Below are 49,071 nucleotides of genomic sequence, written 5' to 3' on the forward strand. Positions count from 1 at the left end.
ATCCTCCTGAAAATGAATACTAAAAAATCCTTCCGTTCCCTGCTCGAAAGCAAAGGGACGAAAGGATACGATTCCGCGGTACCACCCATATTGGCAAAATGCCCGACTCAAATTCCATAACGGTGAACTCCGTCAGCCCCTACCCCTTACGGCTCGAAGCTGCACCTCCCAGGCCCATTCACCAAAACTGCCATACCGGACTTCCACTTGCGCCGGCTCCCTTGGATGGCTTCCATTCAGGCTACTCTTCCTGTTCTACGGTTTTCTTATATAGCAGAGTATATCACCGGCACAGGAAGGGTGTCAATAGGAATGTGCGCTGAGATTGGTGGAAGCGCCAAAAGTGGTATATGGGGCTAAAGGTGGTGGGTCGGGCAACGCTTCGCTGGCCCGACCGGGCTGTGGCTTTGACAAGGCTAACGCCTTGCCAAAGCGGGGCCATAAGGTTCTATCACCGCCAAAGGCGGCTATTCTACCTTATGCCCCCCGGCGCAAAGCGCCCGCCACCCAGTGAACGAGCGAAGCGTTATTCACCCACCACCCTTAGCCCCATTCACATGTTCAGACACATTGGTCAAACAACATTACTTCTCTCATTCCTTGGCCCTGTGCACCACCACCTGGGGGAATGGAATATCGATACCTGCCTTGTCGAAGGCTTCCTTTACCTTGATATACAGTTCATTCTGGGCGTCAAAGTACTTGGTCCTGTCCACCTGGGCCCGGACATAAATCCGGATAGAAGACTCTGCCATGCCGCTTACATAGATGGGAAGGTCTTCCTTGTTCAGTACGTAGGGATCCTCGGTAAATAATTTCTTCAGGAGCGTAATGCATTCCGGCAGGTTTGTGTCGTAGCCCACGTCAAAAGTAAATTCCAGGTTTCTCGTATCAAAGGCAGAATAGTTCTTGATGACACTGTTGATCAGGGAAGAATTGGGAATGACGATCATCTGGTTCCCAAGGGTAGAAATCAGGGTATACATGATACGGATATCCGTCACGGTGCCCTGGTTTCCTCCGACCTGGATATAGTCCCCCACCCGGAAAGGGCGGAAAATGAGGATAAATATGCCCGACGCCACATTCCCGATATTATCCTTGAGGCCAAGACCGATGGCCAGTCCAATACCGCCGAAAGCAGCGGCCAGGGTCCCTGCCGCCACGCCTGCGGTCCCCAGGGCCACAATAACCACAATGGCAAGACAGAAGAAGAAAATGATTTCAGAAATAAATGTCTTCGCCGAAGGATCCACGCTGCTTCTGTCCAGGATATGTTCAACAGCCTTCCGGATGTACCGGCAGATGATATAGCCTATGATAAAAAGGATAACCGCCTCGATGAGGTCAATGCCCTTAGTAAGGGCAAACATCTTCAGGTCTTCCATAAACTTGGCGGTAATACCGATTTCATCGGTCACCACTTTCGTCACTGCATTTGGTTCCACAATTGTATCCTTTCTAAAACCAAGGAAATCAGACAGTTATATTGTATCATAGCCAGGGAATCGGTGGCCGGTAAGTGGCCCCAACGGATTGAATGGGGCTAAGGGTGGTGGGTTGGCGTCGCTTCGCTCGCCAACCGGGTTGTGGCTTCAACGCCGCTGCGCTCATTGAAGCGGGGTCATAAGGTGGATTTGCCACCTGTGGCGGCTATTCAACCTTATGCCCCCGGTGCGAAGCACCTACAACCCTTAGACCCATTCATCTGATTGGCCGTTCTCCCCATTAAAAATCAGCAGCCCCCATATCGTTGGAGCTGCTGATTTCCTTAATCATGATGGGAGAAATGAACCTTTACATTATCCCCCCTGTGGACCCTGGCTCCTATGCCCGGGCTCTGGCTGTCGGCGTAGCCGCTGCCGTCAGGCTGGAATCCCAGTCCCGCCCTGGTGAGCCATTCGCCAACGTCCCGCATGGACCAGCCGGTGAAGCTGGGCAGGCGGAATTCCTTCGCATTCTCCGGCGGAAGTTTCGGTTTGTACAGTTCTATAGGCTTATTTTGGGGCTTCGCATGGTTCGCCTGGTCGTCCAGCGTGGGAACCTGGAGATACCGCATGATCTGGGTCATGGCTTCCTTGAATACCGGTGCCGCCACCTGGCCTCCGTAGAAAGTCCCCTTTGGCGTATCCAGCACCACCAGGCAGATGGCCCGCGGATCTTCTGTGGGGCCGAAACCGCAGAAGGAAGCGATGTACTGGCCTTTGAGATAGCCTCCGTTTTTGGCATCCAGCTTCTGGGCCGTCCCCGTTTTGCCGGCCATATGGTAGCCCGGTACCTTTGCATTGGTACCGCCGCCTTCGGAGACTTCCTTTTCCATCATGTCCTTCACTTCATCCGCCACGGTCTGGGAAATCGGTTCTCCACTGTATTCCGTATCTGTCACTTGGTAGTCGCTGCCATCAGGATTTTTAATGGACTGGATAATATGGGGCTTCACCATTTTTCCGCCGTTAGCGATGGCACTGTAGGCCTGCACCATCTGGAGCGGCGTCACCGCAATGCCCTGGCCTATGGACATGGTGGCTACGTCGATGGCCCGCATTTCCTTGGGGTCGAAAAGGATGCCGCTGCCTTCACCGGGAAGCTCGATGCCCGTGGGCTGTCCAAATCCAAATTTCTTTGCATATTCCGTGAGCGTCTTTCCCCCGGTGAGAAGACCGATATGGGCAAACCCGGTATTGATGGAGAATTTCAGGATATCCACCAGTCTCACATCGCCGTAGGAGCTGTCATCCCAATTCCGGATGGCATGGCCTGAAGCCCAGACGGCGCCTGGGTCGTGCCATACCCGCTGGGTATCATAGGTACCGGCGGACAGGGCGGCGGAAGCGATAATCGGCTTGAACGTGGACCCCGGTTCATAGATATCCACCACCGCCCGGTTCTTGAACTGGGCTTCCGTAGCTTTATCAAAGTGATTGGGGTCATAGGATGGCCGGTTTCCCAGGGCCAGGATAGCCCCGGTCTTGGGATCCATCACCAGGATAATGCCCCCATTGGCGTGGGTAGACGCCATGGCCCGGTCCAGTGCCCGCTCTGCATAGAACTGGATGTTCTGGTCAATAGTGAGATATACGGACCGTTCTTTTTCCGCTTTATAGGGAGCCATGGCAGACTTCAGGATAGGATTGCCCCTGGCATCGGTGAGAATATGCTGCTTGTTCGTTCCCCCTCTGATAAGTTTATCCAGGGACTTTTCAAGACCATCCAGGCCCTGGTCATCATATCCCACAAAGCCCAGTACGTTGGCCGCCATTTCCCCGTTGGGATAAAACCGTCGGCTTTCATCGAAAAAACCAAAGCCCTTCCATTTCTTCTCTTTAAAAAGTTCTTCCACCTTTTCCGAATCTTCGGGGTCCATGATTCGTTCCAGCCATACGAAACGGGTATCCTGGCTCATGGCTTTTTCCAGGTCCCCTTCCTTCTTATGAAGCAGCGGGGCCAGTTCCTTTGCCGCCTCTTCCGGGCTCACATTCATCATACCCGGATCTGCATAGAGGGACTTCACCATAATGGAAAAGGCCAACTCCTTCCCGTTGCGGTCGAAAATCGTCCCCCGGGGAGAATAGAGGGTTTGGATGCCTTCCGTCTGTCCAAGAGCCATATCTTCATAATGATGGCCCCTGATAATCTGGGTCCACAGCAGTTTCCCCGTAAGAATGACCCCGACGGCGCAGAGAAGAGCAGAAATGGCAACCGTCCTCTTTCTCATGCGGTTCCTAGGTGCTTCTCTTTTCATTATCCCGTCTCCTCTTATACCTTACTGCCGCCTCATGTAGGGCCTCCGGCGTGTTTTCCAGGTTTCCGTTCTGCACACGGAGAAGAAGATTCTGCATGCCTTCCGCCACATAAGGCCCCAGTGCTTCCGGTACCTCCCTGCCATAGTGCAGTTCATGGCTAGAAACAGGCATGGAAAGCGCCAGCTCCTCCATATACCGGCCAAAGGCACTGTGGCCCTCCGTGTCGGACATCTCTTTACCGCAGCCGATAATATCTGCATTCCCCAGGTCCGTCATTTGGGCAAAGGCTTCTGCCATATCCCGGGAAGAGGAAAACACTTTATTCCGGGCCATGGAACGGATCCATTTCAGCCCATCTGCCTCGGGTACATTGGCAAAGTAGTGAAATTTCATATGGTTTTCTACAAGCCACACCACCCGGTCCGTAAAAGCCTTTGGCCTTCTCCAGCGGGATAAGATTTCTCTCGCCATCTCAGCCCCCTTGGTATCGTGGCCATAGTCTGTAAGCTTTCCCTTGCGGACAGCCCGGATGCCGGGCATTCCCTTCCCCACATCATGGAGGAGAGCTGCCCACCGATTGATGAGCTCCGGTTTCGATGCTTCCAGCACCGCCAGCGTATGGTACCAGCCATCGTACTTGTGAAATTCCTTCTGCTGCGGGAGTCCTACAAGATGGGACAGTTCCGGCAGTATGGGAATATCCGTAAACGTGCCCTTTTCCCTGGCCCGACAGGAACAATCGGCCAGGCCGGTCCGCACCATGAGATCAAATCCCCGGGCTGCGTGGGATGTCACAATGAGCTTGTCCACCTCATCCCGCACCCGTTCCAGAGAAAGGCCCGATACCCGCGGGAAAGCGGACTCCATCCCCTCCACCAGGGAAGAGTCTGCCATAAAATCCAGCTGTCCCAGAAACCGGCAGGCCCGGAAAAGACGCAGTGCATCTTCCTGGAATCGGTCTGCCGCATTTCCCACAGTCCGGAGCCGTTTATGCTCCAGGTCCGACAGGCCATCGAAATAATCATAGAGAACCCCATCAGCATCCAAAGCCATGGCATTCACCGTAAAATCCCGACGGCTTACATCTTCCTTCAGTGTATCGGAAAACGTAACCTCCTGTGGCCGGTGGGAATCGGCACCATACACTTCCTTCCGGTACGTGGTGACTTCATAATTCTGCCCCTGTACGACCACAATGACCGTACCGAACCGGCGGCCCCCGCCATCGATGGCCTTCCAGCCCTGCCTGCCGGCGATAGCCATGGTTTCTTCGGGCCTGGCAGATGTAGTAATATCCCAGTCATGGGGAATGCGGCCCATGAGCAGGTCCCTCACACAGCCGCCCACCACAAAGGCCTCCTTCCCCTCTCTGCGGAATGCAGAAAGGATAGAAAGAGCCCCTTCATCAATTTTTCCGATTCTTTCATCCTGTGGAGGGACCTGAAACCGATCCTTCTTCAGATATGCAGAAACGCGGTGAATCAAACCCATGGACTGCCTCTTTTCAAAATTTCTCATCAATCACTGATGTAAATTATTATATACCGTCAGCGAAGGATGGAAAAGGGGGATGGAAGGTTGAGACCGAGGGGATCCGCCTGCGGTGGCTACGCTGCGTGCGACCATGTGTGGGCCTTGAGCCTTCAGCCTTGAGCCTTGAGCAGAACAGGCCCTGCGGGCCAAATCCAGCAATTTCCATCAGCTATCCTCAGCTCCATGGGCAACGTCAGTTGGCAAAAGGAAGGAGCCTCGGAAAGAGTCGAGAACGTTTTTTGTGCAGAGTCATCAGGATTCCACCTGCGGCAAAGCCGCTGACCCTGTCTGACGTCTGAACTTCTGCGGTCTAAAGTCTCCTCTACCCACATCATGCAGGCCCTTGGAGAAGGGCCGCGCCAAAGGCGCAGGATGGATGCGGCGCAGCCGCGAATGAATAGCCTCCTTCCTTGGGAAGGAGGTGGCTGCGAAGCAGACGGAGGTTAGCTGATGGGGCGCCGCAGGCTGATCTGGCAAGTCAGGCCCTGTCGGGCCAATCCCATCTGTTTCCTACAGCTACCCTCAGCCCGTTGGGCAGCGTCAATTGAACGTTTTTGTGCAGAGTCATCAGGATTCCACCTGCGGCGAAGCCGCTGATTCTCTCTGACGTCTGACCGTCTGCGGTCTAAAGTCTCCTCTACCCACATCATGCAGGCCCTTGGAGAAGGGCCGCGCCAAAGGCGCAGGATGGATGCGGCGCAGCCGCGAATGAATAGCCTCCTTCCTTGGGAAGGAGGTGGCTGCGAAGCAGACGGAGGTTAGCTGATGGGGCGCCGCAGGCTGATCTGGCAAGTCAGGCCCTGTCGGACCAATCCCATCTGTTTCCTACAGCTATCCTCAGCCCGTTGGGCAGCGTCAATTGAACGTTTTTTGTGCAGAGTCATCAGGAACCTAACGGCGGTGAAGCCGCTGATTCTCTCTGGCGTCTGACCGTCTGCAGTCTAAAGTCTCCTCTATCCACGGCATGCAGGCCCTTGGAGAAGGGCCGCGCCAAAGGCGCAGGATGGATGCGGCACAGCCGCGAAATATGCGCCTGTTCTTCTATTTCACTTTCCCACGATCACGCCGAGCAGCCAGTCCACGTTTCTTTCTTCTACCATTTTCTTCTGTCTCAGCAGGCTTTGCATGTGGTCTTCGGCGTCCTTGGAGATTTTCAGCCACTTACTGACCTGAAGTCCGCACATTTTATATCTATGCTGTGGCAGGACAAGCTTAATTGATTCGATAAATACTGCCTTTTCTATCTTCTATAGCACTTGACTGCCTTATGCTCTAGATATAAAATATGTCTAGAGGTGGACAGCTATGGACTATAAAACACAAGTCATTAATGGCACAACATATGCTTTCATAGATAAATCACACTGGAATTCAGAGAAAAAACGCGGTGAGCATAAACGCAAGTACATCGGCAAGGTAATTGAAGGCAAACTGGTCTTCAATAAGAAGTATCTCTTGGAAAAGCAACTGGAAACGCAGAAAACATCAAAGCCTGGGCCGGTTCCGGTTACTTCGTGCAAACGGTCTTTCTACGGCGCTGTTTATCTGCTTTCCTGCATTGCCGAGAAGATCGGGCTTCGTGATGACCTGAAAGCCTGCTTTGGTGATATTTACAAAGAACTTATGTCGCTTGCCTTCTATCTCGTACTGGAGGAGGGTCAGGCGATGTATCGATTCAAGAAATGGGGACACACCCATGTGCACCCATTTGGAGCGGATATTCCGTCCCAACGCATCAGCAGGCTCTTTGGGATGATTACGGAGGATGCGAAGATGGCCTATTTCAAAAGGCAGGCCAAGAGGCACTGTGAAACGGAATATCTGGCTTTTGACACAACGTCTATTTCCTCATTTTCGGAGTTGCTGAAGCAAGTGAAATATGGCAAGAACAAAGAAGGAGATGACCTTCCCCAAATCAATCTGGCACTCCTCTTTGGCGAAGTTTCCATGCTGCCGGTGTATTACCGAAAACTGCCGGGCAATATTGCGGATGTAAAAACCATTGACAACCTGATCAAGGACGTGGATTTTCTCGACCTCGTAAAACTGCAGCTCTGCATGGACCGAGGGTTCTTTAGCCAGAAGAACATCAACGAGCTGATGAAGCACCACCATAAGTTTCTCATTGGAGCCAGAACCGGCTTGAAACTGGTAAAAACACACCTGGACGATATCCGTGACAGCTTTGTCACACGGTCAAACTACAATCCTGCATTGCAGCTGTATGTATGCACATTCACAGAACAGTGGGATTATGAAGAAGAGAAGCCGCGTCTTGGAACAATTAAAACGGGAAAGCGTCGGGTATACCTGCATATTTACTATAATGATCAGCACTGTACAGATGACCGTAACCGTTTTAACCATATGCTTGACCGGTATGAAGAAGAGCTGCAGACCGGAAAACGCAAACGGGAACATGAGGGTGCCTATGCCAAGTATTTCATTGTCCACGAAACACCGGCAAGAGGCATAGCCATCGCATATAATGACAAAGCTATCCGCGAAGCCGAAAAAGACTTTGGCTATTTTGCCCTCCTGACCAACTCCATTAAGGATCCGGTCGAGGCAATCCGTATTTACCGCATGCGGGATCTGATAGAAAAGTCCTTTGGAAACCTTAAAGAGCGTTTAGATATGCGGAGAATGTCCGTATCGTCAGAGGAAAATCTCGAAGGCAAGCTGTTTGTACAATTCCTTGCACTGGAGCTGATGTCTTACATCAAACGCCAAATGGAAATCCATGACCTCTACAGGAATTACACCATGCAGGAATTCTTGGATGAACTGGATACCATCGAGTATTACCAGCAACCCGGCAGGGCTCACCATCTGTCCGAAATTACAGAGAAACAGCGCAAGCTGTATGAGATGATGGGTGTGGATGTACCAACCTAGATATAAAATGACAGGACTTCAGGGTAAAATGGATAATTTCTTTTCCTCTTATGAAAAGGGACAGGTCCCACAGGGGATCCAGCAGCTTCCTGCCATGCTTCAGGGGCACGTAGCAGAAGGCTTCATTCCTGACGATGTCCTCCACCACGTCCCGGTCCTCCGGCGGGCACTCGGAGAGGAGCTTGTCCAGTATGCCATGGAGCTCCTCTTTCCCGAAGGCCCGGCTTTCGAGGAGAATCTTTGCGAGAGCCAGTATTTCCCTCTTGTCCAGATGTTCATAGGACGAATGGATCAGCTCGTATCCCTTCTTGCCCCGGTCATACCGGATGGCTGCATGACCACCCTTCCGGTCGGCGTCTGCCAGGAAATCCCGGAGCTCATCCATATCCCGCTGGATGGACTTCTCTGTCACTCCGTAGTCCAGGGCCAGTTCCTTCTTCCTCACCACTTCCCCCCGGAGGAGCCGGTCATATATAGCCAGGAGCCGCTGCCCCTTACCTTCACTCTCTTCCATAAAATGCCTCCTTTCCCTTCCAGTATACAGAGACACATGGACATCCTATGGGACTTTGGAAGGGTAATGCTTTTTTCATAAAGACTGGATCCCATAGACCGGAAAATAAAAAGTGCCATAGCAGAATACAGTCATTCTGCTATGGCACTTTAACAACAGGGCAGGAAGCGTCTACCCCCCCCGATTTTCAAAAGCTGACATGATGGAACTCTGCGCTGTCATCCGATAAACACTGGGAGTATCAGGGATCATGGTACCGCCTCCACCATAAAAAATCATAGATTATTTCGGTTAAATTATAGATTCATAATAACACCAATTTAATATATTGTCTACATTCTATATGAGATCGAGGTCGAAGGTAACAGGCCCTGCGGGCCAGGTGACAGCCGGATGAGTGTGCGGCCATACGGGCGGGGCTTTTAGCTTCTAGCTGCCAGCTTTTAGGAAAACTGGTCAGCCTACGGCAAATCAGTAGCTATAGCAGTTTGTAAAATTGTTGCCTCTACCCATTTTCGTCATCTCGAGCGGTGATAAGCGCCGTAATGATGTCAAACATAAAAATCGAATGTGAGAGAGTGTCGAGAGATCTCTCAGAAAAATGCCTCTGACGGTTTTACAATACCGATGACGGTTGCAAAGCCCTGTGTTCCCAAGCGCAAGAAAGATTTCCCGACTCATCGTAGCTGTAGCTATTCTAAGTTGCATTGTCACTTAGCATACTGCCACCGCTCGAAATGACGAGTTGGGCATAGAGTCCACTGCATTTAATGCCAATAATCGGCAAGATACCTAATCGTGATACACTCAGGTCAGTGTAAATCATTATCCCAAATGTGATTGAGCTGACACACTAGCGGCCAGGAAAGCTGGCCAGCCTGCGGCAAATCAGTACTAGTGGCTAGATCTAGCAGCCAGGCGGTCAGGCCCTGCGGGCTGGGTGAATGTCGGATGAGTGTACGGCCATGGGTGCGAGGGCTTCTAGCTGTTAGCATCTAGCCCCTAGGAAAGCTGGTCAGCCTACGGCGCTTCTTTCAATTCCCATCAGCTATCCTCATGGCCAGCCACAAAAAGAAGGCGCTTTTATGTGCAGGCTAAGCGCCAACTTGGGCTGGCCTCGCAGGTCCTCTGCAGGACCTCCGCCTTCCCGAGGAAGGAGCCTTGGTTAGAGTCAATTGCATGTTTTTGCGTAGTGTCATTAGGATTCCAACGGCGGCGAGGAGGTTAATGGCTCTGCGGCAAAGCCGCTGGACCTCAACTCTCAAATCTCAACTCTCAATTCTGTTTTTTCCACACACCCCAAAAAGACCCGGTGTCCGTAAGATGCAAGAATTTGTCCAGTGAATACGGCGCCGGCGTAAGGTCAGAAACCGAAGTTTCTCCAAATTCCGGACTAGTCGTCAAAGTGGCAAAAGCATGAGCTATCAAAAAGTCCTGGGCCTTATGTGGTTTTGTGTTTCATTGTCATGAATCCGGATTGCATAACATTGTGTGAGGATCGAGATCGAGATTGAGGTCGAGGGGATTCGCGGCAAAGCCGCTGTCCTACTCGATCTCGGTCTCGCCACTCGATCTCTCGTCCCTTTCGGCCGATTGGGCGAGGAACTTTTCAGGTGGTACCTATGTCCGGTGAATTTCCAAGGTTCTTTCCACAGCGCGCACTCAGGAAAATAGGAAATGCACTTTTCATACTGCAGGCCTTCAAGGTCCTCTACTATATACATAACGGGAAATGTCCGGATGTACAAAAATTTTCAAAATTTTTTTGAAAATGATGACATCCAGCACTTGCTGGCTTTCGGCCAGGCTGGAGAGGGACGCAAGTCGACGTCGATTTTCCATTCCTCGTCCCAATACCTTCCCGCTGCCAGCGTTGTGGGAAACTGGAAGAAGTTCTGTCAAATCCATGGAACTTTTTTATCCCTCTACTATATACATTGCAAAAAGTTTCATTTTGTGAACAGGGAAAGAGAAGTTTTTCAAAAAAATGTTGGAGTGGATGGTTACATGGGAGTGAAAGATTGAGATCGAGGCCGAGATAGAGGGAGTCCGTCTGCGGTGCTAGGGAAGCGCTGATTAATTCGCAGAGTCAGATTTCATAAGGATTTTTATGCACTGCTTCGTCATAGCTCTCCTTAAATAGCTCGCTATTCGCGTCGAGCTATTCCTCGCATTGCATAAAAATCCTAGAATGAAATCCGACAACGATTTAATCAGTGCTTCCCTAGGTGGCTAAGCTGCGTACGACCATGTGTGGACATTGAGCCTCCAGCCGTGGGCAGAACAGCCCCTGCGGGCAGATTCATCAGTGCCCGAAAATTCCCATCGGAATCCCTCACCCCGTGGGGAAGCCTTCCTTTCGTGGCCCGGCCGTCGGTGGCTGTGAAGCAGACGGAGGTTCGCGGTTGTGTGCACCGCAGGCTGAATTTTTAACCTCCCCCATCTATGGGGGGAGGTGCCCGCAGAGTGAACATCCTGCATAGGATGTTCAAGTCTGGTCCAAGTCGGCGCTTAGCCTGCCCATTAAAGCGCCTTCCTTTTGTGACCAGACGGAGGGGGCTCTCGCTGAAATGGCACCCATTGTAAGCATAACTCAGATCCGGCTATTCACGACGTTTCCATCCATTTTCCTCCGGCACCCACCCACCGCAAGCGGTCCCCCCTCCCTCTAAAGAGGGAGGGTTGGCGGGTGTTTCCGCAGCTTCGCTATCAGACATCATAAAGCGGCGCTTCCCCAATATGTGCGCCGCCACCTCCCCCTCAGCCACCTCAGTCACTTTAGCCACCTTAGTCACTTTGCAATAGCAACAGCTCTTTCCTCTGTTTGGCTCACCTGAAATCATCCAACAAAAAAGCCGTGATTTGCTCACGGCTTTTTGTTTGGTTATCCCCGCTTAGCCAGCTGCTTCTCGCCGGCGGCGATAATATTTTCTATGACCATGGTGGTAGTGACGCTGCCTACGCCTCCGGGGACCGGGGTAATGGCGCCTGCTTTTTCCGCCACTTCATCAAAGGCCACGTCGCCTACGGTCTTGCCATTGACCCGGTTAATACCTACATCGATGACAATGGCCCCTTCTTTCACCATGTCTGCGGTCACATAGCCCGCATGGCCTACGGCGGCCACCAGAATGTCGGCATCCTTTGTGATGTCTGCCACATCCTTTGTATGGGAATGGCAGATGGTGACGGTAGCATTCTTCTTCAGGAGCATCAGGGAAACCGGCTTGCCGATGACGTTGCTCCGTCCGATGACTACGGCCTTCTTTCCATCGGGATTGATATGATAATGGTCAAGGATAGCCATCACCGCCCGGGGAGTGCAGCCGAAGAGTCCCTCTTTTCCTGCAAAGAGGCGGCCGCTATTGGTATCGGTGAGCCCATCCACGTCCTTGTCAGGATCAATGAGGGCCACCATTTTTTCTTCCGAGATTCCTTTCGGAAGGGGCATCATCATGAGGATGCCCGTAATTTCCCGGTCGTGGGAAAGGTCTGTAATGAGACCCCCCAGTTCTTCTTCCGTAATGTCTTCGGATTCCCGGAAGATTTCGGATTCGATGCCGTATCCTTTGGCTACTTTCTGCATGAACGAAGCATACATGGCAGAGGGCTTGCTGCTGCCTGCCAGGATAATCGCCAATTTCGGTTCCACCTGTTTTTCCCGAAGCTTTGCCAGCCTATCCTTGAGAACCGCTTCCAGGGAGGCTGCCGTTTCTTTCCCGTCCAGTATTTCTGCCATCTCAGAAAAGCCCCGTAATATTTCCGTCATCGTCTACGTCGATCAGTTCTGCAGCCGGCCGTTTCGGAAGGCCAGGCATGGTCATGACTTTACCCGTAAGGACAACCACAAATCCGGCGCCCGCAGAAATCCGGACATCCCGTACATGAAGGGTAAAGCCGGTGGGTGCACCCAGTTTGGCCGGATCATCGGAGAAAGAAACCGGTGTCTTGGCAATGCAGACCGGTACATTTCTGAATCCCATTTCTTCAATGTGCTTCAGTTCTTTTTCTGCAGCGCTGTCATACTGTACATTGGCAGCTCCATAAATGTTTTTCGCAATGGTTTCAATTTTTTCCTTCAAGGACAGGTCCAGGTCATAGAGGGGTTTGTAGTCAGATCCTTTGTCGATGGCTTCCAGTACTTTACGGCCCAGGTCCAGTCCTCCTTTGCCGCCATCCACAAATACCGTGGATTCGGCTACCGGCACTCCTGCTTCCCTGCAGGCATCTTCAATGACTTTCTTTTCTTCTGCCGTATCGCTGGGGAACATATTCAGAGCTACCACGATGGGCAGGCCAAACTTCTTCAGGTTGGAAATATGGCGGAGCAGGTTCGGAAGGCCTCTCTTCACGGCTTCCGGATCGGACTCAGTGAGTTCATTCTTTGCTTTGCCGCCGTTCATCTTCAGGGCACGGATGGTAGCTACCAGTACAGCGGCGTCCGGTTTCAGGCCTGCAAAGCGGCACTTGATGTCCAGGAATTTTTCTGCACCGAGATCGGCACCGAAGCCGGCTTCCGTTACGACATAATCCGCCAGGTGAAGAGCTGTCTTCGTAGCCAGGATGGAATTGCAGCCATGGGCAATATTGGCGAATGGGCCGCCATGGATAAAGGCCGGTACGTGTTCCAGAGTCTGCACCAGGTTTGGTTGCAGGGCATCCTTCATGAGAGCTGCCATGGCTCCCTGAGCATGGATATCGCCAGCGGTGACGGGCTTATTGTCATAGGTATATCCTACGATAATCTTTGCAAACCGTTCCTTCATATCCCTGATGGAAGTAGCCAGGCAGAGGATAGCCATGACTTCAGAAGCTACTGTAATATCGAAGCCGCTTTCCCTGGGTACCCCGTTGGCATGGCCGCCAAGGCCTACCACGATATGGCGGAGAACCCGGTCATTCATATCCATGACCCGGTTCCACACCACCCGGCGGGGATCGATACCGAGCACATTGCCCTGCTGGATATGGTTATCCACCATGGCTGCCAGCAGGTTGTGGGCTGCGGTAATGGCATGGAGATCACCGGTGAAGTGGAGGTTAATATCTTCCATAGGCACCACCTGGGAATAGCCGCCGCCGGCAGCGCCACCTTTAATACCCATGCAGGGGCCAAGGGATGGCTCACGAAGGCAGATCATGGCCTTCTTGCCGAGCTGGGACAGGGCCTGGCCCAGGCCTACGGTGGTGGTTGTTTTTCCTTCCCCTGCGGGAGTCGGGGAAATAGCGGTCACCAGAATCAGGCGGCCCATGGGTTTCTTTTCCAGTTCCTTCGTGAATTTCAAAGAAATCTTTGCCTTGTAGGGCCCGTAGTTTTCCAGTTCCTCCGCCGGAATACCAATGGAAGCCCCGATTTCTGTGATGGGCTTCATTTCCGCTTTCTGCGCAATTTCGATATCGCTTAACATCATTGTCCCCCTTACTGGCATAACACAAAGTGTATAATACGCCTTCATTATAACATAGGGTTAACGGAAATAGGGTTAAAATCCAATTATACTGATAGTATCGTATTTCGTTTTATCCTTATTATTGGCTTCCATGACTTATACCTGCTATGGCAGATAATTTTATAAATTCTTTCCATATTTTAATAAAAAAGGTGTTGCGAAATGGTCAAAGATTTGTTATTATAATTGACGTACTTACGTACAGATTCCTGAATAGCTCAGCCGGTAGAGCGCGTGACTGTTAATCACGATGTCGCAGGTTCGAACCCTGCTTCAGGAGCCAGTGGCCTGTTCGTCAAGTGGTTAAGACACCGCCCTTTCACGGCGGGTTCGGGGGTTCGAATCCCCCACAGGTCACCAATATGGGCGATTAGCTCAGCTGGGAGAGCGTCTGCCTTACAAGCAGAATGTCAGCAGTTCGATCCTGTTATCGCCCACCATAAAAAGATGTCATGTGATTTACTCCATGACGTCTTTTTTTATTCCATTTACAAATATAAAAACAGTGCTTTCCCCAAGAGGAAAACACTGTTTTTATATTTCAATATCAGGTTAAAATACTTTCCAAAAATTAATCTTCCATGGGAAGTGTAGAACCACCATCGGGGATAATATAGCAGCTGGCATTTTCACCCATCTTTGCGAAAGCCGCATCCACTGCTTCCTGGAGATTATGGAATGGTGTCATATTGGCTTTTCTGACGAGGTCATCTTCCATATCGGTAACCAGGTAAATATCGCATTTCTTTTCTACCAGTGCAAGGGCCGCAGATTTATGGCCTCCCAGTTCGAAATGCTCATGGATTGCTTTGATACGATCATCGGGCGTGTCGTACTGCATGATCCATTTAGCGAAGACATCACTGCCGAATCCCTCTTTACAGGCAGCGGCCACCACCATAATGCCTCCTTCCTTAACGGAATGCTTGGCATTATCAATGGACTTCTGTGCCTGGTACAGGTTGATGTCCTTCGGAAAACCGGAGGTGGATACAATGACCACATCCGCTGGATGGTCGATATGAATCTTATAGATACTGTCAAGGAACTGGCAGGCCTTTCTGTGAGCCTTTACATGATGTCCTGCTGCCGCATAGGCGATATGATGGTTTTCATCGAGTGCCACGTTCAGGATAAAATCTACGGGGCAGTACTGATAAACTTCCTCGATATCATCCCGTACCGGATTTCCTTCCAGATTTCCTGCATAGGCCCCTTCCCGAATCATATTTCTGTGATTGGACTGGATGGCAGCCCTGGAAGAAACACCGGGCATAATGGCCTTCATGCCGCCGGAATAGCCGGCAAAGTAATGGTATTCCACATTGCCTACAAGGATCCTTCTATCCGCTTCCGCCACGGTCCTGAAGATATCGACGGAGGTGCCATTCTTGCAGGTACCCATGTGGATGAAATCATCGGGATCGCTGTCGATGCATTTCACCCGGTTGTATACTTCCTCTCCCACGAGCCTCTTCTTTTCTTCTTCCGTCTGTTTCCTATGGCTGCCCAGGCCAAAGACTACGGTCACATCTTCATCTTTGACACCGGCCTTCCCCAATTCATCCAACACACAGGGCAGTGCCACCCAGGATGGCATGGGGCGGGAAATATCACTGGTAACAATGACGATCTTTTCTCCCGGCTTCACAATATCCTTCAGCCGAGGGGAGTCAATAGGATGCTCCAGGGCCCGCACCACTTCGGCGGCCTCCGACTCCAGTGCCGGGCATTTCCGGGGATTAAGAACAATGGGATGATGGCTGTCATCTACATGAAAAGGAATGTCTTCTTTGAAATATCTGATTTTGAGGTCCATGGCAGGAGTCCTTTCTCTCTCTCTTCCGGAGAAAATGTAACGATGTATTTCTATATGTTTATTATACCCTATTTGGAGTATAAATCCTATGCCGGATTGTATTGAATTGTAATATACCGAGGCTGCTCGAGCTATTGGAATGCGGTGCTTACGGCTAGAGTCACTCGCATAGGAGCTGCTAATCCCTGGCTGTTAGCGCCCCTGCTCCTGATGACGCTACACTTCAGTAACCCCTCCATGCCCCACATAAAAAGGCTGTGGAAAGTAGATACCACTTTCCACAGCTTTTTACAGGATCAGCTGTCCTGATACTCAGTCTTTATATTTTTCCGGAAGTTCAGTCACTCTGGCTACGCCGGTAGCAATGGCTGCTTTAGCGACGGCCTTAGCGACTTCGAAGGGAACTCTTTCATCGAATACATCTACCACTACATGGTCCGGATCCAGCTGGCACTTGGTTGCGAGGTCTGCCAGTGCATGGGCTGCGGCCAGTTTCATTTCTTCATTGATCTGGCGGGCTCTTACGTCCAGGGCACCACGGAAGAGTCCCGGGAATACGGAGGAGTTATTGACCTGGTTATGCATATCGCTTCTGCCGGAGCCATAGATGTATACACCCTTGGCCTTTGCTTCTTCTTCCATGATTTCCGGTACCGGGTTTGCCATAGCAAAGACAATGCTCTTATCAGCCATGGTCTTGATGGCATCGTTATTGAATACGCCAGGAGCGGAGCAGCCGATGAGTACATCAGCGCCTTTGACAGCTTCTGCGAAGGTGCCCTGTTTATTTTCAGGGTTTGTCTTTTTGATCAGTTCCATCTGTACCCGATCCCGTTTGCCGTTATCATACAGGATACCCTTGGAATTCAGGATGGTCATGTTTTCCGGTTTTACGCCATCTTCCAGAAGCAGTCTGGCAATAGCGGTGCCTGCAGCGCCAGCGCCGTTCATGACAACTTTGATTTCGTCAATCTTCTTGCCGGTCACTTTGAGAGCTCCCAGGAGAGCAGCCAGGGCAGCAATGGCGGTACCATGCTGGTCATCATGGAATACGGGGATATTCATGATCTTCTTCAGTTCATCTTCGATGTCGTAGCATTTCGGAGAAGAAATATCTTCCAGGTTAATGCCGGCAAAGTTCTTTTCCAGCAGTTTGACAGTATGGATGAATTCATCCTTGTCTTTTGTATCGAGTACAATCGGAATGGCGTCGATGTTGCCGAACCGTTTGTAAAGGGCAGATTTACCTTCCATAACAGGCATAGCAGCAGCCGCACCGATATCGCCAAGGCCAAGGACACGGGTGCCATCGGAAATAACGGCTACCACATTTCCTCTCCAGGTCATTTCCAGGGAAAGGTCTTCGTCCTTCTTGATTTCCAGGCACGGTGCAGATACGCCAGGCGTATAGACGATGGCCAGATCATGGCCGTCTTTCATGTCTGCATTCAGTGCAGTCTTGATCATCTGGTGCTTTTCTTTGCGGAGCGCAATGGCTTCTTCCTTGAGTTTTGCTGTATCCATTCTGTTCCTCCTTAAAATAAATGGAATAGGTACTATCAATCTTTAATAGCCGGCATATTGCGGCCATTGAAAATTTCATACATTTCCTGTTTCAGCAGGCGGCGGATTCGTTTTGCTTCTTTTTTATCCAGGTCCGATTCCTTCATGTCAAAAAGATAGTCGTCCAACCGGAAATCGTGGAGAATCATCTTCGTATGGAACATATTCTCCTGGTATACATTGACATCGATCATATCGTACTTATGACGAAGGTCGGGAGCAATGTAGTTCTGGATGGAATTGATGCGGTGATCAATGAATATCTTTTTCCCATTCACGTCACGGGTGAAGCCCCGGACCCGGTAATCGGTGATAACGATATCTGCCCCAAAGGAACGGAGCAGGAAATTCAATGCCTTCAGCGGAGAAATTTCCCCGCAGGTAGATACATCAATATCCGCCCGGAATGTGCAGATACCATCCTGGGGATGCATTTCCGGGTAGGTGTGGACCGTAATGTGGCTCTTATCCATATGGCATACCACATCCTGCTTTTCCACTTCCTCCTCCGCAATGAGCATGGTCACGCTGGCCCCCTGTGGGTCGTAGTCCTGCTGGGCGATATTCAGGATCTGGGCGCCGATGGTATCTGCCACCTGTTTCAGGATGCCCGTCAGCCGTTCAGCACTGTACTGCTCATCGATATAGGCAATGTACTTCTTGCGCTCCTCTTCCGTACTGGCATAGCAGATGTCGTACATATTGAAGCTAAGGGTTTTTGTTAAATTATTGAATCCGTAAAGTTTAAGCTTACTCCGTTTCATGAAGTAAACTGACACCCCCTCATTGGTTCCACCTCTCGTGGAACAGTTCAATTATAGCATAAGGCTATATAAATTAAAATAGACAGCTATCATGTATACCTTTTTAGTATGAATAAGTATAAGCTCTATAACTTTCAGGGAAAGTTATATTCTTTACATTCCGTCTTTCAGTTTTTGGAGAAGGCTTCGTAAAGCCCTGCCACGATGACTGATCTTATTTTTTTCTTCCATCGGAAGCTCTGCCATGGTTTTCCCATAGGAAGGCAGATAGAACAGGGGATCATAGCCAAATCCGCCATTTCCTTTGTAGAAATCGCGGATAATGCCTTCGCACTCCCCTTTGGCGGTCAATTCCTTTCCATCGGGCCACACGAGGGCTACTACACAGACATAGCGGCCTTTCCTGGCTTCCCCGGTAAAGGGAGCCAGGTCATGGATAAGCTTTTGGTTATTGGCCTCATCATCCCCGTGGTGGCCGGCATACCGGGCAGAATAGATGCCCGGACGATCTCCCAGGGCATCGGCTATAATACCGGAATCATCCGACAGTACCGGCATTTGGACAGCCTTTGCATAGTAATGGGCCTTCTGCAGCGCATTCTCCTCAAAGGTGGTCCCGGTTTCATCGGGATCCGGCACGTCAGCTACATCAGCGATAGGAATCGCTTCCCAGCCGATTTCGGAAAAGGCCTTTTGGAATTCCCGTATTTTCCCCCGGTTATGGGTAGCAAGAACAATTTTCATGAATACACTCCTTAATATACAGGCAACAAAGTCACCACTTCATTGACAGGAAGCAAGAAAACATATCAGGTAAAGGCTATTGCTAACGCCCGGGCCCAAGGAAGAATGAGGGATTTCGGGCCCGTGGCCCGGGCAACGGACTTCGGCCGGGGCTTAAGATCCGCTTGGGCTCACGGAAGAAAATAAATAATCCGCGGCGCTATATAATTTGTGCGCCGCACCTTTCCCCTCGAACGAAGCCCGTTCCCCTTGAGCCACTTCGCCCGCAGGGCGTTACCCCTCAGCCACTTTCCACCTGATCATAGTCCCAGCTTTGTATCTTTCACTACGTATCTGATAGCCGCTCTTATTCCTTCCCATGGCCCATCATAAGGCCCACAGAATTCCTCTTTGCAAGGCGCCAGTTTTCCTGTGCCGCTGCCAGCTGATGTACCGTCTCCCGGCAGAGACTGTCCGCCTTTCTGATGGTCTCATCCCCTGCCTTGGGCATGGGAATACGGAGCAGTCGGGAAGGGGTAAAAGCATATTCCCTGCCTGCCCTCATGGTATCCAGGAAAAGACGGCCCACCGGTCCATCCAGGTAAAGCTTCAGGTACCAGGGCGTATATTTCCCCCGGCTGCGAAGACCATAGACCCCATCACCTGCCAGAAATTCCTGGCCCTCCGGCACAGGAATCATGTGGATTTCGTCACCGGAAGCGGCGATGGCCAGATCTCCCCCCTGGAGAAGAATCCCCTTTTGCCCTTTTTCTGTAAGCACCGGTTCTGTATCGGAGGAAATCCCGTAGTCCCTGATATTGGCCGTAGAAAGTACTGGAACCGTACCTCCTGGAAGTTCCGTTTCCCCGATTTTCCTGAATCCGGTGCCAATGGAATGATCCATATCCAGGATATTGCCGGCCAGCATGGTCTGCAGCGCCGGGGAGCCATTATAAATAAATACATCTATATTCCACTCATCGGCCTCCCGGAAGCTGTCCTGCGGAAGCTCCAGGGCCCTGGTGGATTCGTACTGACTGGTGCCGAAAGAAGCGGTACCGAAAGAGATGGAGGCAGAAGTTGTACTTCCAAACCGCAGGAAAGCGAATTCTTCATCTCCTAAAGCCATATCTTCATAGGAAGAAAGCTTCCCTTCCCTGGCCCAGAGAGAGCGGTCTTTTTCCATTTCCGGAGAAAGAAGTTCCCCATAGGGAAGGACCACATCCATGATCCCAGTGTCCTTCAGGAGATGGGAAAGGGAATGACTGCCTTCTTCGCCAAACTGAAAGATATAATCGTAGGAAACCGTATCTTCCGGCAATTCGTCCACCATCATAAGTCGGCACCGGGGAAATACAAGCTGCAGCCGCTTCTTCCATACTTTGTCTTTCACGGCGAAGGCGAGGCGCTTGTCGGAAAGGGTATCAAAGATGCGGGACACGAAGGGAAGATAATGCTCCACCCCTGTAAAGAGGACCGTGGTTCCGGCTTCCTTAGCCCGGGAAGTGGCTTCTTCCACCAAAGCCCTTACATCATCCTCCCCTTTTTCCATATCCGGCGCAAAGGCCATGGGATCCACCCGGAGTGCCAATGTATAAGCCCGGACATAGGTATCCGCATCCCCTTCATAGAGTCCCAGTGTGTCCGATGTCTTTTTCATATTTTCATAGAGATCTTCGATAGAAACCCCGTACTGCTGGTTTTCCGGATTCTGGAAAAGCACATAATCCAGGTACCGGGCCCGCATGATTTCGGAAAAAATCCGATCCGCCGGCACGCCATACCGGGCAAAGGTCTCAGTAGCATCGTGTATATCTTCTGCTGTCATTACAGGTATCATAGTGACCTCCTGATATATATTGTCTTATTTATTATACGCCATGGGAGAGAAAAAAGGCTACTGTAAAAGGGGCCTGGCCGCCCGGGCTCTGACTGCGTCAAAGCTCTGCCTGCGGCATGGCGCTTTCCTGCGGACAAAGCTGTGACTTCGCCAGGTCTCAAGGAAGAATAGAATATATAATAATCCACTCCCCCTCGTCATTTCGAGCGGTGGCAAGGGAACTGGATTCGTAGGGAGCCGCAGGCGACTGAGAATCCAGTGACACGCTTCCCCTTGGGTGGTAAGCATCGAAATGCCTATGACCATAAGAAGCGTATGTGAGAACGAGTCGAGAAATCTACCTGGTAAATGGCTATGACAGTGTTACAACGCTGCATTCGAAAGCAAAAGCTCAGTATTCCCAAACGCAAGAAAGATGTCTCGACTCTTCGAAGTTGTAGCGATTCTCTGCTCTATTCTCACATACTATGCTGCCACCGCTCGACATGACGGATAGCGGAAAGAAACAATGCTGGAGATTTCTCAACTCACCGCAAATAATTATAGCCAATTACGCAGGCATAAGAAAAACGCCCATGGATTTCCATGGGCGTTCTGCCATTCCATAAACGGATTAACGTTTGGAGAACTGGCTTGCTTTTCTTGCTTTCTTGAGGCCGTATTTCTTACGTTCAACCATTCTGGGGTCACGGGTCAGGAGACCTGCGCTCTTCAGAACTTTTCTGTAGTCTGCATCTACGTCGAGCAGTGCGCGGGAAATGCCGTGGCGGATTGCGCCAGCCTGGCCTGTACGGCCGCCGCCTCTTACGTTGGCGATAACATCATAAGCGGAGGTAGTTCCTGTCAGTTCAAGCGGCTGTTTAATAATCAGTTCAAGGGTTGCGAGATCGAAGTAATCCTTCAGATCGCGGCCATTGATTGTAATATTACCCTGTCCCGGTACCAGACGGACTCTGGCAACGGATGTTTTTCTGCGGCCAGTGCCGTAGTATGTAGCTTCTGCCATTTCTTTATTTCCTTCCCTTCCGGTTAACGGATATCAAACTTTAATTCTTCAGGTTTCTGAGCTGCATGCGGATGTTCGCTGCCTGCATAAACGTGAAGTTTACGATACATCTGAGCGCCGAGCTTGTTCTTCGGGAGCATGCCGCGGATAGCATGTTCAACGACCCATACCGGTTTTTCGCGGAGAGCGTCTCCAGCTTTCTGGTATCTGTCGCCACCGATGTAACCGGTGTAGTGGAAGTAAACTTTCTTCAGTTCTTTCTTGCCTGTCAGAACGACTTTATCTGCGTTGATAATGATGACGTTGTCGCCGGTATCAACATGCGGTGTGTAGGTAGGTTTATTTTTGCCGGACAGAACTTTGGCAACATTGGCAGCCAGACGGCCAACGGTCAGTCCATCAGCATCTACGATATACCATTTACGGGTAATGTTGCCCGCATTGGCCATAAATGTGGTTTTCATTGTAAAAGATTCCTCCTGAATAAAAAACAGAACCGCAAGACATCGTCCTTCCTCCGGGGCTAGTGGTTTCCGGACAAATCTCACAAGGAGTATTATACCCTTTTGGAAAGGGACTGTCAACAGGGAAAAGCGGGGAAATTCAGGCAATTTTATATACTTTTACATGATCGGACAAAGCAGCGATAAGTGGCTGAAGGAAATGTCTTTCGGGTAAATGGAAGGTGCCGCACATAATTTATAGCATTGCTGCGTATTAATCCCAGGGCTTTGCCGTAAGAGTGTGACTAAGACTGGTGTGACCAGAAGGGGGCTTCTAACGTTGGAAGCCCCCTTCTGGTCACACCAGGCCATAATACAACCTGCGCCAAAGGCGCAGCCCTCATGGATGAAGCCCATTTCCCCTTTTGGTCACTTGAGTCCCTTCAGCCCCCTTAGCCACTTCAGTCACTTCCCACCAATCCATCCTGCGGCTTTGCCGCGGCCCTTCTCCAAGGGCCTGCATGCTGGGGGATAGTGGAGACTTCAGACGGCAGACAGCCAGATAGCAGACAGGATCAGCGGCGAAGCCGCAGACGGAATTCATAAGGCGGCGCTTCCCAATTTTGTGCGCCGCCTCCACCACTCCGCACTCCTCCCTCCTCACTTTTTCAGCCATCTTTTTACAATATCCGCGTTGTAACATCGTCATAGGTATTTATCCGGGAGATTTCTCGACTCTCTCTCTCATACGATTCTTGCATTTATCTTCATTCCGGTGCTTACCACCCAAGGAGAAGCGTGTCACTGGATTCTCAGTCGCCTGCGGCTCCCTACAGCACGGCTATCAGCGACTCACGACAATTTGCGCGTCGCTTCGCTTCTTCGCTACGGCTGTCACCGACTCACGATGATTTGTGCGTTGCTAACGCTCCTTCAAATCATGTTCGCTGGTGCAAATTGTGTTCGCTGCTGTGACTCCAGTTCCCTTGCCACCGCCTGAAATGACGGTAGAGGGATAGAGGCACCACATCAAGTACAGAGCTCTGAAAAGGTGCCTCTTCCCGCTCCCCGTCATTGCAAGCGGCGGCAACCGTTAGCAGAATTCAAAAGGCGGCGCTTCCCATTTTATGCGCCGCCACAACCACTTCTCACTCCTAACTCCTAACTTTTCCCCTCAGCCACCTTAGTCACCTTAGCCACTTTTGTTAAAGAATTTATCTATATCCACAATTGCCTCAATTTTATATGTCATATAGTGTATGCTGCTTACAAAGGTACCACAGACTTACCTGATATATATATGTATTATATAAGAATTCAAGCCATCAAAATGGAACTCTTATCTTATGCATTAATCTCATCGTTCTACCGGGTTAACATTACTTTTCTGTATTTGAATAAGGCTGTCTCATATGCAAAATAGCATACTCATAAAAGTAAACTGTTTATGCTATTGACGAATTCAGAGTCAAGTAGTATTCTATTATGCGTACACAACAAGCGATGAGAAGTAAATCGTATAGGCTATGCGTTTCACTTATGCGACTTCCCATGCATGACGTAAATGCATTTATAGTAAGCAGTGAAGGGAGATGGATTCCATAGGACAGGTGTAAAGGAAGGACGATTGTTTTTTCTGATATCAACGGGCCTGGCCCTGTGGAATGCTCAGGAACCCGATAGTATGTATTGGTTGTTTTCTAAGGAGGCATTGCCTTGACTACATTTCTTCTTGCCCTGGCTGCACTGATTGCAGGGTATTTCATCTACGGCAGTTTCGTAGACCACCTCTTTGGACCGACGGACCGTAAAACTCCGGCCCTCCTCCATAATGACGGTGTCGATTACATGCCCCTTCCCACCTGGAAGGTATTTCTCATCCAGCTTCTGAATATTGCCGGTCTTGGACCGATTTTCGGTGCCCTCGGCGGCGCCCTCTGGGGTCCTTCCGTGTATCTGTGGATCGTCCTCGGTACCATTTTTGCTGGCGGCGTCCATGATTACCTTTCCGGTATGATGTCCATCCGGGAAGACGGACACAGTATTTCTGAAATCGTTGGCTGCCACATGGGTCATACCATGCTCACCATCATGCGTTTCTTCTCTGTCATCCTTCTGGTTCTCGTAGGTACCGTATTCATGACGGGCCCGGCCATGCTTCTGGCAAAGCTTACCGGCTGGCAGGTTCTTCCCTGGCTCATTGTGGTTCTGGCCTACTATTTCCTGGCTACCCTTCTTCCGGTTGATAAGATTATTGCCCGTTTCTATCCGATCTTCGGTATCTGCCTCATCGTCATGGCTCTCGGCATTGCCGGCGGCATGCTGATGGGTGTCGGCGGACACACCATGCCGGAAATGGTTCTGGCAAACCTGTATCCTGGAGATAACAAGCTCCCCATCTGGCCGCTCATGTTCATCACCGTGGCCTGCGGCGCTATTTCCGGTTTCCATTCCACCCAGTCCCCTATCATGGCTCGCTGCCTGAAGGATGAACGGCTCGGCCGTCCCGTATTCTACGGCGCCATGGTTGCAGAAGGCGTGATCTGCCTCATCTGGGCTGCTGCGGGTGTAACATTCTTTGATGGTACCGGCGGACTGCAGGCTGTCCTCAAAGCAGGCGGCCCTGGCGGTGCAGTATACGATATCTGCGTCGGCTACATGGGTACCGGTATCGGTGCAATCCTTGCCATGCTCGGCGTTATTGCCTGCCCCATTACTTCCGGCGACACCGCTTTCCGTGCTGCCCGTCTGACACTGGCCGACTGGTTCAAGGTTGACCAGAAGGGTATGACCAAACGTCTTTCCTTCGCCATTCCCCTTCTCGCCATCGGCGGACTGCTTTCCCAGATTGATTTCAACATCGTATGGCGCTACTTCTCCTGGACAAACCAGACTCTGGCTATGATCGTTCTCTGGACCGGTGCCGTTTACCTCTATCATCAGTGCGTTAACCGTTATGCATGGCTCGTTGCCTGCATCCCGGCCACCTTCATGTCCATCGTCACATTCACCTATATCCTGCAGGCTAAAGAAGGCCTCCAGATGGATCCTTCCATCACCTATCCTGCCGGCATTATCTTCGGTTTCGTCTGCCTCGCCCTGTTCCTGAAAAAGACAGTGTTCAAGAGAGATGCTGAAAGAGAATGCGACAACGCTGCTGATTCTGCAGTCGATGGAAATATCTGAAGTAAGCAATAAAAAATCCCGCGTAACGCGGGATTTTTTTATTGCCGTGTAACCGGAGCGTATCCCCAGGCGTGTGAAGGGGGCTAAAGGTGGTGGGTTGGCCGCCTTCGGCGGCTATTGTACCTTACGCCCCCAGTGCGAAGCACCCACAACCCGGTGAACGAGCGCAGCGACGTTCACATACAACCTTTAGCCCCATCCACACGCCTGAAGCGCCCCGTTACACACGACTCAAGCCGCAGGCCCCCCTATCCCTTCCAGCAGTAATACCTCCACTGGCAGGAGCGGCAGGCTTCCGGTAGTTCCGGGCCTTTTCTTTCCACCCGGTGATTGAAGTCTTCTGCCATAATCCGTTCCGCCGTCCGGTCGAAGGCTTTTATCCGTTCCTCCACCAATTCGGGACGGCTGTCCACTTCATAGATCGGCCGGTCTTCCTCCCCCGTGAAATACAGGAGAAGCCGGCCCACGGGGGCTCCCATTTTCTGTTCCACCAGGTACGCATAGACCCGGAGCTGTCCTGCATATCGCTCAAGGAGGGAACTTCCCTCTTTGGGACGGTGGCCTGTCTTGAAATCAATGATATCCGTTTTGCCTTCCTTATCCTGCAGAAGGTCGATGGTGCCATCCATGATATACCGATCCTTCACCAGTTCCAGCGGATATTCTGCTTCCTTCACCATGGACCAGTCTCCCTGCCGATAGGATACGTAGCCCAGGATTTCCTGGAATGCCCGGTCCAGGTCACTTCTGGAGAGCCAGGTATTCTCTGTCTTTGACAGGGCATTGTAGTCCGCCATCATCCAGGCATAGATAGTGGCCGGCTGCAGCTTGTCCATTTCCCTGCGGATGACGGCCCGGTGAATGTCTTCAATTACTTCATGCACAAGGGTACCGTAGAGAAGGGACAGTCCCCGGGGAGAGGCAAACCGATATATCTTATTCAGCTTATATTTCAGGGGACATTCCTCATAGAGTGCCACCTGGGAGGTGAAGGAGAAGCGGGGTTTGAAGCGGCCCGCCGTTACCGGCTCGAAAGAAAGGTCTTTGAAATCAAGGCCCGGCGCATCGAATTCAGGGACACTTTCCAGGGGTTTCTCAAAGACCCGGGACGGTGACTGCCCCGGCTTCCGGTCACAGGCCAGGACAAGCAGCGATTCCGCCCGGGAAAAGGCGGTGTAGTATTTCCTGCGGAAATCAAAATCCCGGATATCCCCATAGGGTTCATAGGATCGGCGTCCCGTCATTTTCTCCACCACCCGGGCGATGAGGGTATCCTCACCCCGGGGATATTCGTCCAGGGAAGCTGCAATGACCACGGGGTATTCCAGTCCCTTGGACTGGTGAATATTCAGGAAAGAAACCTGGCCTGACGGTGCATAGGCTTCCTCGTCCTCATACTCTCCCACTCCGTTTTCATACCAGAGCCGGAGATAGCGGGAGAAGAATATAATGATATCATTCACCGTTTCCTTGCCGTAGCCGTGATTCTCTTCAATAAAGCAGTCAAACCGGCTGATGAGGCGGGTGATGGTGGACAGGTTCCTCGCTTCCCCGCATTCTCCTTCCGCCGCTTTATCAAGAAAGGAAGAGAAAGGCTCCATGGACAGGATGCGGTATGCCAGGGGCAGCAGGTTCGAGGTGAGGCGGCCGGAGGAATCCATTTTCTTCTTTTCCCCATCCAGCCACCGCTTCAATTCTGTATGGTCCTTCATCATAGTTTCCGCCATGATCAGGAATTGGCGATAGGCACCGCCGATGCCTTCGGTTTCCCCCAGTTCCCTGGATTTTTCCAAAGCCTTTTGTACTTTTGGAAACAGATACAGGAGAGAGCCCAGAAACCAGGCCACCTCTTTCCGCTTAAAGAAATAGCCGGACCGCGGCGCATAGACAGGGATTCCCCGCTGTTTCAGCGCATACTGGAGGCGGATGGAATTGTCCCCTTTTACGGAATCGAAGAGAAAGGCCACCTGGTTATAGTCAGTAATGCATCCTTCCTTCTTGAGATTCTCCACAAAATCACAGACCCGCTTCTCATAGCGGGGCTCATTGTTGACTGCCGTAATCCGTACCACCGTGGGCATGGCTGCTTCTCCGGAAGCAGAGAGAACTCTTCCCTTCCGGTATCGATAGAGTTTCCCCTTCCGTTCCCAGCTGAACCAGGAGGGCTGGGCCATCCATTTCATACAGAACGTAATAATGCCCTGGTTGGACCGATAGTTCCGGTTCAGTGTAACCACATGGCAGCTGCCGCCAAAATGGTCCGGAAATCGGAGTATATTAGCCACCGTAGCGCCCCGGAACCGATAAATGCTCTGGTCATCATCACCGACGACGAAGATATTTCCCTTTCCCCCGCCCAGGAGCTGCACTAGCCTTTCCTGAATATAATTGGTATCCTGGTATTCATCCACCAGGATGTACCGGATGCGCTTGGCCGCCTCTTTCCGGACCTGTTCCTTTTCTGAAAGGATATAGTACGCCTCTGTCTGGAGCCCGGTGAAATCAAGGAAATTCTTTTCCTTCGCCAGTTTCCGGTAGCGGATCATCATCCATCCCAGGGCCCGGATGAGGCTGTCCTTTTCCCGCACCATGTCTTCCGGGTTCACCAGTTCTTCAGACAGACGATTCACATATTCGCAGATCTTCTTGCACCGCTTCCAGGGAGAAATGGTGACTTCCATTCCTGTACTCCTGTTCAGGTAGGAAGAGGGCACCACATTATCAAATCCCGGGATTTTCTCAAAATCTGCCAGGTTTTCGTACACCAGGTACTGCTGCTCGAACTGGTCGGTCTCTATGAAATTTCTTTCCAGCCTCGTATATTCCCTGAATTCCTTCAGTAGCCGCCGGCAGATATGGTGGAATGTGCCGATATACATTTCATGGAGATTCACCTCGATGCCCTGCTTCGACAGCTCATTGGTAAGCCGGGTAATCAGCTCCTTCGACGCCTTCACCGTATAGGTGACCACCATGATCTGCTCCGGCCGCACCTTCTTATCCCGTATCAGGTACAGCACCCGCTGGATAATGGTATAGGTCTTACCGGTTCCGGGGCCAGCAATGACCAGGGTAGGACCGTCGGAATGGATGGCATCGTACTGGGCTTTGTTTTCAGTAGGATTCATAGGACTGCTCCTTGTACGTTAACACGAGTGAATGAGATTGAGTCACAATGGGATGTACGGGGCTAAGGGTGGTGGGTTAGCATCGCTAGCGCTCGCTAACCGGGTTGCAGGCGCTTCGCGCCGGGGGCATAAGGTTAGGGAAGCGCTGATTAATTCGCAGAGTCAGATTTCATAAGGATTTTTATGCACTGCTTCGTCATAACTCGGCCAAGGATAAAAGGAAGGCGCTTTTATGTGCAGAGAAAGCGCCAACTTACCTTGGCTCAGCAGTCCTATGCAGGACTGCTGCCTTAAATAGCTCGCTATTCGCGTCGAGTTATTCCTCGCATTGCATAAAAATCCAAGGATGAAATCTGACAACGATTTAATCAGTGCTTCCTTAGAACAGCCGCCACAGGCGGCGAACCCACCTTATGCCCCTGCTTTGGTAAGGCGTCAGCCTTACCAAAGCCACAACCCGGTCGAGCCAGCGGAGCGTCGCTCGACCCACAACCCTTATGCCCCATTCATATGCCTGGGGCTTCCGGTCCCTTCATTTTTCATGGTCAAATAAGAACACTACCACCAGCAGGGGCAGGCCAAGGACATAGGCGAAGGAATAGCGGAAAACAGCGGAGGCCGGAGTGGAAACAAGAAGGGTGGCCGTATTGGCCAAGAGGGGAAGAGCCATAAGAATCAGTCTCTTCCTGCCGCCGCAATAGAAGAGAAGACAAAGGAAAAGCGTAATCCAGAGAGAAATCCCGGCTCCCATAAAGCAGCTGCCGGTAAACGTATAATTTCCCAGAAACGATTTCAGTCCCAATGGCATGGGGAAATCCCCCAATGCCAGCATATCATTATCAGAGGGCTTCATATTCTTTGTATTTTCATCGGATAATGCCCAGCCAAACCGGGACTGTACGTCATGCTCCAGGGGATCCAGATTCCAGAGAGCATAGGTTTCCGTCATCCATCCTTCCACGTAGAGCTGGGGATTTTTAAGTCCTGTATCGAGCCAGGCCTTCAGAAAAGGAACTTTTTCATCATTTAATTCATTTCTCCTGAAATGGTCATCCCATTTCACAAAGTCCACCGTAGCCGGCGAATAGCCTTTTTTCCATTTTTCTTCCGGCAGGAGCCCGGCCATGAGTACCTTCGTTTCCTCGCTCCGCTGCCCATCCAGCACAAGGACCCGCCCCATCTGCTGCAGGGGAATGGCCATACTTTCCTGGAAGAGCGGCTGCCATCCGTGGGTGAAGAGAATCAGTCGGCCCGGTACAATCACAGCCAGGGCGCAGAGGAGAAAAACGGCGGCTCCCCTCTTCCATTTCTTCGTAGAAAAGCAAAAGGCCAGGACCAGAATCGCAGAGATAAAAATGCCATTACTTCGAAGCAGCATGAGCCCCAGAAGGGCACAGGCGGCCATGGAAAGCTTTTTCCTGTTTTCCATGCCTCCATCAGCAAAAAGAACCATGCACCAGAGAAGGGAAAGAGAAAACAACCCATCCCGTACAGCGGCGATACCATAGTTACCCACCATGGGGAAAAACGTAAACCAGCCATAGAGAAAAAGTCCCGGAATCTGGCCGTACCTTTTTCCAACCCGGAATACAAGGGCCGTAAGACCATAAGAATAAATAAGAAGCTGCACCAGGGAAAGGAGGAAAATCACCGGTTCCCTTGTACCCAGCACCGATTTCCCAAAAGACGCTCCATATCCATAGACCAGGGAATAGAACCAGGGAAACTGGACACCCCCATATAAGGGATTTTCCATCATGAAAAGGGTATCGTTCATGCCGGGCGCCGGATAGAGGGCAAGGAGAAATGGAACCTGCCAAAGCGCCATAAAAAGAAAGGCCGGAAAAAATAAATGGCCATCCACGGTTTGCTGCTTTTTGAAAGACAAAGATAGCAGCAGCCGCACAAAGGGCGGGAGTACAACAAGAAAAAGGAGAAAAATAAGAAATAAAACCTTCAGATCCTCTACTGCAAGGAGCGGGTATTCCGGATGAAGCAGGGCATCCCCCATGCGGTCGATCTTCCAGGTATACCAGGATGCCAGGGAAAGGGGAATGGAGAAAACAGCGCAGGGCAGACTGACATGGTCCAGCTTGAAGAGCTTCATGATTTCTCAATTCTCCTTTCTCCCTGAACAGAACAACGACTTTAGCGATGAAAAGTGGCTGAGGTGACTCAAGTGGCTCAAGGATAACGGGCTCCGCCCGAGGGGATGGACCCGTCTCGCAGAGACGGGACCCTCCACAAGCTGCAGGTATTTTCTTGAGCTGCTTTCTCCCATGCCTTTGACAAATAATTTCAGATTCATTGGCCCTTCCCTAACTCGTCATCTCGAGCGGTGTTAAACATCAGAATGACCATACTTATAAAAATCGTATGTGAGAAAGAGTCGAGAGATCTCTCAGAAAAATGTTTCTGACGGTCTTACGACGCCGACAACGGATACAAAGCCCCTTATTCTCGAATGCAAGAAAGATTTCGGTGCTTGTAGCAGCTGCATTGTCACTTAGCATGCCGCCATCACTTGAAATGACGTTATGCCGTGGTCTCACATAGGGCCTATGCAAAAATTACGGTGTGGAATTATCCAAAACATACTTGAGACTCATCACCAGCCGCTTCGCGGCTATCTATCCTCCGCCTTTGGCGCGCCCCTTCTCCAAGGGGCTGCATGCCTGGGAATAGTAGAGACTTCAGATATCAGACGGTCAGGCATTACCCCTCAGTCACCTTAGCCACTTTAGTCACTTCAGCCTCCCTTTTCAACTCAATCCTTCCAGTGTGTATATCCATCATCCTCCCGGATTTCTCTACGTTCTTCAGGTAGAGTGATTTCCTTTCTCGGCATCACCACTGTTTCTGCCCACTTTGTTTCTCCATATTTTCCTTCCGGCAGGAAGGGAAGGAGGAGGAAAAAGGGCATGCAGAGGGGGAAGAAGTAAACATAGCGGTACACAAAGGCCGCCGGAGTGGCTATCATGAGTGTTCCCCAGAGAAGGCAGGCCGGCAGGAGGACCAAAAAGCGGCTGTACTGTTTCCGGTAAAAGAGGAGCAGCCCCACACAGAGCGTGATCCAGAGACAGGTCCCGGCACCCAGGTAACGGCTGTGGTCCCAAAGCCAGCGGCCCAATTTTTCCTGGGTATCTTTTTTGAAAAAGGTATGAATATCTGCTGTCTTATAGGCATTATTGTGGTCCGGACTGAGACCGTTCTTCAGGTCACTCTCCGAGAAGGCCCAGCAGAAGCGGGACTGGGTCATTTCATCAGGCGCCGGGAACGCCCAGTATCCGTAGGTTGCAAAGAGCCAGGCTTCCACATAGATTTCCTTATTTCTCTTTCCCACCGATTTCCAGGCCTTCCAGAAATCGTCGGGGTGGCTGTTGAAATAGTAGAAATCAAAGTCACTGTTCCATTTGATGAGGTCCACCGTGAAAGGGTCGTACCATTTTTCGATGCGTCCGGGAATCATCATTTTCACGGAGTACGCTTTTTCCTCCGGCGTCAGGGGTACCCCCACCGCCACGGCCCGGGAAAACTGCTGCAGCGGTATCCCCACCCGTTCCTGGAAAAGCTGGGGCAGATTCAGGATCTGCTTGATAGCGATATCCGGTGTCACAGAAATGGCAATCATCACGAGCCCCGTGAGGAGCAGGTTCATCCGGATCCGTTTCATAAGAAATAAGAGACCCAGCAGCATGACGATAAACACGTAGATTCCATTATTCCGAAGAAGCATCATGCCAAGGCCTGCCAGGATGAAAAGCCGCTTATTGGACTGCCAGGCATTTTCCTTATACCCAGACACGAAGGACGTGACCAGAGGCACCCAGAGAAGGATGGTACAGGAAAAGAATACGTCCTTCACATTGGAGAAAGACATATTCACCACCATCGGCAGGAACCCATAGTACAGGGATAAAAGGACCGTAAGCCACATGCGGCCGGTCTTCCGGTACAGCCAGGAAAGGCAGTAAGCAATGCCGCAGGCAAAGAGAAACATCTGGATCAGGGACGCCGCCGCCAGACCGTAGGAAGTGGTATGGAACAGCATGTCCGAAGCCTGGGTAAGGCCATAGATGTACATGCAGTAAATAAACGTATGCTGCCCGGTGGCCCAGATACCGGCCCGCATAATATCGGTGGTATCATTCATCCCTGTTCCGGGATAGAAAACGAGGAAAAAGGGCATCCAACAGAGGAGCAGGAACACCACGATGAAGGCAAAAGGCGCCTCCAGGGGACTCCCATCGGGTTCCAGCCGTTCCGCCAGGGCCGGTACTTTTCCCAGGGCCTTCATCAGTGCGGAAAGGGCCAGAAAAGTAAGAACTGCCAGTGCCAGTACTTTGGGTATATCCGACAGCTGGAAAAGGGAGGCCCTGTTCCAGGGAGTAGACCCCGGATGCCATCCGATTCTCCACGTATAGAATTCGCAGAATCCCATGAGCAGGGATACCCACCCCGTGAGCGCCCCCAGCCAGAGCCTGCCTTTGTATATATTCATGAAATGTACCTGCCTTATCAAATCTATGTGTATTATACCATTTTACAGCTTCTGTTGAGTCGCAAGTGTAAGTGCCCATTCGGATATATGGGGCTAAGGGTTGTGGGTGAACATCGCTGCGCTCGTTCACCGGGTTGCAGGCGCTGACGCGCCGGGGGCATAAGGTTCATCAGGCCGCTGCGGCGGCCCGGTCTACCTTATGCCCCCGCTTCGACGAGCGAAGCGATGTTGAAGCCACAACCCGGTTGGCATGCGCAGCGATGCCAACCCACAACCCTTACGAACCATTCACTCCTTTTGGTCCTCTCCCCCTCCACCCAATATGATATAATGAAATAAATGAATATACCCTTGATTCAGAAAGGAGAAATCTATGAATAGAGAAGAACGAATCCGGGCTGCCCTGGCTTCCAAAGAAGTGGACCATGTGCCGGTAGCCGCTTGGATGCACCTGTCCCAGTTCGACCAGGATCCCATTTCCCTGGCGGAAGCGGAAGTGGCATTTACCGAAAAATATGATTTCGATTTCATCAAAATGATGCCCTTTGGCCTGTACAGCACCCAGGACTTCGGAAACCAGATTACCATTTACTGTGACCCCTACAAGGAGCCCATTGTAAAGAACTTTGCCATCCACAGTCCCGCTGACTACAATACCATCCGTGCCATTCCAGCCATTCAGGGCACCTACGGCAAACAGGTAGAATTTGCACGGGAACTGGTGAAGCGCAGGAAACCGGGGACCCCGGTGATCCAGACCATTTTCAGCCCCTTCTCTACGCTGAAAAAAATGGCCGGTGACCGGCTTCTCATGGATATGATCAATTACCCCGACGCTGTCCACCATGCCCTGGCAGCTATCACTGCCACTACCCTGGACTTTGTCAGTGCCAATATTGATGCCGGCGTAGACGGCTTCTTCTTTGCCACCCAGAACGCCACCCATTCCATGATGAATCTCCAGGAATTTGAAGAATTCGGTGAATTCTACGACCTCCAGGTCATCCGGTCCTACGCCAAAAAGACCTGGTTCAATGCTGCCCATATCCACGGGGAAGATATCTATTTCAATGAAGTGGCATCCTACCCGGTGAACTGCATCAACTGGCACGACCGCCACACCTGGCCATCCCTGAAAGAAGCCCGGCAGATTACGGACAAATGCCTGCTGGCCGGTATCAAGTCTGCGCCCTACTTCGTGAATGGGGTCCTGAAATACGACGATATCATCCTTGATGGTACGCCGGAAGAAATCACGGCCCACGTCAAAGACGCCATCAGCCAGGTCGACGGCAAAGGTCTCATCCTTGGTCCCGGATGCGTAGTAAATCCGAAGGCGCCGGAAGAAAACCTCATGGCCCTGCGGAAGGCGGTAGAGCTGTGATAACAGATGACAGCCCATGCGGATGAATGGGGCTAAGGGTGGTGGGTGAACATCGCTACGCTCGTTCACCAGATGGTGTGCGCTTCGCGCCGGGGGCATAAGGGTAATCAGCCGCCTTTGGCGGCGTTATATAAGGTCTCCCTTCCTTTTAAGCGAAGCTCCCCAACCTGCTGGACGAGCGCAGCGATGTCCAGCCACAACCCGGTCGGACCAGCGAAGCGGCGTCCGACCCACAACCCTTATGAACCATTCACTCGCCATGGCACTACTCTCCACCATCTTTCAGCCAATAAAAATCACCATAGCTACCATCGTAACTATGGTGATTTTTTATTAGCTACTGTCCAAAAATAGTATGTCCAAAGTGGAAAGGAAATTTTCAAAATTGCGGCGCTCTATGAATTGTGCGCCGCCACAATCCCCTCAGCCACTTTAGTCACCTTGCCGAAGGCATTATCCCTCAGCCACTATGGCAGTACAGTATTCAATGACAGTGAACCTTCCCATTCCACTATTCATCAAGCCTCGACAGCTTCCGGTGTCGTTGGATCTTCGATTTTCCCTTTCAGATCATGGTCGGTCATAGCGCATACAGCGGAGTCGGACCACACATTTTCTGCGGTTTCAATCATATCGATGATGGTGTAAATCGGAAGAATGACACCCATAATACCGATAGGAGCACCGATGCCGCTCATGAGGGACAGGGTCAGGAAATAGCATCCCATGGGGACACCGGCATTACCGATGGCGGCAAGGACTGCTACAAAGAGCCAGGTAATCATGGTCGGCATGGGCAGGTCATAGCCCGCATTCTGCATGACGAAGAGAGACGTAACAAGAATGAAAGCAGCGCAGCCATTCATATTGATGGTGGTGCAGATAGGAAGAACAAAGCGGGAAACTGCCGGATTAGCCTTCATATTATGTTCTGCAGAAGCCAGGGTAACCGGCAGGGTGCCGGCAGAACTCTTTGTGAAAAGAGCCACCGCAATGGCAGGAGACATTTTCTTGAATACTGTAATTGGATTCAATCCCCGAGCCAGCAGGAAAAGCGGAATCACGATAAAGAACTGGATTACGTTGCTTCCGATAATGACGGCGGTATACTTGCCAAGGGCCCCTACGATGACGCCGGCTTCGATCTGGGCAGAGAGCTGGGCTGCAAAAGCAAGAATGCCCACAGGAAGGATAAAGAGAAGTGCTTTAATCAGGGTAAAGAGCAGTTCCTGGAATCCAAGGATCCCCTTCATCAGGATTTCCCTGTTCTCTGTCTTCGGCATAAAGGCAAGGCCCAGGCCAAAGGAAGCAGCAATGAGCATCACTGCCAGCACATTGCCCGACAGGAATGGCTGGAGCATGTTATTCGGAATAACACTCAAAATATGGTCATAGTAGGTCAGATTTCCCAGTTTCTGGGGTACATTGGCTGCACCGGCGCCAACGATATCTGCCGGAAGATTGCCCGGTGCAATCCACAGGAACATGGCCAGGCCGATACCGGCAGCGCAGATGGTGGTCAAAAGGGTATAGGTCACGGCATGGGCAAAAATCCGTCCCGTTTCCTTACGTCCCCCCAGCTGGGCCAAGGTCGTAATAACGGCCAGTGCAATGGTGGGCACCGCAATAAACTGGAACAGACGGGTAAATACGGTGGCAATAAAAGTAAATAATTCATTAAGCGGCTTAATACCAAGCCATCCAAGAGCAGCCCCTACCACAAGGGCCAGCATCCACAGCACAAACTGCCTTCCCTGTTTCTTCGCCTTATTGGCTTCCAGGGCTTTGTGGGCAGCCTGTTCGACTTCCCCATTTTTCTTCATACACATTCCTCCTTTTGGAATACATGAAATAAAACCAAGGAACCATTTCCGGAGAGGAATCGGAAATAAAAAAACTCCCGCCCCAATGGGACGAGAGACTCGTGATTACCACCCAGATTCGCATGAATGTCACCATCCATACCTCATCAGGTTTCCTTCCTTGTAGAAACCATTCTTCTGTAACGGGAATTCCCGGAAAAGCATACTCCATTCCGCTTTCCATGCTCAGAAATGCACTTCAGACTTCCTATCCATATCCGCTCCCACCGTCCGGACTCGCTTGTCTGTCATCAGAAGGCCTACTCTTTTTCTTCATCGCCTTTAATGTGACTACTATAGCATGAGATATAATTTCTGTCAAGGATAATTCATTTTTCTACAAAAGTTTATGAACCACAAGTGATATTGTCTCAAGTAACCACAAATGAAAATGTCCCAGTCATGGTATAATCTCATCACAATCTTAACGCAAGTGATGGGAGGAATTTTTATCAGAAAGGTTGAATTAACGATGGACGAGCAGTTCAAATATGAAACAATCAAATCTCTTGTTGCTCATCCAGATGGCAACAAGCTTGCAGCAGCAGTCCGGCTGGGGTGCACTGTCCGCACCGTGAACCGGTTAATCCTGCGCTATCGTCAGGAAGGTAAAGCAGCATTTGTCCACGGGAACAGGGGTAGACAACCCGTAACAACACTTCCAGCCTCACTCAGAGAAAAAATTGTGGCTCTTTACCAGAATGAGTACTATGGCGCCAATTTTACCCACTTTACCGAACTTCTGGACAGACATGAGAATATCCATGTCTCTGTTTCCTCTGTAGCCTCCATTCTTGAGGCAGCCTTTATTCTCTCTCCTAAGGCTACACGGGCCAAAAGAAAACGGATCAGGAGGAAATTGGAAGCAATGAAAAGCAACACGAAATCCAGAAAAAAGCAGATGGAAATACAAGTCAATCTTGTGGCTGCTGAAGATGCCCACAGCCGGCGTCCACGGCATGCTTACTTTGGGGAACAGCTGCAGGGTGATGCCACTCCATATGAATGGGTCCCCGGGAAGATCTGGCATCTCCACCTCTTCATTGATGATGCTACTGGCATCGTGACTGGCGGCTATTTTGACACCCAGGAGACCCTGAACGGCTATTACCATGTCCTCTGGCAGACTCTCAAAGATTACGGAATCCCTGTGGAAATCTTCACGGATAAACGCACTGTGTTCATTTACAAACAAAAAGGATCCCCGTCCATCGACGAGGATACCTATACGCAGTTCGGTTACGCTTGCAGGCAACTGGGGATACACCTTGAGTCAAGCAGCGTACCACAGGCCAAAGGCCGGGTTGAGCGGCTCAATGAGACGCTGCAGTCGCGCCTGCCGATTGAGCTGAGACAGGCAGGCATCACGACTATTGCAGACGCCAATGAATTCCTCAAGTCCTACCTAAAAGAATTCAATGCGAAGTTTGCACTTCCCCCCAATAGTACCAAATCAGCTTTTGTGACGCAACCGTCAGATGAGAGGATCAACCTGATACTGGCTGTACTTACAGGCCGTACGGTAGACAGAGGCCACTGCATCCGTTTCCAGCGTCAGTACTATCGTATGCTTGATTCAGAAGGCCATCAGGTGCATTATGCCAGCGGAACCAAAGTACTAGTCATACGGGCTTTCAACGGCGAACTCTACTGCAGTGTTAACGATACCAGTATCTACGCGCTGGAAGCCATCCCTTTGCGCCAGAAGAAATCTCCTGAGCTTGATGCTGACTATACCAAACCAAAGCCTCAGAAACACTGGATTCCACCGATGAGTCACCCATGGAAGCAGGCATCTTTCCGTCATTACGTCCTTACAAGACCGCATCATTCCAGACAAGATCCAGAAGAACTTGCATCGCGTAACATATTTTAGTAACATACTGGCCTAACCACTCAAAATAGCCCCACTATTGCGGGGCTATTAAATGACAATTCTCGGGACATTTTCAAAAATGCTTGACAGGATAATTCATTTTTCTACAAAAGTTTTCTATCTGGGGAATCCGGCCTGCCATTACTGCAGCTCCGATTCGGAAAGACATGAAGCATGCATTGTAAGTTCCTCTATTTTTATTGTGAAAAGAAAATACTAACAGTATAACAATAAAAAGTCCTTGCAAAATTTTTTCATATAAGGCATAATAGACTACGTCAACCGAATATGGGCGATTAGCTCAGCTGGGAGAGCGTCTGCCTTACAAGCAGAATGTCAGCAGTTCGATCCTGTTATCGCCCACCACAAAAGAGATGCCTTGTGACTTGCTCCATGACATCTTTTTTTGTGCGCTTTCCGTGATCGTCATTTTACATTTAACCTCCTGCATCCGCGACTCACGACAATTTGTGCGTCGCTTCGCTCCCCCAAATTGTGTTCGCTGCGGAACCAGTTCGATTCTGTTATCGCCCACCAAAAGAAAACGTCATGAGTGTATTCTCATGACGTTTTTATTTCTTATGCACCTATAGGGCTATGGGCTCCAATCAGGGCGGTGACTGCGTCAAGGCTCTGTCCTGCGAACAAGGCTATAGCTTCGCCAGAACTCAAGAAAAGATATTGATTAATTGAGATTTGAGTGAAGGATTGAGGTCTTGCCACTTCGTGGCTACCCCTCCACCCAAGGGGAAAGTGACTCACTGGATGCTCAGTCGCTTTCGTTCCTTGCGATCCAGTTCGCTGCGCACCGCAAGCGGTCCCCCTCCCCTCTAAAGAGGGGAGGTAAAATCAATTATTTCCCTCTCAGCCACATTAGCACCGTCAAAGACACTGCTTGGGTCTGCCACCGCAGGTTCTGTTACACCAGATCTGCCAGTTCAAGAATCAGGTTCCGGCTCTTTTCCCATCCCAGGCAGGGATCCGTAATAGATTTACCATAAACACCGTCTCCGATTTTCTGGTTTCCATCTTCGATATAGCTTTCAATCATGAGGCCCTTCACCATGTGACGGATATCTTCGGAATATCGGCGGCTAGCCATGACGTCCTTGGCAATACGAATCTGCTCTATATATTTTTTACCGGAATTATTGTGGTTGCAGTCCACTACAATGGCCGGATTCTTCAGGTTTCTTTCGCCATACATATCCGCCACTTTCCGAATATTTTCATAATGGTAATTCGGCATGCTGGTACCGAAGTGGTTCACGTAGCCCCGAAGGATGGCGTGGGCTAGAGGATTTCCTGTGGTATGGACTTCCCATCCATGGAAGAGGAAGTCCTGCTCGCTCTGGGCGGCTTCGATGGAATTCATCATGACAGACAGGTCACCGGATGTGGGGTTTTTCATCCCTACCGGGATGCCGGCGCCGCTGGCAATCATACGATGCAGCTGGTCTTCCACGGAACGGGCACCAATGGCACCATAAGAAAGAAGATCAGAGAGATATCTGTGATTTTCCGGATATAGGATCTCTTCGGCACAGGTGAAGCCGGTCTGTTCAATGACATGGACATGCATGCGGCGGATAGCCTTGATTCCTTCCATCATATTTTCCTTACCCTCCGGGTCCGGCTGATGGAGCATTCCTTTGTATCCTTTGCCGATAGTCCGGGGTTTATTGGTATATACCCGGGGAATAATGAAAATCCGGTCCTTCACTTCGTCCGCCACTTTAGCAAGACGGGTGCAGTAATCCACCACTGCAGGTTCATTATCTGCTGAGCAGGGACCGATAATCAGAAGGAGCCTGTTATCTTTACCGGTCATAATATTTTCAATTTCCCGGTCCCTTTCTGCTTTCAATTTCTGAAATTCCGGTTTCAGCGGAATTTCCTGTTTAATTTCCATAGGTTCCGGAAGTTTCCGGATAAACTGCATCTGTTCCATAGTGTCACCTTTTATATTTACAAAGTCAGAAGATATGCATAAAAACTGGATGTGCCTGTTCATCGGCTGCGACGCTATATAATTTCTGTGCCGCCACATTCATTCCTAATTCCTCATTCCTGATTTTTCTTCCCCTCATCAATCCGTTCAATTTTGAATACATTGATTGTTTCTACATCAGGGCAGCAGAAGATGGCTGTCCCCTTTTCCTGTCCGGGCTGGGGAATTTCCCCACCGTAGCGGAGAATATCAATATAAGGGAATGCCACATGCATCACCATGGGGCAAATCTGACCCCGGTCTTTGTCAAAATCCCAGGAATCTCCCGGCCTGTGTCCCCGATGGCAGGGGCAGGGTCCTTTCCTCTCAATACAGGTAATTCTTATTTTGGGTCTTCTTGGCATCAGTCAAGCACCTCCAGACATGCTTCTACGGGAATTCCCCGGAATGCATCCTGGGAATCCTCGCTCATAACAATCATTTTTCTGACAGCAATCATGGCTTTATCCACTGCATCCATCATGGTCATACCATTCATGACGGCACCCATGAAAATAGCGGAAAAAATATCACCGGTTCCCGGGAATCGGACAGGTATCATGTCAAAGGTGCGAAGGAAAAATTTCTCTCGGTCCCTGTCAAATCCGGCCACCGCATCTTTACCATCTACCCGGGCACTGGTAATGGCTACGGAGCCCCCACTCATGCGATGAAGTTTCCCCAAAAGGTTCTTCATAGCCACCCAGGAGAGGCCCTCTGTCACATAGTTTTCACCGGTTAAAAGGACAGCTTCCGTATAGTTAGGCACCATGTAGTCCGCCTGGGCAATGAGCTTTCTCATGCCCTCCACGGTCCGCTCGGTCAGTCCGTTATAGAGATGCCCCTCATCGCCCATAATGGGGTCCACGAAAATCTTCGTTCCCTTTTCCCTTTCCCGACTGCAGTAATTGGCAATCATGGATGCCTGTGTCGGAGAAACGATAAACCCCGTCGAAATGGCATCAAATGAAAATCCCAGGGACCTCCATACACCGATGGTATTTCTCATATATTCCGTGGTATCAAGGATTTCAAACCGCCCATAATCCAGTGTATTCGATACCAAGGCCGTAGGAAGATTGTAAATATGATGGCCCATGTGAGTCAGGACCGGCATCATTGCTGCCAGTGCCACCTTACCATAACCGGGAAGATCATTGATCAGCAGTAACTCTTTCCCCATAGTTCTCCCCCTCTCTCCGAAATTTGGTGTTTCTATTTTAACATATCTTTGAAAGGAAAATGTAAAAGAATATAATGGAAGGAATGGTTGGGCTGCGCCGGGCTATGACTGCGTCAAGGCGCCGCCTGCGGCACGGCTGTGGCCTGCAGGCCCGGGGCTATGACCTCAGGTCAGGGCTATGACTGCGTCAGGGCACTGACTACGGAACGACTAAGTCTTCCGCCTAAGCTCAAGGAAGAATTATATATTTCGCGGCGCTGCATAATTTGATGCGCCGCACCTTCCCCTCAGTCACCTGGCCACCTTGTCGAAGGCATTACCTCTCAGCCACTTTCCGCAATCAGCGAACCACATAGTTCCATACCAAAAGGAAGTATATCTATGCATATCTTCATTAAAGATAATATTGACCTCTACAAAATCATACACAGCGGCCAATGCTTTCGGGCTGTAGAAATAGAGAAAAACCTCTACCGATTTATCACCGATTCCCATGTACTATATATATCCCCCATACATGGCATAAAATATGATATTTCCTGCAGCCGATACCAGTGGAATCATGTATGGAAGGCCTACTTTGATCTGTCCTTTAACTACAGCCAATTGGAAGAATCCCTGCAGGCAGATAACTCCTATCTTTCCAAAGCTGCAGAGTACAGCAGAGGCATTCGCATACTAAGGCAGGATCCTTGGGAAACGCTTGTTACTTTCATTATTTCCCAGAGAAAATCAATTCCCGCCATCCAAAGCTCCGTTGAAAAACTTTGCCGCCGCTGCGGTAAGAAAATTGAAACCGGCAGAGAAACTCTTTTTACATTTCCATCCCCCAAGGCCCTGTCCCGCCTGTCTCCAGAAGACCTCAAAGTCTGTTCCCTGGGGTACCGGGCCCCCTATATCCATGAAACGGCAGTGATCATACAAAAAAGGCCACATCTATTAAAAGACATGGCCTCCATGGACGACAACACACTTCTTGCAAATCTCATGGAACTTCCAGGGGTAGGCATAAAAGTAGCCAGCTGCACAGCCCTTTTCGGCTTCCACCGGACAGCTCTGGCACCGGTAGATGTCTGGATCCAACGGGTTATCGACCGCTGCTATGGCGGCACAAACCCTTTCCCCGGATACGGGAAAACCGCAGGCATTCTCCAGCAATACCTCTTTTACTACGCCCAAAGCACAAAAATGAAGGATACTCAATGAAGCGGTACCCTCTTTGTTATAATTTTAATCCCGCTTTTTTCAACGCTTTAAAGGTATAATCCAAAATATTGTACAGAGTCTCGCTGTCTTCAGCGATGAGATTTTTAGCGTCCACCTTCTTCATATCCTGGTAATAGAAACGAAGTTTCTCCGCCAGTTCACCGGAAGAAAGAAACGGTTTACCGGATTCTTCGTTGGAAGACTGTTTCTTCTCTTTCTCTTTCAGCGATTCCAATTCCGACTGAAGCTGAAAATTTTCTTCCTGGAGCCGTTCATTATCTTCCTTCAGTGATTCCAGCGTCAGTTGGAGCCCATCATTGGTATCCCTTTCCTGGGACAGGTTCAGCTGCAGACTTTCTACAGTCCCCTTCAAAACCTGGATCATATCTTTCGCTGCTCTAAAACCCTCTTTATCCAATTCATTTCCGCTCATCCTGATTCCTCCTATTCTGAAAAACGAAGGACCTGTTTTTCTTTATTGTAACACAGAAGGGAACCAGCAGTATCAGAAATTCTGCTTATTATCACAATCTGGTGCAAGGTTGCTGAGTGGTAATGTCCGTTGGGCAAAGTGGCTGAAGGGGGACGGGCTTCGCCCGGGAAAAAGGTGCGGCGCAAGAAATCCGGAAGCGCCTCAAATACATACCCGGCCCAGGGCAATCCCATCAGCTGCTCTCCGTCTGATTTGAAACCACTGATGGTCAGCCTCTCACTTACCCGAGGAAGGGCACGGACCTGCTGCAGTCTTACCACATTTTTGAACTCTTCCCCCCCATTCATCATCTCGAGCGGTGGTAAGCGCCGTAATGATGTAATACTAAAAAAGAATGTGAGGGAGAGCCACAAGATTTCTAAGGAATTGTGCACAAACAATATTTACATTTTAATTGATTAAAAGTGTAAAAAATGCTATGCTGATGCCAAGGAGGAAATCAGCATGGTTAAAGAAGTCCCTGTAGATAAAATCAATAAGATGCTTCCACTGCTTAACGAGGCGCAGAAACGAGTATATCTGGCCTCTGAAGCCGAAGCACTCGGCCACGGTGGAATTACTGCTATCAGCAAAGCCACTGGCGTATCCCGGGTAACCATAACGAATGGCATAAAAGATCTGAATTCTGAACATCCCTATTTATCTCAAGATGCACCTTCCCCTCGTATCCGAAGGGAAGGCGGCGGTCGTAAGCCCATAGAGGTTACTCAGCCGGGAATTATAGAAGCACTTGAAAGCCTTATGGAAAATTCCACTTTTGGAGATCCCCAAGGACCTTTGCGTTGGACGACAAAGAGCCTGCGTAACCTCGAAGCGGAAATGAATGCCCGTGGTTATAAGATTAAATATCGTAAAATCGGATACCTCTTGAAAGATATGGGTTACAGCCTCCAAATCAATCAAAAAATGAACCAGGTTGGAAGTCAGCACCCAGACAGGGACGCACAGTTCCGGCACATCAACGAAACTGCTGAAGAATACATGGAAAACGGGTTTCCTGTTATTTCCATAGACTGTAAGAAAAAGGAAAACATTGGAAATTTCAAAAATAGCGGAGCCGAATATGCCAAAAAAGGAAATCCGGTAAACGTTCTTGACCATGACTTTCCTCTTCCTGACAAGGGAAAAGCTGCTCCTTACGGCGTTTACGATATTGCAGCCAATGAAGGGTTTGTGAATGTGGGAGTAAGCTCAGATACTGCGCAGTTCGCAGTGAATTCGATCCGCTCCTGGTGGGATGAGATGGGTAAACCACGATATCCTGAAGCAACCCGTCTGTTAATTACGGCAGATGGTGGTGGAAGCAATGGAAGCCATAGCCGGCTTTGGAAATTTGAGCTGCAAAAATTTGCTGATGAAAGTGGCCTTGAAATCGAAGTCTGCCACTTCCCGCCCGGAACATCCAAATGGAATAAAATAGAGCATCGACTATTCAGCCAAATTCCAAAGAACTGGCGAGGCCGTCCTTTGGAAACGCTTGAAATTATCGTTAATCTGATCGCTTCAACAACTACCGATAATGGGCTTGTGGTTCGGTGTAAAGCGGATACCGCAGTCTACCCTAAAGGCACTAAAGTTTCTGACAAGGAATTTGCTGGCATTAATCTGCTAAGAAATGAATTTCATCCTGATTGGAATTATGTCATCAGGCCATCATATGAATAGCTTAATAATGCACAGATCCTAAGATAAATGCTTCTAGTAATCTTACAACGCTAAGCACAGTTAAAAAGCCCTGTATTCCCGAAAGCAAGAAAGATTTCGGGGCTCATCGCAGCTATAGCAATTTTTACCTGTACAATCATTTTGCATACTACCCCCAATGGGAAACGTGTCACTGGATTCTTAGTCGCCTGCGGCTCCCTGCAACACGGCTATCAGCGACTCACAATATTTGTGCGTCGCTAACGCTCCTTCAAATCATGTTCGCTAGTGCAACTCATGTTCGCTGCTGTGACTCCAATTCCCTTGCCACCGCTGGAAATGACGTCATGGGGGAAGTTTTCGCTTGCGAATCCATTAATAAGTTATCATATAATTAAACTATCATTAGCACAAACATGATTGAAACAAGACGATAGCCATCAAGGCATAGCCCGGGCCGCAGGCCCCACTCAGGACCCATCTATAGCATTTCTTCTATATCTGTATTATACTAATCCCCAGGTGATAAAAATGCATTTCATTTGGAAACTGATAAAGACTCTCTGCCTGCTGGCCCTGATCATTGTATTAGCCGCCGGGCTCTATGCAGGAAACATGGCCTATGAAGAACTGTTTACTGCCCCCTGGGACCGGATTCTGGGAATTGAAAACCATCGTAAGGACCTCACCGCCATCCACAGTATGGAAGACCGGTACGGCTGGCACCGGGTCACCGTACCCTCAAAGGACGGAACCAATCTCAGGGGTACCTATATTGAAGACCGGAATGGGAGTAAAAAAGCGGTCATACTGCTTCACGGTCTGTACCAGAACCGTTCCATGTGCCTTCCCTATGTGACCATGTACCGGAATTTGGGATACAATGTACTCCTCGTGGACCTCCGGGGCCATGGGGAAAGCGATGGTATCATGACGGACTGGGGTATCCATGATGTGGACGATATGAACGCCTGGGTGGACTTCCTCCGTTCCAAAAATCGGGACATGGAAATTGGACTTCACGGTTTCTCCCTGGGCGCTGCCATGGCATTGATTTACAGCGGCAGCAAAGAGGGGCAGGACATGAAATTTTATGTAGCCGACAGCTCCTATGGAAATCTTCTGGAACTGGGCCGTGAAAAAATCATGACCTACACCGGCGATGAGCGGCTGGTGCTGGGGATGAATATCCTGAACCCCTTCATGCAGGCAGCCATGTTCTATCACACCGGGAAACTTCTCTCCGCCGTGGACCCCATTGTCCGGGTAACCCATATGACGTCCCCGGTCCTCTTTCTCCATGGCGGCGCTGACCAGCTCATCCCACCATCCACGGCTGAAGAACTCCTCGCCGCCTCCAGCAGCCAGAATAAGCAGCTCTACATCTTCCAGGGCGCCGGCCACACCATGGAGATGGCTGCCAATAGCGAGGCCTATCGGGGTACGGTGCAGAAGTTCCTGCTGGGTTTGCCGCACTAGTGTGTCATTCCAATCACATTTGGGATCATGATTAATGTAGTCGAAAGAGGAATTACTACTGTTGCATACCAATTTTAAATTTTTAAATATTGCAGACTCTGAATCTAACTCGGTCGGCCAAGCCCTAAGTGGAAGGCGTTTTAATGGGCAGAAACGGCGCCAACTTGGGCCCGGCTTAGAGGTTCTATGCAGGACCTCTATCGGGCATGCGATAAAAGGAAGGTGCTTTAATGTGCAGTAAATGAACCAATTTACGCATGCCTTACGTATCCTCTGCAGGACACGCACCTTTTGAGCAGTGACACGTTTCCTCCGGCGGTAAGCACCGTAATGAAGTAATACATAAAAATAAAATATGAGGTAGACCCCCAAAATCTCCCAGATATATGCCTCTGGCGGTCTTACAACGCTAAGCAGGGTTAAAAATCCCTGTATTCCCCAGAAGCAAGAAAAATTTCAGGGCTCATCGTAGCTGTAGCGATTTTTACCTGTACAATCATTTTGCATGCTACCACTACTCGAAATGACGTTATTGGGGTAGTTTCCACTTGCGAAACTATTACTAAGTCATCATATAATTAAGCCATTATTAGCACAAATGTGATTGAGACAAGACACCAGTGCCAATGCATGATAGGGCCCAAGCGCACAAATGAAGCTAATGGTTGTAGGTCAGACGTTGCTACGCTGGTCCGACCGGGTTATGGCTTCGATAAAGCTGACGAATTATGCCAAAGCGGGGCATAAGGTTTAATAGCTGTCTTTTGCGGCAAATCTAACTTTGTGTCTCCGGTGCGAAACACCCACAACCCTGTTGGCGAGGGAAGCGTCGCCCGACCCACAACCCTTATACCCCATCCATATGATTGAACACCCCACCACCGCTGGCCCGGTCCTCCTCCCCTCTAAAGAGGGAAGGTTCACAATTCTGTGCACCGCTCCCCCCTCTGAGCCACCTCAGCCACCTCGTCCGCAGGGCGTTACCACTCAGCCACTTTTCACACACAGGGAAAAAACAACCTTACGGTTGAGCTTTTCGCTTAATCAGCAGCTTGTTCCTCCCAGCCATTCCAGCCAAAACCAAAACACTTGTATTCCCGAACACAAGAAAGATTTCTCCACTCCTCTAACCTTTAGCGATTTTTAACGTCACCATCAATACTCCGCTTACCACCGGTCGAAATGACGATCCCCGGCGTTCCAGACTTTTCCATATAAAAAGGCGGCGCTTCCCATCTGTGCGCCGCCACCTCCATTCCTCATTCCTAATTATCGCAGGTAAAGTAAAAAGCCCAACCTTACGGTTGAGCTTTCGCTTAATCAGCAGCTTCCTATCCTCCCAGGCCGCTTCCAGCCAAGTACTTTCGGCGTTTGTGAGCTTAACTACCGTGTTCGGCATGGGTACGGGTGTATCCTCACAGCTGTCGCCACTGAATCTCTGAGGGCCTGTTCCCTCAAAACTGCACAGAAGAAACTCCGAAGGCTTTCGCCACGGTCGCGCTTTCGTGAAATCTAAGTCAAGACCTCGACCTATTAGTACTGCGTCGCTCCATGCCTTGCGGCACTTCCACTCACAGCCTATCAACCTCATCGTCTTTAAGGGGTCTTACTCATTGCTGATGAGAAGTCTCATCTCGGGACGGGCTTCACGCTTAGATGCTTTCAGCGTTTATCCTTTCCGGATGCGGCTTTCCAGCCGTGCCACTGGCGTGACAACTGGTACACCGTTGATCCGTCCACTCCGGTCCTCTCGTACTAGGAGCAGCCTCCCTCAAACTTCTTGCGCCCGCGATGGATATGAACCAAACTGTCTCACGACGTTTTGAACCCAGCTCGCGTACCACTTTAATGGGCGAACAGCCCAACCCTTGGAACCTACTCCAGCTCCAGGATGTGATGAGCCGACATCGAGGTGCCAAACCTCCCCGTCGATATGAACTCTTGGGAGAGATTAGCCTGTTATCCCCAGGGTAGCTTTTATCCGTTGAGCGATGGCCTTTCCACTCAGAACCACCGGATCACTAAGCCCGACTTTCGTCTCTGCTCGACTTGTGGGTCTCGCAGTCAAGCTCCCTTCTGCCTTTGCACTCTTCGGCCGGTTTCTGTCCGGCCTGAGGGAACCTTTGGGCGCCTCCGTTACACTTTAGGAGGCGACCGCCCCAGTCAAACCGCCTGCCTGAGATGGTCCGCGAGGTCGTTACTCTCCGCGTTAGAATCTCAGCAACACAAGGGTGGTATCCCAACAACGGCTCGACAACATCCGAAGACATTGTTTCAAAGCCTCCCACCTATCCTGTGCATGTATCACCGGGATTCAATCTCAAGCTGCAGTGAAGCTCCATGGGGTCTTTCTGTCCAGTCGCGGGTAACCTGCATCTTCACAGGTATTTCAATTTCACCGGGCCCCTCGTTGAGACAGTGCCCAAATCATTACGCCTTTCATGCGGGTCGGAACTTACCCGACAAGGAATTTCGCTACCTTAGGACCGTTATAGTTACGGCCGCCGTTCACTGGGGCTTCAGTTCGAAGCTTCGCTTGCGCTGACCTCTCTCCTTAACCTTCCAGCACCGGGCAGGCGTCAGCACCTATACTTCAGCTTTCGCTTTCGCAGGCACCTGTGTTTTTGGTAAACAGTTGCTTGGGCCTCTTTTCTGCCACCCTTTTCTGTTCCGGGGGTTTCTCCCTTTCGCCTACTCAGGGTCATCCTTCTCCCGAAGTTACGGATGCAATTTGCCGAGTTCCTTAACGAGGGTTTTCCCGCGCACCTTAGGATTCTCTCCCCGCCTACCTGTGTCGGTTTACGGTACGGGCGGATAATCGCTCGCCAGGAGTTTTTCTTGGC

The 49,071-nt window shown here is 50.4% G+C and carries 30 protein-coding genes, 4 tRNA genes, 2 rRNA genes and 2 other annotated features (1 of these 38 only partly in view); of the genes, 12 read left to right on the top strand and 24 right to left on the bottom strand.

The genetic code is table 11. The annotated features are described in order from the left end of the window. Positions 1–50: 50 nt before the first annotated feature. Positions 51–267, bottom strand: a binding site (T-box leader). Positions 268–593: 326 nt separating this feature from the next. The 4 genes from ACFWUL_RS07210 to ACFWUL_RS07225 form a co-directional block, all read right to left on the bottom strand. Continuing rightward, positions 594–1,448, bottom strand: coding sequence for a mechanosensitive ion channel family protein (locus ACFWUL_RS07210; RefSeq protein WP_416176832.1), 855 nt, complete (start codon positions 1,446–1,448; stop codon positions 594–596). Positions 1,449–1,771: 323 nt separating this feature from the next. Next, on the bottom strand, positions 1,772–3,742 hold the full coding sequence (locus ACFWUL_RS07215; protein WP_297022222.1) for a penicillin-binding protein: 1,971 nt from the start codon (positions 3,740–3,742) through the stop codon (positions 1,772–1,774). Beyond that, a complete protein-coding gene (locus ACFWUL_RS07220) occupies positions 3,723–5,234 on the bottom strand; it encodes a CCA tRNA nucleotidyltransferase (RefSeq protein WP_297041642.1) in 1,512 nt (503 codons plus the stop codon). Before ACFWUL_RS07220 ends, ACFWUL_RS07215 begins: the two co-directional genes overlap by 20 nt. A 1,088-nt stretch (positions 5,235–6,322) precedes the next feature. Then, positions 6,323–6,460: a hypothetical protein gene (locus ACFWUL_RS07225; protein WP_416176833.1), complete on the bottom strand. Its 138-nt coding sequence runs from the start codon at positions 6,458–6,460 to the stop codon at positions 6,323–6,325. A 121-nt stretch (positions 6,461–6,581) separates the two neighbouring features. On the opposite strand from ACFWUL_RS07225, the gene ACFWUL_RS07230 reads away from it, so the two are divergent. Beyond that, positions 6,582–8,174, top strand: coding sequence for an IS1634 family transposase (locus tag ACFWUL_RS07230; protein ID WP_416176834.1), 1,593 nt, complete (start codon positions 6,582–6,584; stop codon positions 8,172–8,174). On the opposite strand, the gene ACFWUL_RS07235 is transcribed toward ACFWUL_RS07230, so the two are convergent. After that, a complete protein-coding gene (locus ACFWUL_RS07235) occupies positions 8,119–8,688 on the bottom strand; it encodes a helix-turn-helix transcriptional regulator (RefSeq protein ID WP_416176835.1) in 570 nt (189 codons plus the stop codon). The two genes, ACFWUL_RS07230 and ACFWUL_RS07235, sit on opposite strands and share 56 nt — an antisense overlap. Positions 8,689–10,428: 1,740 nt before the next feature. On the opposite strand from ACFWUL_RS07235, the gene ACFWUL_RS07240 reads away from it, so the two are divergent. Beyond that, complete coding sequence (locus tag ACFWUL_RS07240; protein WP_297041476.1) at positions 10,429–10,713, top strand: hypothetical protein; 285 nt, start codon at positions 10,429–10,431, stop codon at positions 10,711–10,713. An 859-nt stretch (positions 10,714–11,572) separates the two neighbouring features. Here the strand turns inward: ACFWUL_RS07240 and ACFWUL_RS07245 are convergent. Both ACFWUL_RS07245 and ACFWUL_RS07250 read right to left on the bottom strand, forming a co-directional pair. Further along, positions 11,573–12,427 carry a bifunctional 5,10-methylenetetrahydrofolate dehydrogenase/5,10-methenyltetrahydrofolate cyclohydrolase gene (locus ACFWUL_RS07245; RefSeq protein WP_416176836.1) on the bottom strand — a complete coding sequence of 285 codons (855 nt, stop codon included), beginning with the start codon at positions 12,425–12,427 and terminating at the stop codon, positions 11,573–11,575. Position 12,428: 1 nt separating this feature from the next. Further along, entirely contained in the window at positions 12,429–14,096 is a 1,668-nt protein-coding gene (locus ACFWUL_RS07250; RefSeq protein ID WP_416178121.1) for a formate--tetrahydrofolate ligase, read from the bottom strand. Positions 14,097–14,345: 249 nt separating this feature from the next. Between ACFWUL_RS07250 and ACFWUL_RS07255 the strand changes: the two genes are divergently transcribed. The 3 genes from ACFWUL_RS07255 to ACFWUL_RS07265 all read left to right on the top strand — a co-directional run bounded on the left by ACFWUL_RS07255 (position 14,346) and on the right by ACFWUL_RS07265 (position 14,578). Then, positions 14,346–14,421 (top strand) — tRNA-Asn (locus ACFWUL_RS07255). Between the two features lie 2 nt (positions 14,422–14,423). Then, a tRNA-Glu gene (locus ACFWUL_RS07260) sits at positions 14,424–14,498 on the top strand. A 4-nt stretch (positions 14,499–14,502) separates the two neighbouring features. Next, positions 14,503–14,578: transfer RNA gene (locus ACFWUL_RS07265), tRNA-Val, on the top strand. Between the two features lie 131 nt (positions 14,579–14,709). Here ACFWUL_RS07265 and larA read toward each other — a convergent pair. The 7 genes from larA to rplM all read right to left on the bottom strand — a co-directional run bounded on the left by larA (position 14,710) and on the right by rplM (position 22,317). Beyond that, entirely contained in the window at positions 14,710–15,957 is a 1,248-nt protein-coding gene (larA, locus tag ACFWUL_RS07270; RefSeq protein WP_297020133.1) for a nickel-dependent lactate racemase, read from the bottom strand. 312 nt (positions 15,958–16,269) lie between these two features. Then, positions 16,270–17,481: an NAD(P)-dependent malic enzyme gene (locus ACFWUL_RS07275; protein ID WP_297020135.1), complete on the bottom strand. Its 1,212-nt coding sequence runs from the start codon at positions 17,479–17,481 to the stop codon at positions 16,270–16,272. Between the two features lie 35 nt (positions 17,482–17,516). Continuing rightward, complete coding sequence (speD, locus tag ACFWUL_RS07280) at positions 17,517–18,284, bottom strand: adenosylmethionine decarboxylase (protein WP_296097046.1); 768 nt, start codon at positions 18,282–18,284, stop codon at positions 17,517–17,519. Between the two features lie 153 nt (positions 18,285–18,437). Further along, on the bottom strand, positions 18,438–19,028 hold the full coding sequence (locus tag ACFWUL_RS07285; protein ID WP_416176837.1) for an XTP/dITP diphosphatase: 591 nt from the start codon (positions 19,026–19,028) through the stop codon (positions 18,438–18,440). Positions 19,029–19,374: 346 nt separating this feature from the next. Further along, the gene (locus ACFWUL_RS07290) at positions 19,375–20,847 is read right to left on the bottom strand and encodes a hypothetical protein (RefSeq protein ID WP_416176838.1); all 1,473 of its coding nucleotides are present in this window, start codon (positions 20,845–20,847) and stop codon (positions 19,375–19,377) included. 613 nt (positions 20,848–21,460) lie between these two features. Then, the gene (gene rpsI, locus ACFWUL_RS07295) at positions 21,461–21,853 is read right to left on the bottom strand and encodes a 30S ribosomal protein S9 (protein ID WP_297020141.1); all 393 of its coding nucleotides are present in this window, start codon (positions 21,851–21,853) and stop codon (positions 21,461–21,463) included. Between the two features lie 23 nt (positions 21,854–21,876). Next, a complete protein-coding gene (gene rplM, locus ACFWUL_RS07300) occupies positions 21,877–22,317 on the bottom strand; it encodes a 50S ribosomal protein L13 (protein ID WP_297020143.1) in 441 nt (146 codons plus the stop codon). Between the two features lie 1,695 nt (positions 22,318–24,012). Here rplM and ACFWUL_RS07305 point away from each other — a divergent pair. Further along, the gene (locus ACFWUL_RS07305) at positions 24,013–25,482 is read left to right on the top strand and encodes a carbon starvation protein A (RefSeq protein ID WP_416176839.1); all 1,470 of its coding nucleotides are present in this window, start codon (positions 24,013–24,015) and stop codon (positions 25,480–25,482) included. Positions 25,483–25,730: 248 nt separating this feature from the next. Here the strand turns inward: ACFWUL_RS07305 and ACFWUL_RS07310 are convergent, their stop codons facing one another. From ACFWUL_RS07310 to ACFWUL_RS07320, 3 genes are all read right to left on the bottom strand, one after another. Next, entirely contained in the window at positions 25,731–28,610 is a 2,880-nt protein-coding gene (locus ACFWUL_RS07310) for an ATP-dependent helicase (RefSeq protein WP_416176840.1), read from the bottom strand. 532 nt (positions 28,611–29,142) lie between these two features. Then, on the bottom strand, positions 29,143–30,717 hold the full coding sequence (locus ACFWUL_RS07315; protein ID WP_416176841.1) for a DUF6020 family protein: 1,575 nt from the start codon (positions 30,715–30,717) through the stop codon (positions 29,143–29,145). 660 nt (positions 30,718–31,377) lie between these two features. After that, complete coding sequence (locus tag ACFWUL_RS07320; protein WP_416176842.1) at positions 31,378–33,111, bottom strand: DUF6020 family protein; 1,734 nt, start codon at positions 33,109–33,111, stop codon at positions 31,378–31,380. A gap of 373 nt (positions 33,112–33,484) precedes the next feature. Between ACFWUL_RS07320 and ACFWUL_RS07325 the strand changes: the two genes are divergently transcribed. Next, positions 33,485–34,495 (top strand): uroporphyrinogen decarboxylase family protein, encoded by a 1,011-nt coding sequence (locus ACFWUL_RS07325; protein WP_416176843.1) that lies wholly within the window; start codon positions 33,485–33,487, stop codon positions 34,493–34,495. Between the two features lie 518 nt (positions 34,496–35,013). On the opposite strand, the gene ACFWUL_RS07330 is transcribed toward ACFWUL_RS07325, so the two are convergent. Next, positions 35,014–36,318, bottom strand: a complete 1,305-nt coding sequence (locus ACFWUL_RS07330) for a dicarboxylate/amino acid:cation symporter (protein WP_297019188.1) — start codon at positions 36,316–36,318, stop codon at positions 35,014–35,016. 83 nt (positions 36,319–36,401) lie between these two features. Beyond that, positions 36,402–36,643: a binding site (T-box leader), on the bottom strand. Positions 36,644–36,742: 99 nt separating this feature from the next. On the opposite strand from ACFWUL_RS07330, the gene ACFWUL_RS07335 reads away from it, so the two are divergent. Together ACFWUL_RS07335 and ACFWUL_RS07340 are read left to right on the top strand one after the other, a co-directional pair. Continuing rightward, complete coding sequence (locus ACFWUL_RS07335; RefSeq protein ID WP_416176844.1) at positions 36,743–38,233, top strand: ISNCY family transposase; 1,491 nt, start codon at positions 36,743–36,745, stop codon at positions 38,231–38,233. Positions 38,234–38,523: 290 nt separating this feature from the next. Continuing rightward, positions 38,524–38,599, top strand: a tRNA-Val gene (locus ACFWUL_RS07340). A gap of 553 nt (positions 38,600–39,152) precedes the next feature. Here ACFWUL_RS07340 and ACFWUL_RS07345 read toward each other — a convergent pair. The 3 genes from ACFWUL_RS07345 to ACFWUL_RS07355 form a co-directional block, all read right to left on the bottom strand. Next, positions 39,153–40,184 (bottom strand): 3-deoxy-7-phosphoheptulonate synthase, encoded by a 1,032-nt coding sequence (locus tag ACFWUL_RS07345; RefSeq protein ID WP_416176845.1) that lies wholly within the window; start codon positions 40,182–40,184, stop codon positions 39,153–39,155. A gap of 113 nt (positions 40,185–40,297) precedes the next feature. After that, positions 40,298–40,588, bottom strand: a complete 291-nt coding sequence (locus ACFWUL_RS07350) for a TIGR04076 family protein (protein WP_416176846.1) — start codon at positions 40,586–40,588, stop codon at positions 40,298–40,300. Then, a complete protein-coding gene (locus ACFWUL_RS07355; RefSeq protein ID WP_416176847.1) occupies positions 40,588–41,406 on the bottom strand; it encodes a PfkB family carbohydrate kinase in 819 nt (272 codons plus the stop codon). The genes ACFWUL_RS07350 and ACFWUL_RS07355 overlap by 1 nt, the downstream gene beginning before the upstream one ends. Before the next feature lie 381 nt (positions 41,407–41,787). Between ACFWUL_RS07355 and ACFWUL_RS07360 the strand changes: the two genes are divergently transcribed. Next, positions 41,788–42,612, top strand: a complete 825-nt coding sequence (locus tag ACFWUL_RS07360) for a DNA glycosylase (RefSeq protein ID WP_297023907.1) — start codon at positions 41,788–41,790, stop codon at positions 42,610–42,612. A 16-nt stretch (positions 42,613–42,628) separates the two neighbouring features. Here the strand turns inward: ACFWUL_RS07360 and ACFWUL_RS07365 are convergent, their stop codons facing one another. After that, on the bottom strand, positions 42,629–43,045 hold the full coding sequence (locus ACFWUL_RS07365) for a hypothetical protein (RefSeq protein ID WP_416176848.1): 417 nt from the start codon (positions 43,043–43,045) through the stop codon (positions 42,629–42,631). A 504-nt stretch (positions 43,046–43,549) separates the two neighbouring features. Here ACFWUL_RS07365 and ACFWUL_RS07370 point away from each other — a divergent pair. Together ACFWUL_RS07370 and ACFWUL_RS07375 are read left to right on the top strand one after the other, a co-directional pair. Then, positions 43,550–44,770 (top strand): ISAzo13 family transposase, encoded by a 1,221-nt coding sequence (locus tag ACFWUL_RS07370; RefSeq protein ID WP_416176849.1) that lies wholly within the window; start codon positions 43,550–43,552, stop codon positions 44,768–44,770. Positions 44,771–45,280: 510 nt separating this feature from the next. Then, on the top strand, positions 45,281–46,228 hold the full coding sequence (locus ACFWUL_RS07375; RefSeq protein WP_297023912.1) for an alpha/beta hydrolase: 948 nt from the start codon (positions 45,281–45,283) through the stop codon (positions 46,226–46,228). A gap of 1,318 nt (positions 46,229–47,546) precedes the next feature. On the opposite strand, the gene rrf is transcribed toward ACFWUL_RS07375, so the two are convergent. Together rrf and ACFWUL_RS07385 are read right to left on the bottom strand one after the other, a co-directional pair. Further along, positions 47,547–47,663: ribosomal RNA gene (gene rrf, locus ACFWUL_RS07380) — 5S ribosomal RNA — on the bottom strand. A 78-nt stretch (positions 47,664–47,741) separates the two neighbouring features. Continuing rightward, positions 47,742–49,071: ribosomal RNA gene (locus ACFWUL_RS07385) — 23S ribosomal RNA — on the bottom strand; it runs 1,597 nt beyond the window's last position.

It is taken from the genome of Dialister sp. (genome assembly GCF_047832375.1).
Lineage (GTDB): Bacteria > Bacillota > Negativicutes > Veillonellales > Dialisteraceae > Dialister.

Bases quoted from the DNA above. Each gene is read 5' to 3' on its own strand.
- ACFWUL_RS07360 (WP_297023907.1), top strand. From the start codon at position 41,788: ATGCATATCTTCATTAAAGATAATATTGACCTCTACAAAATCATACAC.
- ACFWUL_RS07230 (WP_416176834.1), top strand. From the start codon at position 6,582: ATGGACTATAAAACACAAGTCATTAATGGCACAACATATGCTTTCATA.
- ACFWUL_RS07355 (WP_416176847.1), bottom strand. From the start codon at position 41,406: ATGGGGAAAGAGTTACTGCTGATCAATGATCTTCCCGGTTATGGTAAG.
- rpsI (WP_297020141.1), bottom strand. From the start codon at position 21,853: ATGGCAGAAGCTACATACTACGGCACTGGCCGCAGAAAAACATCCGTT.
- ACFWUL_RS07225 (WP_416176833.1), bottom strand. From the start codon at position 6,460: ATGTGCGGACTTCAGGTCAGTAAGTGGCTGAAAATCTCCAAGGACGCC.
- ACFWUL_RS07325 (WP_416176843.1), top strand. From the start codon at position 33,485: ATGAATAGAGAAGAACGAATCCGGGCTGCCCTGGCTTCCAAAGAAGTG.
- ACFWUL_RS07320 (WP_416176842.1), bottom strand. From the start codon at position 33,111: ATGAATATATACAAAGGCAGGCTCTGGCTGGGGGCGCTCACGGGGTGG.
- ACFWUL_RS07365 (WP_416176848.1), bottom strand. From the start codon at position 43,045: ATGAGCGGAAATGAATTGGATAAAGAGGGTTTTAGAGCAGCGAAAGAT.
- larA (WP_297020133.1), bottom strand. From the start codon at position 15,957: ATGGACCTCAAAATCAGATATTTCAAAGAAGACATTCCTTTTCATGTA.
- ACFWUL_RS07290 (WP_416176838.1), bottom strand. From the start codon at position 20,847: ATGATACCTGTAATGACAGCAGAAGATATACACGATGCTACTGAGACC.
- speD (WP_296097046.1), bottom strand. From the start codon at position 18,284: ATGAAACGGAGTAAGCTTAAACTTTACGGATTCAATAATTTAACAAAA.
- ACFWUL_RS07350 (WP_416176846.1), bottom strand. From the start codon at position 40,588: ATGCCAAGAAGACCCAAAATAAGAATTACCTGTATTGAGAGGAAAGGA.
- ACFWUL_RS07335 (WP_416176844.1), top strand. From the start codon at position 36,743: ATGAAAATGTCCCAGTCATGGTATAATCTCATCACAATCTTAACGCAA.
- ACFWUL_RS07370 (WP_416176849.1), top strand. From the start codon at position 43,550: ATGGTTAAAGAAGTCCCTGTAGATAAAATCAATAAGATGCTTCCACTG.
- ACFWUL_RS07275 (WP_297020135.1), bottom strand. From the start codon at position 17,481: ATGGATACAGCAAAACTCAAGGAAGAAGCCATTGCGCTCCGCAAAGAA.
- ACFWUL_RS07245 (WP_416176836.1), bottom strand. From the start codon at position 12,427: ATGGCAGAAATACTGGACGGGAAAGAAACGGCAGCCTCCCTGGAAGCG.
- ACFWUL_RS07310 (WP_416176840.1), bottom strand. From the start codon at position 28,610: ATGAATCCTACTGAAAACAAAGCCCAGTACGATGCCATCCATTCCGAC.
- ACFWUL_RS07315 (WP_416176841.1), bottom strand. From the start codon at position 30,717: ATGAAGCTCTTCAAGCTGGACCATGTCAGTCTGCCCTGCGCTGTTTTC.
- ACFWUL_RS07250 (WP_416178121.1), bottom strand. From the start codon at position 14,096: ATGTTAAGCGATATCGAAATTGCGCAGAAAGCGGAAATGAAGCCCATC.
- ACFWUL_RS07375 (WP_297023912.1), top strand. From the start codon at position 45,281: ATGCATTTCATTTGGAAACTGATAAAGACTCTCTGCCTGCTGGCCCTG.
- ACFWUL_RS07220 (WP_297041642.1), bottom strand. From the start codon at position 5,234: ATGGGTTTGATTCACCGCGTTTCTGCATATCTGAAGAAGGATCGGTTT.
- ACFWUL_RS07345 (WP_416176845.1), bottom strand. From the start codon at position 40,184: ATGGAACAGATGCAGTTTATCCGGAAACTTCCGGAACCTATGGAAATT.
- ACFWUL_RS07330 (WP_297019188.1), bottom strand. From the start codon at position 36,318: ATGAAGAAAAATGGGGAAGTCGAACAGGCTGCCCACAAAGCCCTGGAA.
- rplM (WP_297020143.1), bottom strand. From the start codon at position 22,317: ATGAAAACCACATTTATGGCCAATGCGGGCAACATTACCCGTAAATGG.
- ACFWUL_RS07285 (WP_416176837.1), bottom strand. From the start codon at position 19,028: ATGAAAATTGTTCTTGCTACCCATAACCGGGGGAAAATACGGGAATTC.
- ACFWUL_RS07235 (WP_416176835.1), bottom strand. From the start codon at position 8,688: ATGGAAGAGAGTGAAGGTAAGGGGCAGCGGCTCCTGGCTATATATGAC.
- ACFWUL_RS07240 (WP_297041476.1), top strand. From the start codon at position 10,429: ATGTACAAAAATTTTCAAAATTTTTTTGAAAATGATGACATCCAGCAC.
- ACFWUL_RS07215 (WP_297022222.1), bottom strand. From the start codon at position 3,742: ATGAAAAGAGAAGCACCTAGGAACCGCATGAGAAAGAGGACGGTTGCC.